Genomic DNA, 52772 nt, shown 5'->3' on the forward strand with positions numbered 1-52772 from the left:
AGGCCACCACGGCCTGACCTCAGGCCCGAAACACAAGCCCACCACGCCCCGACGACGCCATCAGACACTCACACACCCAACAATGTGACAGCGCCGTTCGCGGTGATCGAGCATGCCAGCCGCCGGATCCGGATCCTCGGCGCCACCACGCACCCCACCGCATCCTGGGTGACGCACGTCGCGAAGAATCCCGTCAGGGACCTCGAAGACGCCGACTGCCGGGTCAGGTTCCTGATCCGGGACCGGGACGGGAAGTTTCCCACCCTGTTCGACACCGTCCTCAACAATGCAGGGATCGAGGCAGTACTCAGCGGAGTACGGATGCCGCGCATGAACTCGATCATGGAACGGTGGGTGCAGACCTGTCGGCGCGAGCTGCAGGACCGCACCCTGATCCGGAACCAGCGACACCTGCTCCACGCGCTACGCGAGTTCGAAGACTTCTACAACTCCCACCGGCCCCATCAAGGCATCGCCAACGCCCGCCCGCTACGCCCCTTGCCGAGGCCGATCAGCGATCCGGAACAGATCATCCACCTCGACATACGACGACCCCAACGACTCGGCGGCATCCTCCACGAGTATCGACATACCGCCTGAACTGGGCGGACGAGCTTTTCGGCAGGCGCAGGTGATCAGGCTGGTTTGTCGAGCACCAGGGCGACGTAGCCCGTGCAGCGTCCTACGGAGCAGTGGGCGTCGACACTGGCGAGGGTGTGCCGCCAGTCCTGTTCGCTGAACTCGCGCAAGTCGGGCCAGCGCAGGCACAGCAGTTCCCGGCCGGCCTGGTTCGTCGCCATGCGTGTCAGGAGAGCGCCGAGACGGGAGAAGCCTTCGATCACCGGACGGGTCCAGTCGACGGTGCGCCGTATGACGAACCCCGTCTCCTCCGCGTGCCTCAGGTAACACCTCAGGGGCTCGAACTCGTCGAACTGCCACGCCTCGCGTACGAGGCCCAGTGGATCGAGCTGCCGGATCACCGACGGATCGTCCGTGTTCCAGACGAAGTCGACCAGGACGAACCTTCCGTCGGGGCGCAGTACCCGGAAGGCTTCGGCTAACAGAGCGCGGCGGTCGGCAGGAGAAAGGTGGAAGGCCGCCTCCAGGCAGAGCACCCGGTCGAACGAGCCGTTCGTGGCACGGATGCCCTCTGCCTGCGGCAGGGCGGTGACATCGGCCACGGCGAAGGTGGCGCGGACGGCGTCGCCGTACCGGGCGCGAGCCTGCGCGATCTGGTCGGCGGTGATGTCGACCCCCACGGCGTCACAGCCCGCGGCAGCCAGCCGGGCGGTGGTGTGGCCGCGTCCGCAGCAGGCGTCCAGCACCCGGTGTCCCGGACTGGCTTGCAGGAGTGCCAGGCTCCTGGTCTCGAGCCGTCGTTGAAACCAAGCCAGCCCACCGACGATCCCGGGGAGGGTCGGAAGGGTGTGGTAACCGAGGTTGACCAGCGCGCCCCAGCCCAGGTGCCGGCACAACCGGAACAGTGGATTGGCATCACCGTAGGACGCTGCAAGACGGTCCTGGCCCATTGAGTTCCTTCCTGTGTGTTCCAGGCGGCTCGCATTCCAGGTGGCTCGCAGTACCCAGGAACGCAGGGGCAAGCAGGCGTGCCGGGCCGTACCCACGCACGGTACAGAACATGTGCTTACCGGCGAAAGCGGCGGTGTGCCAGCGGTTCTGCCTGAATATCAGCACAACGAGTGATGCCGTTCCCGTGGCCTCGTCCCACCGCTTTCCACGTGAGAACGTGGGCCAGCATCAGAGGCGAGAGCGGGGGGTACGGTGCGGGTGGCGTTGACCGGTGCCACGGGTTTCCTTGGCCTTCGACTTCTGCACGAGCTGTTGCGCCGTCACCCGTCGGTCACAGTGCTCGCGCGCGGGGAGCCCGACCGCGTACGGGAGCGGATCACCCGAGGCCTCGGCCGGTTCGCCCCCGGCCTCACCGGCCTCGCCGACCGCGTCCAGGTGGTGTCCGCCCGGATCACCGAACCTGGCCTCGCCCTGCCGAAGAGTGACTACCAGGAACTGGCGGACTCGCTGGACGCGATCTGGCACTGCGCCGGGAACACCACACTCGACGGTGACCTGGCCACGCTGCGCGAGGTGAACGTGGAAGGCACCCGGTACGTCCTCGACCTGGCCGGGGCCGGACGCCGTACCCCCGTGGTGTTCCACGTCTCCACGGCGTTCGTGGCCGGGGCGCGTCGGACCGGGGTGGTGTACGAGGACGAACTGACCGATGCCTACGGCTTCGAAGGCACCTACGAACGGTCCAAGTTCGAGGCGGAACAGGTGGTGCACGCGTGGGCGAGGGCCACCGGCCGGCCGGTGGTGATCTTCCGGCCAAGCGTCCTGACCACCGGTCTGCCGCCCCACCCGGATCTCCCGGAACACCCGTTGCTGAACATCACGCGGAACCTGTCCGGCATCGCACGGAGCCAGCTCGGCCCCGGCTGGACACCGGACGTGCTCCTCCCCTGGACCAACCGCTTCCGGATCCTGGGGCGGCCGGACGGACAACTCAACCTGATACCGGTGGAATCCGCCGCCGCCGTGATGGCCCGGCTCGCCGACCTGCCTCCCCCCGACGAGGTGGAGACCTACCACGTCGTACACGGCCAGGAGACACCGGTCGTCGTGTTCGGCAGACTGCTGGAGCAACTCTCCGGGGTCCGTATCGCAGTTGTGCTGGAGCTCCCCGACCCCTCGCCGTACGAGTCGGTCCTTTCACTGGTCAGGGGGGTGTTCTGCTATCTGCGGCACCACCGTCGGTACGACGACTCCCGGGTGAGGGCCAGACTCGGACCGGCAGGCGTCCCGGAACACATCAGCCTGGAGTACCTGCTGTCCGGGCTCCCACCCCGAACGGAGGCTGCCCCGGTTGACCTGGCACCGCATCGCTGAACTGCTGTGGCCCGCTTTGAGACGGCGGGTCGACTCCTGGGGCCGTTCCCCGGCCGTCCCCGTGTCGCGTCCCCGGGCGTGTTCCTCCGTGCCCGGCAGTGCGGCCACCCGGGAGGTGTGGGACTCAGCGAGCCCGCCCGCTGTCTGTCGTGCCGCCGCGGACGGTCGCCACAGGGCAGTCGGCCCAACCGGGAACGGGTACGGGCCGGCCGGAGGACCTACGCCCACACCGACGCCGCGTCCGAGAGGAGCCGACCGGTGAACACCACTCTGTCCGAGGCGCCCAGACGCACCGCCAGCGTGCCCCAGGTCTGCTGGCGGCCCGGCTCGGAGCCGGCCGCGTTCGACCCGGCCGGGATCTCCGCCTACGCGGCCCGGATCCGTGAGCCTTTGTACGTAGTAGGCGGCGGATCCGGGTACGGGTTGGCCGTGGGCGGGACGCTCGGGCCCGGCGGGGGCCACCCGCTCGTCGGGCTGGCCCCACCGGTGTACCCGGAGTGGCTTGGCGACCGAGGCTTCGCCGAGGCACACGGAACACGGTTTCCCTACGTGGCCGGGGAGATGGCCAACGGGATCGCCACCACCCAGATGGTGATGGAGCTGGCCGGAGCCCGGCTCATGGGCTTCTTCGGCGCCGCCGGACTCGCCCCCGACCGGGTGGAACAGGCGGTGACGGAGCTGACCGCGACGTTGGGCGACGCGCCCAACTGGGGCGTCAACCTGATCCACTCACCCGGCGAGCCCCGACTGGAGTCGCAGGTCGCCGACCTCCTGCTGCGTCACCGTGTACGCCGGATCTCGGCCTCCGCGTTCATGGACCTGACGCCCGCCGTCGTCCGCTGCGCGGCGGCCGGACTGCGGCGGGACGCCGACGGCCGGGTGGTCAGGGACACCTGTCTGTTCGCCAAGGTGTCCCGTCGTGAGGTGGCCGAGAAGTTCATGTCGCCTGCACCGGAGGCGCTGTTGGACGCGCTGGTCCGGGACGGGGCTCTCACCGCTGAGCAGGGCCGGCTGGCCCGCCTGGTCCCGGTCGCCGAGGACGTGACCGTCGAGGCCGACAGCGGCGGTCACACCGACAGCCGTCCGCTGTCCGTGATCCTGCCCGAGCTGCTGGCGCTCCGGGACACCCTGGTGGCCAGGTACGGCTTCCTCCGCCCGATCCGGGTCGGTGCCGCGGGTGGTCTGGGCACCCCCGGCGCGGTGGCCGGTGCCTTCGCACTCGGCGCGGCCTACGTGATGACCGGATCGGTCAATCAACTGGCAGCAGAGTCCGGGGTGTCCGCGGACGCGCGGGAGCTGCTGGCCGGAGCCGGCATCACCGACGTGGCCATGGCCCCGGCCGCGGACATGTTCGAGCAAGGCATTCAAGTCCAGGTGTTGGCGAGAGGCACCCTGTTCGCGGCGCGCGCCAAGCGACTGTACGACGTCTACCGACGTCACCGGTCCCTGGCGGAGATCCCCGCCGACACGCGGCACAGACTGGAGAACGAAGTGTTCGGCGCGGACCTGGACGCGATCTGGGCGGACACCGAACGGTTCTGGCTACGGCGCGACCCCGGACAGCTGGCCAGAGCCGAACGCGACCCCAAGCACCGGATGGCCCTGGTATTCCGGTGGTACGTGGGCAACGCCAGCCGATGGGCGATCGAGGGCCGGCCGGAGCGCCGCACCGACTACCAGTTGTGGGCCGGTCCCTCGCTCGGCGCGTTCAACAACTGGGCTCGGGGCAGCCTGCTTGCCGATCCGTCCCGGCGCACCGTCACGCAGATCGCCTTGAATTTGCTGGAGGGCGCCGCCGTGATCACTCGCGCGCACCAGCTGCGTACCTTCGGGCTTTCCATACCGGACTCCGCCCTGACGTTCCGTCCCCGCAAACTCGCCTGACCCCTGCAGGAGTGTCCGCGCAGATGAGAGCAGAACGTGCCCAGGTTCCCGTCGCGGTGGTCGGTCTCGCCGCGTTCACCCCAGGCTCCCGAGACGTGGCAGGGTTCTGGCGGAACGTCCTCGCCGGCCGGGATCTCATGTCCGACGTACCGGTGGAGCGTTGGTCACCGGCCGACCACTACGACCCTGACCCGTTCGCTCCGGACAAGACCTACGTGCGGAGGGGCGCGTTCCTGCCTGACTTCGAGTTCGATCCGTTGGCGTACGGAATCCCGCCGAGCGACCTTGCGGCCACCGACACCGCCCAGCTGCTGGCCATGATGGCCGCGGGTGACCTGCTGGCCGACTGCGGCCTCGGGCAGATGACCGCACAACAGCGGGAACGGGTCGGGGTGGTGCTGGGCACCAGCGGCCTGGCCATGGGGTTCGAGGTGTCAGCGCGGCTCTCCCGGCCGGTGTGGAGAAGGGAACTCCTTGCCTCCGGTCTCGACCCGGCCGCGGCCGACGAGATCTGCGACCGGATCAGTGCCAACTTCCCGGCCTGGACCGAGGCGACCTTCCCCGGTCTGCTCGGCAACGTGGTGTCCGGCAGGATCGCCAACCGGTACGACCTGCACGGCGTCAACCACGTGACCGACGCCGCGTGTGCCTCGTCGTTGGCCGCGCTCTCCACCGGACTGGGTGAGCTCGCCCTCGGCAGCTGCGACCTGGTGATCTGCGGCGGCGTGGACGTGTTGAACGACATCACCATGTACGTGTGCTTCTCGAAGACTCCGGCGCTCTCTCCGACGGAGGACTGCCGACCGTTCGCGGCCGACGCCGACGGCACCATGCTCGGCGAGGCCGTGGTCATGTTCGCGCTGAAGCGGCTGGCCGACGCCGAACGCGACGGGGATCGGATCTACGCGGTGATCCGGGGCCTCGGCGCAGCGTCGGACGGCCGGAGCAAGGCCATCTACGCGCCGCTGGCCGCCGGCCAGGAACGGGCGCTGCGCCGGGCGTACGACGTGGCCGGGTACGGCCCGGAGAGCGTGGAACTCGTCGAGGCGCACGGCACCGGGACCAAGGCCGGTGATGCCGCCGAGTTCGCCGCGCTGAGAGAGGTGTTCCAGGCTGAAGGACGCCCTGACCGGCAGTGGTGCGCCTTGGGCTCGGCCAAGTCCCAGTTCGGGCACACCAAGTCCTCCGCCGGCGCCGTCGGAATGCTGAAGGCCGTACTCGCCCTGCACCACCGGGTGTTGCCTCCGACCATCAAGGTGGGGCGGCCCAACCCCGAACTTGAGCTTACCGATTCCCCTTTCTACCTGAACACCGCCACCCGGCCCTGGATCAGCGGCGACGGTCGGTCGCGCCGCGCCGGCGTGTCGAGCTTCGGTTTCGGAGGCACCAACTTCCACGTCACGCTGGAGGAATACGTTCCCGCCAGGGGCGGCCGACGAGCCTGGCACCTCCCGGCGGCCCCCGGCGAACTCGTCCTGTTCAGCGCCTCCTCCCCCGGCGCACTGGCCGAACTGATCCGCCGGCCCCGGCCCGACCGGCCGTTGGCGGCAATCGCGCGGGAGTGTCAGGCGGCGTTCAGGACCGAACACCGGGCGAGACTGGCCGTGGTGGCCGACGACGCCAGCGATCTGGCGGGGCGGCTGGACGCGCTGGCGGTCCGGGTGGAGGCCGGGGTGCCGTTCTCCGCGCCCCGGGCGCACTTCGCCACCGGTGATCCCGCCCCCGGCCGGGTCGCTTTCCTTTTCCCCGGCCAGGGCGCGCAGTACGTGGGCATGGGCGCCGAACTCGCCGTTCACCACAGGGCGGCCCGGGATGCCTGGGACGCGGTCGCGGCAGTCCTCCCGGTGCACCGGGAGGTGTTCCCGCCCCCCGTGTTCAGCGAGGAGGACCGTGCCTCGCTGGAGGCGGCACTGACCGCCACCGAGGTCGCTCAGCCGGCGCTGGCCGCGCACAGCCTGGCCCTGCTGGCCGTGCTGTCGGATCTGAAGCTGACGCCTGACTGCGTGGCAGGGCACAGCTTCGGTGAACTGGTCGCCCTGTACGCGGCGGGCTCCTTCGACGCCCCCACCCTGGTCCGGCTGGCCCGGCGGCGGGGGGAGCTGATGCGGGACGCGGCCACCACCGCCGGGGGGATGCTCGCGGTAAACGCGCCGCTGGAGCGCATCGAGGAGCTGACGGAGCAGGTGGACGGGGTGTGGGTCGCCCACCACAACGCGCCCCGGCAGGTCGTCCTGGCCGGCACGGACCAGGCATTGACCGCCGTGGAGGCCCGGTGCGCCGCGACCGGCGTGGTCACCCGTCGGCTGAACGCCGCCGCCGCGTTCCACAGTCCCCTGGTCGCCGACGCCATCGAGCCGTTCACCCGTTTCCTTGCCGACCTCACGGTCCACCGGCCGGCACGGACGGTATACGCGGGAGCCGATGCGGCCCCGTACCGGCGCGAACCGGCGACGGTGCGGCGCGGCATCGCCGCCCAACTGGCCGCGCCGGCGCGGTTCGGCGACATGGTGGAGGCGATGTACGAGGACGGGGTGCGCACCTTCGTCGAGGTCGGGCCCGGCACCACCCTGACCGGGCTGACCGGTGAGGTACTCGGTGACCGTGAGCACGCGGCGATCAGCCTCGACCGGCGCGGAAGCCACGGGTTGGCCGCGTTCTACGACGGGCTGGGGCGGGCCGCGGTGCGCGGGGTCGCCATGGACCTGTCCGCGCTGTGGGAGGGGCACAAGCCCGTGCCCGAGCCGGCTCGTGAGGAGAAACCACGGATGACGGTCCTGATCAACGGCGGCAACCACCGCGATGACCATCGTGGCGGACGTGCCACTCCCGCAGCTCCGGGACCGGTGGCGTCGCCCGACGGGGCGCCGGGGCGGCCGGGGTCGGTGGTGCCGCCCGCGGCGGTGTCAGAGGCGACACCACCGGTCCCGGGCCCCGGCACCGCGCGGCCCGCCCTGGGCCCGATGCCGGCGGCGCAATTGTCGGTCCAGCCGGTGGCCTGGTCGGCGCCGGTGTCCTCTGCCGGCCCGTCCCCGAAACCGGTCCCGGGTCTCGCCGAGCCGGCCGGGCCCGGCACGCAGGCACCGCTGATCCCCGGCCAGGTGGCCACGGACAGGCCCGGAGACATCCGGCCGGGCACGCCAGCTCCCGTGACCACCCCGAGCGTCCGGTCCACCGGCTCGGCCCACCCCGCTCCGCCGACGGAATGGTTACGGCTCCTGGCCGAGGCCCAGCGGCAGAGCGCGGAGGCGCATGCCACGTACCAACGGGTGACCGCTGAGAACCACCAGCTCTACCTGCGGACGGCGCATGCCTCGATGGAGGCCCTGCTCGGCGCCGCCGGTGTCCGTCTCCCCGCCGTCGGCGTGGACGGCCCGCAGCCATGGCCCGTCGCAGAGGTCGCGGTGGGTGCCACCGGCGCGCAGGTCGTGCCCTCCGGTCAACCGGTCCACGCCCCCGTGCCGTCAGGTACGGTCCCCGGCTCTGGCCAGCCCTTCCGTTCCGGTTCGGGCGGCGACAGGGATGAGGCGACATCGGCTGTGCCGGCGCCACCCCCGCAGGCCACCGTCGTGCCGTCGCCCGTGGAGGCCCCGGCGCCCGGGCTGGTGCTGCTCGGGCCGCAACCGGACGCGTTGCGGCCGGACGGGCTGCCGCTGGACGCCGAGTCGATCGGCGCGCTGCTGCTGGAGGTGGTCGCCGAGCGCACCGGCTACCCGGCGGACATCATCAACCTCGACATGGAACTCGAGGCCGACCTGGGCATCGACTCCATCAAGAAGGTCGAAGTGCTCTCCCGGGTCCGCCAACGTGTGGGTGAACTGCCCGCAGCCGACCTGTCCGAGCTGGCGTCCTTGCGCACGCTGCGGGAGATCTCGGTCAAGGTCGCCCAGCTGGCGGGACAGATCGATGACGCCGGCGACCAGGCGTCCGCTGGTCCGTCGCCGGTGTCCCCGGTGTCCCCGAAGCCTCCCGGGACCTCCGCCCCTGGATCCCCCGAGGACGTGGACTCCGAGCCCGCCGCCGGTCCGGAAGCCACCGATGCCCCCGCCGCCGAAGTCCCCACCGCCACCAACCGTCCGGAGCCGGTCCGCCTGGCGGTACGCGCCCTGCCGCTGGCGCCGGCCGGGCTGGCCCTGGCCGGTCTGCGCGACCGGGAGCTCCTCGTGCTCGACGACTCCACCCGGGTGGGTCATCTGCTGGTCGAGGAACTCGCAACCCACGGTGTGCCGGCCCGCCTCGTCATCGGTCTTCCGGCCGAGGCACGGTCGGTGATCCTGCTGGACAAGGGCGACGACCCGCCGGCCGCCTTCGCGGCGGTCCGGGGGCTGGCCGACCGGCTCAGCTCGGCCGGCGGCCTCCTGGTCACCGTGCAGGACACCGGGGGCGACTTCGGGCTGAGCGGAAACGGCGGCTGGCCGGTCCATGGTGGTCTGGACGCACTGGCCAGGACCGCCGCCCGGGAGTGGCCCCTGGCCACGGTGAAGGCCATCGACTGCGCACGCACCGGGCGCAGTGACGAGCAGGTCGCTGCCGCGATCGCCGCCGAGCTCACCGCGGGCGGGCCGTCGATCACGGTCGGTCTCCCCGCCGACGGAAGCCGGACGGTTCCGCTGGCGTGCCCCGTCGCACCCGGCCCCGTCGAACCCCGGGCCGATGCCGACTCGGTGATCGTGGTCACCGGCGGCGCACGCGGCGTCACCGCGTCGGCGATCCGCGAACTCGCGGTCGCCCACCGGCCCAGACTGGTGCTCCTCGGCCGTACCGCACTGGCCGAGGAATCCGCGGGGCTGGCCGGGGCCACCGACGAGGCGGGCCTGATCCGGCTGCTCGCCACCGGCCCCCGCCAGGCCCCACCAGCCGAACTCGCCGCCGAGGCGCGGCGCGTGCTGGCCGTACGTGAGGTTCGGCAGACCCTGCGAGCCCTGGAGGATGCGGGCTCGCCGACGCGCTACCTGTCCGTGGACACCCGGGACGAGGTGGTCCTGCGCGACGCCCTGGCCGAGGTACGCCGGGACTGGGGCCCGATCACCGGGGTGGTGCACGGCGCCGGGGTGATCGCCGACCGGTTGATCGGTGCCAAGACCGACGAGCAGTTCGCCCTGGTGTACTCCACCAAGGTGGACGGGCTGCGCGCCCTGCTGGCCGCCACCGCCGACGACCCGCTCTCCCTGCTCGTGGCGTTCACCTCGGCCTCCGGAGTGTTCGGCAGCCCGGGGCAGGCCGACTACGCGATGGCCAACACCGCCGTCGACCACCTGCTCTCCGCGTACGCCGCCGCCCATCCCGGTTGCCTGACACGCTCTGTGGCCTGGGGTCCTTGGGACGGCGGCATGGTCACCCGGACGATCGCGGAACGGTTCCGCGCCGCCGGGGTCGAGCTGATCGAACCGGCTGCCGGAGCGCGCGCGTTCGTCGCCGAACTCGCCGACCCCGGCGGGCCCACCCGGGTGCTGCGCGCCGCCGGGGACCTGGCTCCCGACGTCCTTGCCGGGCAGGGACCGGTCGCCGAACTGACCCTCGCCCGGCCGCAGTACGCGCTGCTGGACGACCACCGGATCGACGGGGCACCGGTGGTTCCGGTCGCCGTCCTGGTGCACTGGTTCATCGGGCTGGCCCGGTCCTGGCGGCCGGACACCGGCCCGTTGGTCCTCCACGACCTGCGGGTACTCCGCAGGATCGAACTGCAGGAACCGGGCGAGAGGCTCGTGCTGCGCGGCCGGACGAGGACGGACGGGTCCGCACGGCGCGGCGGTCTCACCGTCGAACTGGGCGCCGTGGGGGCCAAGTACGCCGGCACGGTGGTCGCCGACGGCCCGCCGCCGGACCCGCACCGCTGGCGGACGCCGGAAGGCCTCGAAGAGGTCCCCGAACCGTACGACGGACCGGCGCTCTTCCACGGCCCGGTGTTCCAGGTCCTGGACCAGGTCCGGCTCGGCGCCGACGGGGGTGTGGCCGCGCTCCGCCCCCGGGACGTCGAGCCCTGGCTGGCCGTGCCCTGGACGGTGGACGTCGCCGCGCTCGACGGCGCCCTCCAACTCGCCGTCGGCTGGACGTTGCGGGCCGGTGTCGGGGCGGCGCTGCCGATGTCGATCCGGGAGTGCCGGATCCACCGGGCGGGGACCGACTGGGGAGCCGCGCGCGTCGTCGTCTCGGCACGACGGACCGACGGGATGTCCGCCGAGTGCGACGCGGCCGTACTGTCCGAGGACGGCGCCGTGCTGGCCGAGCTGCTCGGGGTGGAGCTGATCCGCCGGCCCGACCCGACCGAGGGCTGACGCGGATGCGTTCTTTGGAGGCGACTCCTCGGCAGGCGCCGTTCTTCGAACCGGTCGCGATCGTCGGGCGCGGCTGTGTACTGCCCGGTGCGCTCGACCCGGACATCTTCTGGGCCCAGATCGCCGCAGGCCGTTCCGCCCTGTCACCGGTGCCCGACGGACGCTGGCGGGTGCCGCTGGCACGGGTGTCGGGTGCACCTGGTGACACCGATCGGATCTGGACCGACATCGGAGGCTACGTCCACGGCTTCGACGAGGCGTTCGACCCGACCGGGTTCGAGCTGCCCCCGGCCGAGATCGCCCCACTGGACCGGGTGTTCCGCTGGGTCCTGCACGCCGGCCGGCAGGCGTTGGACGAGGCGGGCCGGCCCGATCTCGGCCGCGCAGGGCTAGTCCTGGGCAACCTGGCGTACCCGACCACGGCCATGGCCCGTTACGCCGAGCACGTGTGGCTGTCCGGTTGGGGGCGGCCGGGGCCGAGCAACGACTTCCGCCCCGATCCCCTGAACCGGTTCGGGGCCGGTCTCCCCGCCCATCTGGCCGTTCGCGCGCTCGGCCTCGGCGCCGGCGGTCATGCCCTGGACGCCGCCTGCGCCTCCTCCCTGTACGCGGTGAAAGCCGGCTGCGACCGGCTGCGGGACGGGGACGCCGACCTCGTGCTGGCCGGGGCGGTGGCCGCCGCCGACAGCCTCTACATCCATCAGGGGTTCTGCGCGCTGACCGCGTTGAGCCGGTCGGGCCGTAGCCGTCCCTTCCACCGGGAGGCGGACGGACTGGTGCCCGCCGAGGGCGCGGTGCTGTTCGCACTGGCCCGGCTCGATGACGCACTCGCCCAGGGCATGCCGGTCCTGGGCGTGATCCGAGGCATCGGGCTGAGCAACGACGGCGTGGGCGGTGGCCTACTGGCCCCGGACCGGGCCGGTCAGGAGCGCGCCGTGCGCGCCGCCTACGCCTCGGCCGGGATCGCACCGGAGACTGTTTCACTGGTCGAGTGCCACGCGCCGGGCACCCCGAGCGGGGACGTGACCGAGGCACTGGTGATGCGTGAGGTGTTCGCTGATGCGGTGGACCTGCCGATCGGTTCGGTCAAGTCCAACCTGGGACACCCGCTCGCGGCGGCCGGCGGTGCCGGCCTGCTGAAGGTTCTCGGTGCGTTGCGTGCCCGGGTGCGGCCGCCGTCCCTGCACGCGGACGCGCCGTTGGACGTGCTCGCCGGAACGCCGCTGCGACTGCTGCGGGAGGCCGAGGAGTGGCGCGGGCGGCGCAGGGCAGCGGTCAGCGCGTTCGGATTCGGCGGCGCCAACGCGCATGTGGTCGTCGATGCCTGGGAGCCCGGTCGGGCCGCATCCACCGCTGCCCTCTCCCCCCGCCCTGTTTCCAGCCGGCCACGGGTGGACCAGCGGGTGGCGATCGTGGCGATCGGTGCACGGGCCGGGTCGGGGGCCGGCTACCGGGACCTGTGTCACGCGGTCCTGGACGGCGCGCCCAGCCTTGACCCCCGGCGCTCCATCGAGGTCGCGCTGGCCGGGCTGCGGTTCCCTCCGGCCGATCTGGCCGAGGCGTTGCCGCAGCAGGTCCTTGCCTTGGAGGCGGCCCGGGAAGCCGCCTCCGCGACCCGGCTGCCGCCCGACCGGACGATGGTCCTGATCGGCATGGGCACGGACCCCGAGGCGGCGCGTCCCGGTGCCCGCTGGCGTGCGCCGGGCTGGGACACCGCCTCCGGCCTGCCCGCTCCGGTGCCGGACTGGCCGGACGCCTTCCGCGCTCCGCTGCTCCCGGAAACCGTGCCGGGCACCATGCCCAACCTGGTGGCCCACCGGATCAACGCCCAACTGGACCTGCGCGGCCCCAGCCATGTGGTCTGCGCGGAGCAGGCGTCCGGCCTGGTCGCCCTGGATCTGGGGGCGCGGGCGCTGCGGGCGGGGGAGGCGGACGCGGTGCTCGCCGGCGCGGTCGACCTGTCCCATGAGCCCGTGCACCTGGCGGCGCTGGGCGCGCTGGGAGATCACCGGCCCGGTGGTGACGTGGCCGTCGTCCTGGTGTTGAAACGCCTGACCGACGCCGAGCAGGACGGCGACCAGGTCATCGCGTTGCTCGACCACGCGACGGCCCGGACGGCCCCCGCCGACCTGCTGGTCGGCGACGCGGACGCCGGAGGCACGGACGGGACCCACCGGATCCGGGATCACGAGGTCCCGTCCGATCATGACGGCGACAAGATCGACAGGGGCCGGGCGGGGAACCAGGAGGACGGGGACGACCGGGACGTGACCGGAGGGGACGGCGAGCCGTCCGGCCGGCCGCCCACGCCCCGCGTCACCGCCCGGTACGACCACAGCGAACTGTTCGGGACGGCCCATGCCGCGCACGGCGCGCTCGCCGTGGCGGTGGCCGCGATCGCGGTCCACCACCAGGCGGTGCCACGGTCGGGTGCGGCCGCGCTGCCCGCCGACGCGCCCCTGACCGCCTGCGCCCGGGTGACGCCCCTGGGCGCCTCCCTGATGTCGGTCCGCCTGCGCCCGGCCGGCCCGCCGCTGCCGTGGTCCTCGATCGCGCCCCGCTGTCACGTGTTCTCCGGCGCCGATCGGGCCGAGGTGCTGGCCGCACTGGCCGACGGACGGGAGTCCGACACCGGTCCCGCTCGCCTCGTGGTGGTGGTCGACCAGGTCTCCGAGACGCTGCGCGAACGGCTGGCGGTCGCACGCCACTGGTTGACGTCCGGCGGGCCCCGCCCGGACCGGATCGCCTACCAGGACGCCCCCACGAGCGGGGAGATGGCTTTCGTCTTCCCCAGCGGCCAGGCGAGCTATCCCGGGTGCGGGGCGGAACTACGACTCGCCCTGCGCGCCCCCCGCACCGAGGAAGCCGCCCGGCCCGTCCCGGTGCCGGAGCCCCGGCACCCCACCGGCACCGACCCGGTCCCGGTCGTGACGCGGATCCGGAACACCACCGAACTCGCCGCCCTGCACGGCGAGATCACCCAGAGCCTGCTGGGGCTGCGGCCGGACGCGGCGATCGGCTTCTCCTCCGGGGAGTCCACCGCACTGATCGTGCTCGGGGCGTGGCCCGACGCGGCCGGCCTGTACCAGGCGGTCTCCGACAGCGACGTTTTCCGGTTCGACCTGTCCGGGGAGTTCCGCGCGGCGCACCGGTTCTGGCGCGGACACGGCCAGGAACGGGGGCGTTGGGCCGAGTACCTGGTGCACGCGACCCCAGCCGACGTGCGCACCGCCCTGGCAGGCGAACCACTGGCACACCTGCTCGCCGTCGACTCGCCCGACACGTGCGTGATCGGCGGACTGGACGCGGCCTGTCGGCGCGTGCTGGACCGGATCGGCCCCGGGCTCCCGATGGCCGACGGGTACCAGATGGTGGCGCACGCCCCCGAGGCGAACCAGGTCGCGGCCGCATTTCGCGCCCTGCACCGCCGGCCGACCAGTCCCACGCCGGGCATCCGCTATTACAGCGCGGCCACCGGCGAGCCGTACCCGGTCGATCCGGACCACGTCGCGGACGCGCTGCTCACCCAGATGACCAGCACGCTCGACTACCCGAAGGTGGTCGAGCGGGCCTGGACGGACGGGGTGCGCGTGCTGATCGAGCATGGCCCGCAGAGCGGGCGCACCCGGTCGATCCGCCGGATCCTGGCGGACCGGGACCACCTGGCGGTGGCGCTCGATGTGCCGGGACGGGGACTGCGGCAGCTGTGCGACGCGGTCGCCGAACTCGTCGCCGCCGGAGTCTGCCCTGATCCCGCGCCGCTGTTCGACCGGCTCACAGCGGCCGCCAGGCTGCCGGCTGATCCGGGGAGGACGATCACCCTGCCGGCGCACCCGCCCGCGATCCGGCTGCCCGGAACAGATCATCCGGAGCAGCGGATGGAACCTGCGCCGCTATCGCCTCCGGCGACGGTACCGACGAAACCGGTCGGCGCGCCGGCCGGTCCCAGTACGGCGGTCTCCTCTGGTGCCCAGGGCTCGGCCTCGCCGCGTGCCAGGGCTGTACCCGTCGCACGAGCCGCGTCGATCGGCCCGGTGACCGCTGCGGACCACCCGGTGCCGCCCCTTGCCGCTGCGAACCGCCGGGCGCCGGCCGTGGCCGCTGCCGACGATCCGGTGCCGGCACTTGCCGCCGCCCACCACGCCCGTCTCGCCGTCGCCCAGCGGGAGTTCCTGGAACGGCAGGGCCAGGCTCACGCGGCGTTCCTCCGCACCCGGCAGCTGGTGATCGGCTCGGTCACCGCCGTGACGGCTGGCGGTGACCGAGCCCTGTCCCCCGCCCCGGATCCCGCGCACCTGCCGCAGGCCATCGAGCCCGCGCCGGTGACGATCCCGTCACCGGGCTCTCCGCCCCTGCCGTGGCGACCGGCAGTACCGGAGCGGCCCACGCGGGGACTGTCGCTGCCCCTGGACCGTGCCCGGCTGGAGTACCTGGCGCACGGGCGGATCTCCGACGTCTTCGGTCCCGCCTTCCACGCGCAGGACTACAAGCGACGGCAGACCCGGTTGCCGCGCCCCCCGATGCTCCTGGTGGACCGGGTCACCCGGCTCGACGCGGAACCCGGTTCGATGTCCACCGGCACGGTTCACACAGAGACCTACGTCGCCCCGGACGCCTGGTACCTGGATCCGGCCGGCCGGATGCCCGCGGGCCTGTTCATCGAGGCCGGCCAGGCCGACCTGCTGCTGATCAGCTGGCTCGGGGTGGACCTGCTCGACCACGGCGACCGGGTCTACCGGTTGCTGGGCTGCGAGGTGACGTACCACGGACCGCGGCCGGCCGTCGGGGAGACGCTGCGGTACGAGATCCACGTCGAGGGCCATGCCGAGCACGACGGCGTGCGGCTGTTCTTCTTCCGCAGCGACTGCTATGTCGGTGAGGAGCTGCGGCTGTCGGTACGCCAGGGCCAGGCCGGTTACTTCACCGACGCGGAACTCGCCGGTTCGCAAGGAGTGCGCTGGAGCCCAAAACCGTCACCGGCAGGGGCGGTCGATCCGCCCGCTGTTCCTCCGGCCGCCACCGCTTTCGGTCCCGACGCCGTACGGGCCTTCGCCGAGGGCCGACCGGCGGACTGTTTCGGCCCCGGCTGGGATGTGTCGCGCGCCCATGTGCGTACCCCGACTCCCGGGGAGGGTCGGCTGTGGCTGCTGGACGAGGTGAGCGAACTCGACCCCGCCGGGGGCCCCTGGGGTCGTGGCTACCTGCGTGCGGAGAGCGAGGTCCGGCCTGACGACTGGTTCTTCGACGGCCACTTCCACAACGATCCCTGCATGCCTGGCACGCTCATGTTCGAGGGCTGCGTGCAGGCGATGGCGTTCTATCTGGCCGCGCTGGGCTTCACACTTGACCGGGACGGCTGGCGGTTCGAGCCGGTGTCCGACGAGTCCTACCGGATGCGCTGCCGGGGGCAGGTCACCCCCCAGAGCCGTCGGGTCCGCTACGAGGTGTTCGTCAGCGGACTGTCGTCCCATCCCCGGCCCACGCTCCGTGCCGACCTGCTCTGCACGGTGGACGGCCTGCCCGCTTTCCACGCCTCCGGGGTGGGGCTGGCACTGGTCCCGGACTGGCCCCTGGAGTACTGGCGGTGGCTGGGGCCGCCCGCCGTTCAGACCAGTGGGGCACCGGTGCCCCTGCCGGTGCTCGGTGGCCTGCGCGGTCTGTGCCCCGACCCGGCGGCGGCCACTCTCGCCGGACGGAGCGCGGACTTCCCGCTGATGCTGGCCGCAGCCTGGGGCCGGCCCAGCGCGTTCGGCACCCGTGGAAGCCAGTTCGACGGCGGCAAGCGCTGCGCTCGACTGCCGGGCCCGCCCTACCTGTTCGTCACCCGCATCGTCGACGCCGGCCTCGAACCGGACCGGCCGCACCCGGGTTCCTGGCTGGTCGCCGAGTACGACGTACCGGAACAGGCCTGGTACTTCGAGGAGAACGGGACCCGGGTGATGCCGTTCGCGGTGCTCAACGAGGTGCTCCTGCAACCGTGCGGGATGGCCGCGAGCCTGCTCGTGCCGCAGCCACCGGACGCCCCCGAACTGTTCTTCCGCAACCTGCAGGGGAACGGCACCGTCCTGCGGGACATCCCGGCCGGGACCCGCACCCTGCGCACCAGGGTCGAGGTGGGGGACCTCTCTCAGTTCGACGGCGTCACCCTCGTCCCGTTCGAGGTCTCCTGCGAGGCGGTCGACGAGACCGGCGCCCTGCTGCCGGTCATGGAACTGTCCACACAGTTCGGGTACTTCCCGGTGGCCTCGTTCGCCCGGCAGCCCGGATTGCCCCCCACCGCCACCGAACGCGCCCGGCTGGCCGAACCCTGCGACCGGGTGGTGGAGCTGCGGCATCGTCAAGAACGCTACGGCTCCGGTTCCCTGCGGCTGCCCGGACCGATGCTGCTGATGCTGGACCGGGTCACCGGGTACTGGCCCGATGCCGGACGGGCGGGACTTGGCCGGCTGCGCGCCGAGCGCAAGGTCGACGCCGGGGACTGGTACTTCCGCGCCCATTTCTTCACCGACCCGGTGCAACCCGGATCCCTCGGCCTCGAAGGTGTGGTCCAGCTGCTCCAGTGGTACCTCCTCGAACGCGACGCCGGCACCGGGCTGACCGCCCCACGTTTCGAGTCCGTGGCCGTCGGTCACGAGGTGCGCTGGCTCTACCGGGGCCAGGTGGTGCCGAGCGACGGGCTGGTCACGTTCGAGGCCGAGATCACCGAGTACGGGACCGACGCGCGCGGCCGATACGTATGTGCCGAGGCTTGGCTGTGGGTCGACGGACGTCGCATCTACCACCTGCCCCGCATCGGGGTCCGGGTGGTCGACGGCCATCCGGCCGTGCGGGAGCTGGAGCTGGATCCGGCAGTGGACACCTGGCTGGACGACCACCGGCCCAACTTCGTGGTTCCCGCGGTGCCCCTGATGACCACGGTGGATCAACTCGCCACCGCCGCGGCCAGGCTGACCGGTCAGCCGGTCGTCGGCCTGCGCGAGGTTCAGCTGCACCGCTGGCTTCCCCTGCCCGGCCCCGTGCGGATCCGTACCGACGCCGAACCGGCGGCCGGGGAAGGGACCGCGGTTCGTCTCTCCGTCTGGCGGGAGGCCGGTGAACTGTCCGGGTACGAGGTGGTCGGCGAGGCCACCGTACTGACCGGAACCGTGCCGGGGCCTCCCCCGGCCCTGTTTCCCCCGCTCCCCGACGGCCGGCCGCAGCCGGACCCGTACGAGGCCGCGGAGCTGTTCCACGGCCCGGCGCTGCAGTACCTGACCTCACTGACCGTGGGCTCCACCGGCTCCAGCGCGGTGCTCGACGCCGGACGGGGCACCACGCCGTTCGGCCAGCTGGGGCAGGGGCTACTGGATGGTTTCCTGCACGCCATCCCGTCCCAGTCGCTCTGGCGGTGGATTCCTGGCCTGTCCCAGGACCTGGTCGGCTTCCCCCACCGGTTGCCCTGGCTGGACCTGTACGAGCCGCTGCCGACCAGCGGTGAGCTGCGGGTCGAGGCCCGGTTCGCCGGCTTCGACCAGGGGCACCACCTGCTGCCGGTGATCGACGTCCAGGCCCAGATCGGCACCCGGGTCGTGGCGCGCCTGAGGCTGGTGGAGATCCTGGTGCGCCTGCCGGGGATCGAACGGGTGCCGCTGCGGGACCGCAGGGCCTTCGCGACGGGCCTCCGGTATGTCCTCACCGCCAGTCTGTCCAGCACCCGGGACGGGATCACCACACTCTCCGTCGACACGGTCCGCCGGTTCGACACCCTGCCGGGCACCGCCTCACGGATCTACCGGCTTCCGGCCGGTCTTCCGCTACTCGAACGCAGCACGCGCATCGCCGTCAAGGAGCACGTGTCCGGCCTGGCCAGGGCCCATCCCGGACAAATCGAGGTGGCAGCCGACCTGCGCTCGGCCTGGGTGGCCGGTGCCCCCGGCACGGTCTGGCCGGTGCGGGTCGAACACGAAGCGGACGTGGTGGTGGTGCGTTGCCCTCTCCCCGACCAAGATGCCTGGCCCGGGGTCCGGTACGGTGCCGGCTCCCGCCAAGTGGACCGGCCGTAGGTACCTCTGAGGGGCGCTGTCACATCATTGGGTGCGTGGGTCTCTGGCGGTGCGTCGGGGCGTGGGGAGGGGCCGGGTTCCGGGCCGGTGCTCAGCCCTTGGCGGGCTGGCCGGCGGCGCCGGTGACCTGCTCCCGGATGGCGAAGCGGAGGGTCATCTCGGCTCGGTAAGCGGTGGCGGTCATCAGGTGGCGGCGGGGCCGGAAGTGGGGTGAGATGCCGCTGAATGCGGCCAGGAACCGCTGGGCCCCGCCGACCGAGCGGAAACCTTTCATGGCGCGTTCGCGCTGCCGGGTGGGCTGGTGGCTGTTCTCAGCCCGGTTGTTCAGGCCTTTGTGCGAGCGATGCCCGACCGAGGGCATGACCTCGCGGTGGGCCGCGCCGTAGGAACGCAGCTTGTCGGTGATTACCACCCGCGGCACCGCACTGGTCCTCTTCAGCAGCCTGCGGAAGAACCGCCTGGCCGCGGCCTTGTCCCGGCGGTTCTGCATGAGGATGTCCAGTACATTGCCGTCCTGGTCCACGGCCCGCCACAGGTACTTCCGCTCTCCGTTGATCCTGACGAAGACCTCGTCCAGATGCCATTTGCCCCCAGGCCGAGGCCGCCGACAGCGCAGCGCGCCTGCGTAGGCCTGCCCAAACTTGGCGCACCAGCGGCGGACCGTCTCGTGGGAGACGAACACGCCGCGCTCGAGCAGGAGCTCCTCGACCTCCCGGAACGACAGCGGGAAGCGGTGGTAGAACCACACACAGTGGGAGATGATCTCCACCGGGTACCGGTGCCCCTTGTACGACGGTGGCGCGCTGTCCACGGACGATCCCTCCCCGGCATGACCAACCAGAAGATCATCCCACTTGGTCAGTCAACGTGACAGTGCCCTCGTACGAGATCCGGACTTCGCTGCGGTCGACACGGACGTTGATGCTCATGCGGGCCAGCTCGACAAGGGCGTCCCACTCGGCGGCCAGCGAGTGCTCCTCCACCCTGCGGGCCCTCAACACGAAAGCTTCCAGCAAGCGCTGGTGCTTCTCGTCAAGAGTCTCCGTCTGCCCGCGGCTCACGCTTCCCCCCCCTCGCATCGATCGTTTCCAGCATGACGTGCCTTCTCCGTCGTATCCATCCAATTCGCCGGGCTGGTCCTTGCCAGAAGGAGAAGCGCTGCTGGTCGGGAGGCGTGCCCAGCTCAGCGGCGCAGGCGCGAGAGCCAGCCGGTGGCCTTCTGCTCCGGCACGGCCGGCTCCTGCTCCTCGCGCGTCGCGTCCGGCCAGGCTTCCTCCCAATCGGTCCCGTGTCGCTGGTCGCAGTCCCCGCACAGGGTCGGACGGGCCTCCGGAGGGAGGGCGTCCCAGCCGGTGCACTCCACCGCTTGCCACCGCTCGTACATGAACGCTGCCTTGCAGTCGGTGCAGCGAGGTCGGCGGGCGTAGCGCATGAGGGCATGCTGTATGGATCTCCAGGGCCTCAGCTCTTGCCGGCCCCGCTCAAGAACAACTCTTCGAACCGCTGATACTCGCGGCGCAGGCTGCCCTTCCCTGTATAGGCGGCGTGCGTTGCAAGGAAGAGACGCGGTCCCGCCCAAGCACCGTTCGACCACAACTGGATCAACCATGCCGGAGCTGTGCCGATGTCCTGGGACAGTTCAACCCACACCGCCGTGTCGGCAGCATGCTCGCCGTGAGCCATCGACGAGCCGCTCGTCCAGGCGTACCCCTCGATGCCGATACGGCGCTCAAGGTTCTCGCTGAGCCAGTCAATCGAAAGGGGTGTGATCTCGAAGGTGCGACGGCCCCTCTTCACAGGCCAGCCCCGGTCCTTGGCGTAAGCCAAGATGTCGCTGATGTCCTTCGCAGGATCGCGGTTGGTCCCGTGCGCGTCATCCACATCGGCGTCGTTCTCAACGAGCTGGTCGGCATCGGTATCGCCGCCTAGCATTTCCCTGAGACGGATACCTGCCGAGAGTCGTGCGAGGCGACGCGTCAGGGCACGTTGCAGGCGCTCGTCAGTGCTGATGGTCGGGTCGATTACCGCTGTGGCCCACAGACACGCCTCGAAGACGCCACGCGCGACCGATACCGCGCCCATCAGCGATTTCTCTGCACGAAGCAGGACGGCGAAACCCCGAAGCTGATCGGCGGCGCTGAGGATGTTGACCGCTGATTCATACCGGAGAACCGTTGCGGCTGGTTCGGCGCGGTCACCGAGCATGACGTCCGGGACCTTCATGTCCTCTCGCGCCGGGCTCTTACGCTCCGATTTCCAAGGCTTGAGGCCCAGTTGCGTGAAACCGTCGGCTATTTCGTCGACCGCTGCCGCAAGCGCGTCGCGACGCGCATGTGCCTCCTGCCTGCCTTGGCGCAACTGGACGAGGATATCCATCGCCCACGCCTCGCTGTCCTTGCTCGTATCGCCTTCGCTTGTCACACGCCACACCCTGCCAGATGGCTCCGACCAGGAAGTAGCGCTTTCCGTCCCGTGCTCCTTCGCGGCGACCGCTACAGGGTGGTGGACTCCTGGTTCAGCTACGACTACCACGGCGACTTCGACAACGGCCTGCACATCTTCCTCGAACCGGTCACTGAGGAAGGCGACCGGCTCCGGCACCTCGTCCCCGACTACTTCCGGCAAGAGCCCGACGCCTGAGCACCGCAACCCGGGCAGGCTGATCTTGTTCGTTTTTCTTGGTGGCGTGACCGCCTGGCCGGGGTGGTCGCGCCTGAGGCCGGGGCAGCCGTCGTCCAGGAGCACTTCCACGTCGGGGAAGTGCCGGAAGCACACGGCGATGCCTTCGTTGCGTGCAGCGGTCGCGTCGTGCATCCGTCCGGGTCGCATGGCATCAGCCCAGAGCGTGCGTCCCTGGTGGTCGGCGATGACCGTGGCCTTCATCGTGTTCTGCTTCTTCTTGCCGGACACGAACGCCTGCCGCCCCGCCGCGGCCGGCAGGCGGCCTGCGGACCTGAACCTCGGTGGCGTCCAGGCGTAGTTCGATCCCCTCTGCCTGGGCATAGGCGAACACATCGGCCAGGGTCCGAAGCCGCAGGCCGGGCCGGTCGGGAACCGCGCACCCCCGCTCGGCCAGAAGCCCGCGTACTTCTGCGATCGCGCGGGGGATGGTGGAACGGTCGACGCCCAACAGCAGCCCCAGCACTGCGTGCGGCAGGTCGTGCCGCAGATGGATCAGCGTGGCGAGCAGCCGGTCGACGAGCACCAGCTGGTGGCGGGCGCCGGCGCCCGCGGCCCGCTTGCGGGCTCCGCCCCGCGCAGCATGGCGGCGACCTTCGCGGTCAGCCTCCCACGGCACCGCCAATTCCTCGATCAAGCAGGCCAGGTGACTCCGCGAGATGCCCGTGAACAGCCGATGCGTCAGCACCACCCGATTGACCATGATCGCCACAGCCGGATCATGCTACCCGCCTGGCGCGACGCCTCACCCGCTATCACGCACCAGCTCGTTAGCGGGGCTCGGCAGCAGAAGGGCAGCACCGCAGCGCTCGGTGGAAGCCGTCACCGGCGTGGTTTGGTCCCGAAGGCGACCAGTGCGGCGAGTCCTGCAATGAGTGCCAGGAGTCCGAACATGTGTGGGTAGCCGCCCAGTGGTGTGGCCAGTGCGGCGCCAGCGAAGGGGGCGAGGGCGGAGGCTGCTGTGGTGGGCGCGGCAAGCAGGCCGGACAGGCTGCCGTAGTGGGTGGTTCCCCAGCGGTCGGTGATGGCGGTGGCCTGGAGAAGGGTCAGATTCCCGCGGACCATCCCGGCCGCGACGGACAAGGCGACCAGCAGGGCGTACGGGCCGGGTACGAGCGCGAGTGCCGCTGTGGTCAGAGCGCCGAGCGCGATCAGTGCGGTCGTGCGGGCCGTTGCCCCGGTGCGGCGCGCAATGATCGCGTACAGGGTGCGGCCGACGGTCTGGCCGGCGCCGCCAAGGCCCAGTGCCCAGGCGGCCTCGGTGGTGGTGAAGCCACGTTCGAGCAGGAGCGGGACCAGAGCGACGACGACGGCGGAGACAGCGAACGCGGAAAGGGTCAGGGCGGCAGCCAGCATCCAGAACGGGCGGCTGCGGGCGACCACGTCCGCGCCGCCGGTGGCGTGGGCGGGGGCCGGTGGTGCCTTCGGCCATGGTGCCTTGAGTGCGAGAGCGTGGGCGGGAATGGTGATGACAGCGAGGACGGCGTAGGTCGCGCGCCAGGACAGGTGCTTGGCGAGCGCCGCGGTCACCGGGGCGAAGATCGTGGAGGCCAGGCCGCCGGCCAGGGTGACGATGGTGAGGGCGCGGATGTGGTCGGGGGCCCACCAGCGGGTGAGCGCGGCGAAGGCGGGCTGGTAGAAGGTCGCGGCCATCGAGAGTCCGGCGAGCAGCCAGCCGGCCACGAAGACCGGCAGGTTGGGGGCTGCGGCCACAGTGAGGATGCTCAGCACGCCGAGAACCGATCCGATGGTCATCACGGTGCGCGGGCCGCGGTGGTCGATGATGCGGCCGACGCGTATCCCGGCGAGCGCGGAGACGAGTAGCGCGGCGGAGAACGCTGCCGTGGTCGCCCCGGTGGGCCAGCCTGTGTCGGCGGTGATCTGCGGGTTCAGTACGGGGAATGCGTAGTAGACGATGCCCCAGCTGGTGATCTGGGTGGCGCACAGCGCCAGGAGGGCGGCGCGGGGCCGCGACCGGTCCCCGGTTCCGGTCGCGGCCCCGCGCTCAGGGGTGTTGAGGTCGGTCACGAGCCGCAGCAGCCGCCCGCCGGTGCCTCCTCGGTCACCGTGGCGGCGGGCGTGCCGACGCCGATCTGCACGAGCGCGGGCGCCGGAGCGCAGCAGCCGCCTCCGTCGGCCTGCCCGGCGTTCGGGTCGTCGAAGAGGCTGGCGCCGCCGCACACTCCGGTCTCCGGGAGGGTGAGTTCGACGCGGTCGGCGGACTCGAGGTCGCCGGCGATGGCGGCGGCGACGGAGCGGACCTGCTCGTATCCGGTCATGGCGAGGAAGGTGGGGGCGCGGCCGTAGGACTTCATGCCGACCAGGTAGACGCCGGGTTCGGGGTGGGACAGCTCGCGGTGGCCGTGCGGGTAGACGGTGCCGCAGGAGTGCTGGTTGGGGTCGATCAGCGGAGCCAGCTCGGTGGGTGCCTGGAGCCGTTCGTCCAGGCCGAGGCGGATCTCAGAGAGGAAGGACAGGTCCGGGCGGAAGCCGGTCAGCACGATGACCTCGTCGACCGGGTCGAGGCGACGGCCGTCCTCACCGGCCAGCACCAGGCGGCCCTCGCCGTCGCGCTCGATCGCCTCGGTGCGGAAGCCGGTGACCGCGTCCGCGTGGCCCTCGTCGACGGCGGCCTTCGCCGCCAGGCCCAGAGCGCCGCGCGCCGGGAGCTGGTCGGCTTCTCCGCCGCCGAAGGTGGAGCCGGAGATGCCCCGGCGCAGGATCCACACGCCCTTCGTCCCCGCGCCGTCGTCGGACTTCGCGAGGTCGGCGAGGTAGGCGAGGGCGGTGAAGGCGGAGGCGCCGGAGCCGATGACGGCGGTGCGCTTGCCTGCGTACCGGGCTCGGATTGCTGGGTCCTTGAGGTCGGGGACGCGGTAGGTGATGCGGTCGGCGGCCGCGTTCTCTCCGAGGGCGGGCAGTCCGCTGGCTCCGGCCGGGCTGGGGGTGGTCCAGGTGCCGGAGGCGTCGATGACGGCCCGGGCGAAGAGGCGCTCTTCGCCGTCGGTGGTGGTGAAGTGGACGACGAAGGGCTGGGATTCGCGGTCGGCGTCGACGATGCGGTCGCGGCCGGTGCGGGAGACCCCGGTGACGGTGGCGCCCACGCGGACGTGGTCACCGAGGACGTCGGCGAGGGGCTGGAGGTAGAGCTCGGCCCAGTCCCCGCCGGACAGGTAGGTGGTCGCGTCGGGCTTGGTCCAGCCGGTGGGGGCGAGCAGCTTCTCGGCGGCCGGGTCGGTGAGCTCGTCCCAGGTGGAGAACAGGCGCACATGGCTCCACTCGCGCACCGCGGCGCCAGCAGTGGGCCCGGCCTCCAGGACCAGGGGCTCGATGCCCTGGTCGATGAGATGGGCGGCGGCGGCCAGACCGGCGGGTCCGGCCCCGATCACGACGACGGGCAGCTCGGTGGTGGCGGGCGCGTTCACGGCGACTCCTTGCGTGGTTCGGCATCCGTCGATGGCTTGCGCGGCCCAGCATGACACCTGTATTGATAAGCGTCAACATAGACATTCGTCGAAATCAGGGGGATTCGCTGATGGAGCACATCGACGTCGCCGTGATCGGCGGCGGCCAGTCGGGCCTCGCCACCGCCCACGCGCTGCTGCGCCGCGGGTTGCGGCCGGTGGTGGTGGAGGCGTCCGATCGGGCGGCCGGGTCGTGGCCGCACTACTACGACAGCCTCACGCTGTTCTCTCCCGCCCGGTACAGCTCCCTGCCCGGGCTGTCGTTCCCCGGCGCCGACCGCGACCGCTACCCGCACCACGACGAGGTCGTCGCCTACCTCACCGCCTACGCCAACCGCCTGGACGCCGAGATCCGCACGGGCTGCTACGTCAGCGCGGTCCGCCGCACCGGCGGCGCCTTCGAGGTGGAGCTGGAGCGCGGCGGCCGACTGTCCGCGCGGGCCGTCGTCACGGCCTCGGGGACGTTCGGGCGCCCGCACCGACCGGCATTGCCGGGCCTGGAGGAATTCACCGGCCAGGTACTGCACGCCGCCGGCTACCGCAGCCCAGCCCCGTTCACCGGCGGCCGGATGGTCGTGGTCGGGGCCGGCAACTCTGCGGTGCAGATCGCCACCGAACTCGCCCAGACCGCACGTGTCACGCTCGCCACCCGCGGACCGGTGAAGTTCGCGGCCCAGCGCATCCTCGGCCGCGACCTGCACTTCTGGACGGCCCGCACCGGCCTGGACACTGCACCCCTCGGCCGGTTCCTTGCCCGTCCGCCAGCGCAGCCGGTCCTCGACGACGGCCGTTACCGGGCCGCCCTGGCCGCCGGACGCCCCGACCGGCGGCCGCTGTTCACCGGCGCCGACGGGGCCAAGCTCACCTGGCAGGACGGGCAGCGAGAGGAGGTCGACGCGATCGTGCTTGCCACCGGATACCGCCCCGACCTGCCCTACCTCACCGCCCTCGACGGCGCTCTCGACGCCGAAGGGAACCCCCGGCACCGTGAGGGCCTCGCCACCGCCGTGCCGGGCCTGGCGTTCGTCGGGCAGGAATGGCAGCGCAGCCTGTCGTCGAACTCGCTGCACGGCGTCGGCCGGGACGCGGAGCGCATCGCCCAGCGGCTGGCCGCCCATCTCGCGCGCCGGTGACGGACCTCCCCGCACTGGTTCAACGTGTGTCAACATAGACGTATGTCGAATGCGAAGGTGCTGCCGCTGCTCGAGCCCGCCGACGGTCAGGGTGTGGCACCGTGCTGTCCGCCGCTGACCGAGCGCCCGATGACCGCCGCAGAGGCCGAGACGGCCGCGCGGATGTTCAAGGCGCTCGGTGACCCGGTCCGGCTGCGGCTGTTTTCCGCCGTGGCCTCTCACGAGGGCGGGGAGGCGTGCGTGTGTGACATCTCCGACGTCGGCGTCTCCCAGCCCACGGTGTCCCACCACCTGAAGAAGCTGAAGGAGGCGGGGCTGCTGACCTCCGAGCGGCGCGGCACCTGGGTGTATTACCGGGTCGAGCCGTCGGTGCTCGCCGCGATGGGCAAGCTGCTGACCCTGCCAGCCGCGGCCTGACGGTCGAACGGAACAGACAGAGGGGTAAGCGGTGAACGGGGCGCTGGGCGCGGTGGTGGTACCGCTGGCGGTTGAGCATGCCGGGCAGGTGCTGGCGATCTACCAGGCGGGCATCGACGAGGGCAACGCCATCTTCGAGACCAGCCCACCATCGTGGGAGACGTTCGAGGCCGCGAAGCTGGCCGAGCACCGCTTCGCCGCCCTCGACGCGGACGGGTCGGTGCTGGGCTGGGTCGCGGCGAGTAGGGTCTCGGACCGGTGCGCGTACGCGGGGGTGGTCGAGCATTCCGGAGTTGCAGCCACAGGCCCTGAGGCGCCGTGGGCGGAGCATGCCGGAGGCGGAGCGGTCAGGGGTGCACCGGCTCGTGTTCGGGCAGCCGTGCCCGCAGTGTGGCGGCGAAGTCTTCGGCGCGGGCGAGCTGGACGCGCAGCTTCTCCACCTGCTCCGCCGCGCTCTGCTCGTACTCGCGCACGCGCTGAAGGAGCGACTCGCGCTCATCCGGACCGAGTTCGCCGCCGGCGTCGAGGCGGTCGGTGGCGTCCAGCAGGTCGCGCATCTGGTCGAGGGTGAAGCCGAGCGGCTTCATGCGGCGGATGACCATGAGGCGGGCGACGTCGTTCTCTGTGTAGAGGCGGAAGCCGCCCTGGGAGCGGGCAGAGGGGACGACCAGACCGGTCTCCTCGTAGTGCCGGATGGTGCGCAGGGACAGCTCGGTGCGCGCGGCGACCTCGCCGATCTGCATGTGCTTGCCGTCCACGTCCCTGCTCCTGGCCTTTCCCTCACGGCGGTGCCTCCTGCGCGGGCCGCCGATGTCTACTCTAACGTTAGGGTAGAGTTGATGAAGGTGAGGGCGGCCCGGCTGCCCCCCGCTGTTGCCGTTCCGGGGCCGATGCCGCCCCCGGCGAAGATCCGATTCTTGCAAGAGAGAAGCGTGCGCGAGCCCATGACGCCCGGCGCCGCCGCCTGCCCGCCGTGACGCTTCGCCCCTGGACGTGAGCCGGTGGCGCCCTCGCGCCCGCTCCCTTCCGTTCTGGTTCTTCCGGCTCCGCGCTGACGGGGCCGTCCCGCGGGGTGCCGGCCCGGCTCCTCCGCGTCCTCCCGCACATCCCCGGCCTGCCATGAGGGTGTGCCCGAGCACGACAGGTTCCTGAACTCTTGTCCTCCGCTACCGCTGTCCCCCCGGCCGCGCGCCTGCGCGGCCTGAAGCCCGACTGGCTGAACAACCCGAAGGTCTGGCGCACCGAGGTCCTCGCGGGCCTGGTCGTCGCCCTTGCGCTGATCCCCGAGGCGATCTCATTCTCGATCATCGCCGGCGTCGACCCGGCCATCGGCCTGTTCGCCTCCTTCACCATGGCCGTGGTCATCTCGATCGTCGGCGGCCGCCGCGCGATGATCTCCGCCGCCACCGGCGCCATCGCCCTCGTCATCGCCCCGCTCAACCGCGAGCACGGCCTGGGCTACCTGATCGCCGCCGTCATCCTCGCCGGCGTCTTCCAGATCACCCTGAGCGCGCTCGGGGTGGCGAAGCTGATGCGGTTCATCCCGCGCTCAGTGATGGTCGGCTTCGTCAACGCGCTCGCCATCCTGATCTTCATGGCCCAGGTCCCCGAGATGCGCAACGTGCCGTGGGCCGTGTACCCGCTGATCATCGGCGGGCTGGCGCTCATGGTGTTCTTCCCGAAGATCACCACCGTGATTCCCGCCCCACTCGTCTCCATCGCCATCCTGACCGTGATCACGATCGCGGCCGGCATCGCCGTGCCGACCGTGGGCGACAAGGGAGAACTGCCGTCCTCCCTGCCCGTCCCCGGCCTGCCGGACGTGCCGTTCACGATGGACACGCTGACGACGATCGCCCCGTACGCGTTCGCGATGGCGCTGGTCGGCCTGATGGAGTCGCTGATGACCGCCAAGCTGGTCGACGACATCACCGACACCCACTCCAACAAGACCCGCGAGTCCATCGGCCAGGGCATCGCCAACATCGTCACCGGCTTCTTCGGCGGCATGGGCGGCTGCGCCATGATCGGCCAGACGATGATCAACGTGAAGGTCTCCGGCGCCCGCACCCGCCTCTCCACCTTCCTCGCCGGTGTGTTCCTGATGGTGCTGTGCATCGCCTTCGGCCCCGTCGTCTCCGACATCCCTATGGCCGCGCTCGTCGCCGTCATGATCATGGTGTCGTTCACGACCTTCGACTGGCACTCCATCGCTCCCAAGACCCTCAAGCGGATGCCGGCCGGCGAAATCGGCGTCATGGTCATCACCGTCGCGGCCGTCGTCGCCACCCACAACCTCGCCATCGGCGTCGTCGTCGGCTCGATCACCGCCATGGTCATCTTCGCCAAGCGCGTCGCCCACCTCGCCGAAGTCACCGCCGTGGTCGACCCCGATGGCACCACGGTCGTCTACCGGGTCACCGGCGAGCTGTTCTTCGCCTCCTCCAACGATCTCGTCGGCCAGTTCGACTACGCGAACGACCCGGACAAGGTCGTCATCGACCTGTCGTCCGCCCACGTCTGGGACGCGTCCTCCGTCGCCGCCCTCGACGCCATCGAGACCAAGTACGCCCAGCGCGGCAAGACCGTCGAGATTGTGGGCCTGAACAACTCCAGCGCCGACCTCCACGGCAAGCTCACCGGCGAACTCTCCGGTAGCCACTGACACAGTCCCGAACAGCGAGAGGACCCCGGCACCTGGGCGGGGTCTTCTCGCCGTTCGCGCTACATATCCGTACGCCGTAGCTATACGTCACGGACAGCGCGGATGCGGAAGACGGGGAGAAGGGTAGGGCGGGCCGTGTCAGGTGGTCGCCTTGCGCTGTGGCAGGCCCTGGCACAGATCGTCTGCGGCGGGCGGGGTCCCCGACCGGGCGGCGTACCAGGTCGCGGCGGAGCCTGTGGCCACCGCGGCACCGAGGAGGGTCCCGGCGAGAGTGTCGGTGAGCCAGTGCACGCCGAGGAAGACCCGGGTGAAGCAGGCGGCGGCGACGGCGACAGCGGCGGTGACCGCGCCGAGGCGCACCAGGCCGGCGGGCAGGTGGTTGATACGGGCGAGCCATAGCAGCAGCAAGCAGGTGGCGGCCGTGGTCATGGCGTGGCCCGAGGGCATGGCGGCGGAGTCGACGGGGCGTTCCCATGCGGGACGGTCACGGCCGATGGCCCAGCGCAGCACTGTTCGCAGCGCCCATTCCACGGCGGAGGTGCAGGCCACCCACCAGGCGAGGAGCCGCCGGCGCCGGTGCCACAGCCACACCACGGCTGCGGCGAGCAGCAGGCGCATGGTCCACGGGTCGACGACCCAGTCGGTGACGATCCGGCAGGCGTGGGTGAGGCCAGGGTGCTGGAGCGCCGCCGCGTGCAGACGCTGGGCCACGGCCTGGTCCAGACGCAGAACGGGTTGCACGCCGGTGACAACCAGTGCGACGGTCAGCGCCGCGCCGGCGGTGAGCATCAGGGCCGCTTTGCCGGCCAGTGCGGCGAGCCAGGCAGTCGCCGCTCCTCTGGCGGGTCCTGGCCGCCTGCTGGGCCTGTCGGTGTCCGTCATCGCGGTTGCCTCCAAGGGTGGGGTCCTGGTCTTGTGCCCCGCGCCTGGCTCGCCGATCACAGCAGGCACGCGCAGAGAGCCGGAGTGAACGGCGGCCTCGTCGTAGACTCGGCATCCGATATCGGTTTCGTCACTGCCCTGTGGGCGGCGAGGTGGGGTAGAGGTGCGGGAGTTCCAGCGGGGTGCGGTGCGGCTGCACATCCTTCATCACGCGGCCGAGGAGGAAATCCACGGCGCGTGGATGACCGAGGAGCTGGCGTCGCACGGCTACCAGATCAGCCCCGGCACGCTGTATCCGACGCTGCACCGGCTGGAGGCGGACGGACTGCTGACCTCGGAGCAGCGCGTCGTCGACGGCCGCACCCGGCGCGTCTACAAGGCGACCGAGGCCGGGAAGAAGGCTCTCGCCGAAGACCGCAAGGCGCTCAAGGAGCTGGCCCGCGAAGTCCTCGGCGACGACGCCACGTAGATCCGGCGCGTCAGCGGCTCGCGGCCTTGGCTTCCGCAGCCGGGCTGGCGGCTCGGCGGGTGAGGCGGGCGTCGAGTGAGTAGGCGCCGGCGCCGACGAGGAGCAGGAAGAGGCTGCCACACAGCTGGGCGAGGTCGGTGCGGGATTCGTGGGCGAGGTCCCACCAGCCGGACTTGCCGGTGAACAGTGGGGCGTCGCCCCACAGGATCGGCAGCTTGGTGATCAGCAGCGCGCCGAGCATGTTCACGATCATCGGGATCACGGCGAGCCGGGTGGCGAGGCCCCCCAGGATCAGCAGGCCGCAGGCGATCTCGAAGGCGCCGTCGAGTGGAGCGAAAAAGTCGAGGGCCAGAATGCCGGCCTTGTCGAAGCGGCCGGTGCCCTGCGCGTCGGGGCGCAGGAACTTCAAGATGCCCTCGGACAGAAAGACGGCCCCGACGTACAGGCGGATGAGGACCGTCGCGGCGGGTGCCCTGGTGGAGGTGAGCTTCGTCTGCCAGATGCTGAGCTGCGTCATGGGAGTGCCCCTCTGCCATCGAAGACGTATCGGCTGTCGATATCGTCCTGCGAGGTAGAGGGACACCGGCGATTTCGCGCCTCTTCGGGGCGGGCGTGTCGCACGCCTGACCTGGGGATGCCAACCGCGGTGGTGCTGGCGGCGAGGACGATGATGATCGGTCGGGACCAGGTCGTGGGAGATGGCAGGGCCTCGCGATGAAGCTCCGGGGCGGGGCCCGGGGTGGAGCGGGGCGACGCGATCGGGCGGCGCCCCGATTCGGTCCGGAGCACCGCCGATCACATGATCAGGCGGACCGCAGGGGTGGTCAGCCGCGCGCCGCTGCCAGGCGACGGAAACCGTACCAGGCGGCACCGGCTGCCAGGACCGCAGCGCCGGAAATGACCGGCGACAGGGGCAGGGCGAAGGCCAGCACCATGCAACCGGTCAGGCCGACGAGGGGAATCAGCCGGGCGGGGCGGCCCTCCTCGGGCGTGAGGGTCCAGGCGGAGGCGTTGGCGACGGCGTAGTACGCGAGGACACCGAAGGAGGAGAAGCCGATCGCCCCGCGCACGTCGCCGAAAGCGGCGGCCACCGCCACGACCGCGCCGACGGCGACTTCGGCGCGGTGGGGCACCTTGAACTTCGGGTGCACCGCGGCCAGGGCGTGCGGAAGATGCCGGTCGCGGGCCATAGCGAGCGTGGTGCGGGACACGCCGAGGATCAGCGCGAGCAGCGAGCCGAGCGCAGCCACCGCCGCACCCACGCGGACGACCGGGACGAGCCAGCCGGCACCGGCGGCCCGGGCCGCGTCCGACAGCGGCGCCGCCGCCTTCGCCAGCTCGTCCGGGCCAAGGACCGTCAGGACGGCGAGGGCGACGAAGGCATAGACGACCAGGGTAATGCCCAGCGCGATGGGGACGGCCCGCGGGATGGTGCGCTGCGGGTCGCGGACCTCCTCGCCCAGGGTGGCGATGCGGGCGTATCCGGCGAAGGCGAAGAAGAGCAGGCCCGCAGCCTGCAGCACTCCGCCGAAGGTGGCATCGTCCCCGACATCGAGCCGGGCCACCTCCGAGGCGGAGGAGGTGAGGGCGGCGACCACCACGGCGGCGAGCACGGCCAGGACCACGCTCACGATCGCGCGGGTCAGGAGCGCGGACTTCTGTACGCCCGTGTAGTTCACAGCGGTCAAGGCCACCACGGCCGCGACCGCGACCGCGTGGGCCTGGCCGGGCCACACGTATGCGCCGACCGTCAGCGCCATCGCCGCGCAGGAGGCGGTCTTGCCGACCACGAAGCCCCAGCCCGCCAGGTAGCCCCAGAAGTCGCCGAGGCGTTCACGACCGTAGACATAGGTGCCGCCCGAGGCCGGGTAGCGGGCGGCGAGCCGGGCAGAGGAGGTGGCGTTGCAGTACGCCACCACGGCAGCCAGCGCCAGGCCGATCAGCAGCCCCGACCCGGCGGCCTGCGCGGCGGGGGCGAGCGCGGCGAAAACCCCGGCACCGATCATCGACCCGAGACCGATCAGCACGGCGTCGGACACCCCGAGCCGGCGGTGCAGTTCGTCCGGCATTCCGGCGGCGGTCGGTTGCGTGCTCATCGCTCACTCCTCGGCGACACAGACATCTATTACGGAGATCGATATCGGCAGACGATACGTGAGGCCGACCGCCCTCCGTCCCCTGGCCCCGGGTCAGCGGTCGGGTCCCTTTCTCTGAGGGCCGACGGGAGGTCAGCGCAGCAGGGCCGTGAGGGCGCGGGCCGCGTCGCGGGCGGGGCGGCCGACGCCGATGAGCGTGGCGGAGGCCGGACCGGTCCAGTCGCCGTAGCCGAGCAGGTGCAGCCGTGGCTCGCCCAGAGCCCGGGTGCCGTCGGTGGGGATGCGGCCGCGCGGCCCGCGCAGGTTCAGCGGGGCAAGGGGGGACAGTGCCGGCCGGAATCCGGTGCACCAGATGACCGTGTCCACGCCGGCCTCGCCACCGTCGGCCCACCAGGCCCCGTCGCCGGTGAGCTGGGAGAACATCGGCTTCGCGGTCAGGAGACCGGCGTCGCGGGCGGTGCGGACGGGTGGCACGGCGACGATGTCGCCGAGTGAGGCGATGCCACCGGTGTCGCTGCGGCCGGCGTCGAGGGCGCGGCGGCGGGCGGTGGCGACGTCGAACAGGGCGCGGCCGTCGATGTCGTCCGGCAGGAAGCGCGCCGGGCGCTGGGTCACCCACGTCACCTCGATGCGGCCGTCGAGGGCGAGGTCGGCGGCGATCTGGGCGCCGGAGTTCCCGCCGCCGACCACGAGGACGCGCTGGCCGGCGAAGTCGGCCGGGGAGCGGTAGCTGACCGTGTGTAGCTGCCCTCCGGTGAAGACGCTGCGGCCGGGGACGGCGGGGAGGAAGGGCCGCGACCAGGTGCCGGTGGCGCTGATGACCGCGCGGGCCCGCCAGGTGCCGGTGTCCGCCTCAACCAGGAGGTAGTCACCGTCGGGGCGTACGGCGTCCACGCGGGTGCCGTGCTGTACGGGCAGGTCGTAGCGCTTCTCGTAGTCGGCGAGGTAGTCCACCACGTGCCCGGCGTCCGGATAGGTCTCGCCGGGCTGGGCGGGCATGAGCCGTCCGGGCAGTGAGGAGTGCTCCGCCGGGGAGAACAGGTGCAGGGAGTCCCACATGTGTTGCCAGGCCCCGCCCGGCGCCGGATCAGCGTCCAGGACGGTGAAGTCCAGGCCCTGGCGGCGCAGGTGATAGCCGGCGGCGAGCCCAGCTTGGCCGCCGCCGACCACCACCACATCCACAGCGCTCGTCACGGGGCCGTCGTCACCGCGCCCGCAGCGAACTTCCTGCGCCAGGCGAGCGCGACGTAGACCAGGCCGATCAGCACCGGGACCTCGATGAGCGGTCCGACGACACCGGACAGGGCCTGGCCGGAAGTGACGCCGAAGGTGGCGATGGCGACCGCGATGGCCAGCTCGAAGTTGTTGCCCGCCGCCGTGAACGCCAGCGTCGTGGTCCGGTCGTAGGCCAGCCCCAGGCCCTTGCCGAGCAGGAAGGTGCCGAAGAACATGACCGCGAAGTACACCAGCAGCGGCAGCGCGATCCGGGCGACATCCAGCGGCTGCGAGGTGATCGTCTTCCCCTGCAGGGCGAAGAGGATGACGATCGTGAACAGCAGCCCGTACAGCGCCCACGGGCCGATCTTCGGCAGGAACTTCGCCTCATAGTCGGTCCGGCCCATCTTCTGCTCACCGACGCGGCGGGTCAGGAAGCCGGCCAGCAGCGGGATGCCGAGGAAGATGACGACGTTCAGGGCGATGTGCCAGACGGACACGTCCAGGCCCTGGCCATCACCGAGGTTCATCCAGCGCGGCAGCAGGTCGAGGTAGAACCAGCCCAGCAGGCCGAATGCGAGGACCTGGAACACCGAGTTCAGCGCGACGAGCACGGCGGCGGCCTCGCGGTCGCCGCAGGCGAGGTCGTTCCAGATGATGACCATGGCGATGCAGCGGGCGAGCCCGACGATGATGAGGCCGGTGCGGTACTCGGGCAGGTCCGGCAGGAAGATCCACGCCAGCGCGAACATCACCGCCGGGCCGACGATCCAGTTGATGACCAGCGAGGAGATAAGCAGCTTGCGGTCGCTGGTCACGCGGTCGAGCTTGTCGTAGCGGACCTTGGCCAGGACCGGGTACATCATGACCAGCAGGCCAAGCGCGATCGGCAGGGAGATCCCGCCGATCTCGATCTTCGCCAGCGCGTCGTTCATCCCCGGGACGAGCCGGCCCAGGCCCAGGCCGACGGCCATGGCGAGCAGGATCCACACCGCCAGGTAGCGGTCGAGGGTGGAGAGCTTCTTGACGATCGAGTCGTCCCCACCGCCGGCCGGAGCGGAGGCGGTGGTGGGCTCGGTGGAGGTCACGGGCAGGCCCTCTTGTTCTCGGCAGCGGTACGGGCGGAGGCGGCGAGTTCGGCGAACTGCTCGGACAGCCCGGCCAGGACCTCGGGCTTGAGCTTGAAGTAGGTGAACCGGCCGCACGGCTCGGTCTCCACCAGCCCGGCCTCGCGCAGCACCTTCATATGGTTGGACAGGTTGGTCTGCTTGGCTCCGGTCTCCTCAACCAGGTGCGTCATGCAGAGCGTCTCGCGCGCCAGCAGGGTCACGATCTTCAGGCGGAGCGGATCGCCCAACACCCGGATCACATCAGGATCGACTGAAGTCAGCATCCCCTGATACTGTCACATCATCACGCGCTGACACCAGCGCGGGCTGACTTATTGGGCGCGTCGAAGGAGTCCCCATGTCCGCCTCCTCCCTACCCCTCCTGCCCGACCAGCGCCTGGCCGCCGGAGTCGCCCGCCTCGCCACCCGGCACGCCGGCCGCTTCTCCGCCGAGACCGTCCAGGCGCTGCTCACCGACTCCTACAGCCTCCTGGCCTCCACCGCGCAGGTGCGCACGCACCTGGTCGTGCTGGCCGAACGCTTCACCGCGCAGCGCCTTGACGCTCTCGCCCACGTCCAGGGCGGCCCCGGCAGCGAGCTGCCGCGCGTGCTGTTCGTCTGCAGCCACAACGCGGGCCGCTCCCAGCTCGCCGCCGCCCTCCTCGCACACCGCGCCGCCGGCCGTGTCACCGTGTCCTCCGCCGGCACGCACCCCGCGGCCGAGGTGGAGCCGTTCATCGCGCAGGTCCTCACCGAGGCCGGCGTCGACGCCGCCGGGGCGTTCCCCAAGCCGCTGACCGATGAGGTCGTCAGGGCCGCCGACATCGTCATCACCATGGGCTGCGGCGACGCCTGCCCGATCGTGCCCGGCCGCCGCTACCTGGACTGGCCCGTCGCCGACCCCGACGGCGCCCCGCTCGCCGCCGTCCGCGACATCCGCGACGCGATCGACGCCCACATCACCGAACTGCTGTCCTCCCTGCCCGCCTGAACCACCCGCTGGTCCCTTCGTGAAGGAAGAACCCATGTCCACCGCCCCGCTCGCCTCCGTGCTCTTCGTCTGCGTCCACAACGCCGGCCGTTCCCAGATGGCCGCCGGATTCCTCAACCACCTCGCGGGCGACCGGATCGAGGTCCGCTCCGCCGGATCCATCCCCGGCGACCAGGTCAACCCGGCCGCCGTCGAGGCGATGAAGGAAGTCGGCGTGGACATCGCCGACGCCAAGCCGAAGATCCTCACCACCGAGGCCGTCCAGGCATCCGACTACGTCATCACCATGGGCTGCGGCGACGCCTGCCCGATCTTCCCCGGCAAGAAGTACCTCGACTGGGCCCTGGAGGACCCGGCCGGCAAGGGCGTCGAGTCGGTGCGCCCCATCCGCGACGAGATCAAGACCCGCATCGAGGCCCTGATCGCCGAGATCGACGCCAAGCAGGATGCGTGAGCGGCGTGAGCGGTACGACCGCCGATGGGGTGCGCGAGGTCATCGTCATCGGCTCCGGCCCCGCCGGATACACCGCCGCCCTCTACACCGCCCGCGCTTCGCTGAAGCCGCTGGTCTTCGAGGGTGCGGTCACCGCCGGCGGCGCGCTGGTGCAGACGACCGAGGTGGAGAACTTCCCCGGCTTCCCCGGCGGCATCATGGGCCCGGATCTGATGAACAACATGCGGGCCCAGGCCGAGCGGTTCGGCGCCGAGCTCGTCCCCGACGACATCATCTCGGTCGACCTCACCGGTGCCGTCAAGACCGTGACCGACAGCGCGGGCACCGTCCACCGGGCGAGGGCCGTGATCGTGGCGACCGGCTCGCAGCATCGCAAGCTGGGCCTGCCGGGCGAGGACGCGCTCTCCGGCCGGGGGGTGTCGTACTGCGCGACCTGCGACGGCTTCTTCTTCCGAGAGCACGACATCGTGGTCGTCGGCGGCGGCGACACGGCGATGGAGGAGGCCACCTTCCTCTCCCGGTTCGCCAAGACGGTGACGGTCGTCCACCGACGGGACACCCTGCGCGCCTCCAAGGCCATGCAGGAGCGCGCCTTCGCCGACCCGAAGATCTCGTTCGCCTTCAACATCGAGGTCGCAGACATACACGAAGAGGGCGGCAAGCTCGCGGGCCTGACCCTGCATGACACCGTCACCGGCAAGACCTCCGAACTCCCCGCAACCGGACTGTTCGTCGCCATCGGCCACGACCCGCGCACCGAACTGGTCACCGGCCAGCTCGACCTGGACGACGAGGGCTACCTGAAGGTGCAGTCCCCCTCCACACGCACGAACATCCCCGGCGTGTTCGGCGCCGGTGACGTCGTCGACCACACCTACCGCCAGGCCATCACCGCCGCCGCCAGCGGCTGCCAGGCCGCCCTGGACGCCGAACGCCACCTCGCGGCACTGGGCGACGAACACGCCCTCGCCGCAGTCCCCGCGTAAAAGCAAAAGGACAGCACCGGGACATCTGGTGGAAGGGGAAGGCATCCACTGTGACGTGGACGCTGCCAGACCCGATGCTGAGCACCCCCGTGCCCGAGCCCGATCTACGGCCGGGCTGCGCCGCGGAGCCCAAGTAGGACGGGTTCCGAGCGCTTCTCTCCGTCGACGCGGGCCGGGTGGTGCTGCGCTCTCGGCACGGCACCGAGATGGCGGCCTCATTTCCGGAAGTCGTGGCCGGGGCCGCGCAGCTGCCGGACGCGACCGCACTGGACGGCGAGCTGGTCGTATGGGACGCCGCGGGCCGCCTCGCATTCGAGCGGCTGCAGAACCGGCTTGCCCAGCGCGGTGCCGGGGCCGCCCGGGCAGCGGAGGAGTGGCCGGCCCACTTCGTCGCGTTCGATCTGCTCAGGCTGTCCGGGACGGACACGACCGGGTGGACCTACCGGCGGCGCAGGGCCGCGCTGGAGTCCGTGTTCGCCGCCCGCCGGCTCATCGCGCCATGGGCGCTGTGCCCGTCGACCACCGAGGCGGACACCGTGCGCGAGTGGCTGACGTGGGCGTCGGTCGGAATGGAGGGCGTGGTCTTCAAGAGGCTCACCGATCCCTACCAGCCGTCGGTGAGGGGCTGGGAGAAATACAAGGTCCGCGAGACGAGCGAGGCGATCGTCGGCGCGGTCACCGGCTCTCCGGCCGCTCCCCGCACGCTGCTGCTCGGCAGGTACGACACCGACGGCCGCCTTCAGTACGTCGGCCGCACCACCACCCTCGCCCAAGCGGCAGGTGCTGCGGTCGCCGACCTTCTCGCTGCAGGGCGGCCCGGTCATCCGTGGACGGGCTGGTCGTTCTCCGCAGAGTGGGGCAGCCAGGAAAAACTGGTCGTCACGCTGGTGGAACCCGAGCTGGTGGTGGAAGTCGGCGTCGACGTCGCCCGCGACGCCTCCGGCCGGTGGCGACATCCCGCCCGCTGGCATCGTGCCCGCCCCGACCTCTCCCCCGCCGACGTCCCCCGCCTGATGTCATCGCCGCGCTGACGGTGGCGCGGGCGCGGCGGCCCCGCCGACACGCAACCGTGAGCGCGCCCCGATCCCCGGCAGCGTCCGCGCCGCCCATCCCTCCCTCCCCCATCCTCAACTCCAGCCAAGGCATGGGCGAAGGGGGTCGCAACGGGGATGTCAGCGGCCCGACCACGCTGTCCGCCCGTGGTGACCTGGGCGAACTCCAGAACGCTGCCAAGGCTCGCGCAACACCTACCGCAACACCCAGTGCAACCTCATGGCGCAACACCTGCTGCAATCTGACGCGGTCCTGTGCTCCTGGGCAGCCGAGGGTCCCCGGGCGTTTCTCATGCGGCCCGCGCTTCTCCCCGGGCGCGAGCCAGCTGCCGCTTATTCGTCATGCGGGACACGCTCCGGGCGCGCTGACCAGCCGTGGTCGGGGATGAGCGCAGCACGGCCGGACCCATGGTCGGGGTTGTGGTCGGCCCGATGTGGTCGGGTAGCCGCTAGTGGGCCACTGAGCGTTAAAGTTGGCCAGCCTCATAGGGTCAGTGGCTGCGGGGTGCGTACATGATCACGGCCATTCCGGCGAGGCAGATCAGGGCGCCGATGACGTCGTAGCGGTCGGGGCGGTAGCCGTCGGCGACCATGCCCCAGGCGATCGACCCAGCGACGAAGATCCCGCCGTACGCAGCAAGAATGCGCCCGAAGTTGCCGTCCGACTGGAAGGTGGCCACCACGCCATAGATGCCGAGGGCGATGACGCCGGCACCGATCCAGATCCAGCCCTTGTGCTCGCGGATGCCCTGCCAGACCAGCCAGGCGCCGCCGATTTCGAAGAGGGCGGCGACGACGAACAGGGCAACGGAACGAGCGACAGTCATGATCGGTGAGCCTAGCGGCGGCCCGTGCTGCTGATCTTCAGCGGGTCGGCGGACGCCTTGCAGCCGCATCCGCTCTCGCCTGCGGCCTTCGGTGTGCAGGAGCAGGAGCGGCGGCGCTGTCCGAGCCACCAGATTCCGGCGGCAGCGGCGGCCAGAAAAACGGCGAGGGCGGGCAGCCAGCCCACCACCGCCCCGGCGCCGGCACCGACGACGCCCGCCGTGATCAGGACGGGCAGCGCGCAGCACGCCACGCAGGCCAGGGCGGCTAGGCCCCCGAGCGTCTTCGGGGCGCGAGCGGGGCCGGGGTCAGCAGCAGGGTCCGGCATGGCGGTTCTCCTCGGCGAGGTCGGTGAAGGGGATGGGGCAGCAGGCGCTGGACGCGCAGACGGTCAGGTTGTCGCAGCCCGCGTCGACGGCGGCGGCCAGGGCGGTGCGGATGGTGGTCAGGTCCGCGATCTTTGCGTCGACCTCGGCGAGCTTGGCCGCAGCTCGGTCCTGGAGCCCCGCCACGGGACGGCCGTGGCGGTGGCGGCCGGCCTCCAGGAGTTCCGCGACCTCGTCGAGGGTGAACCCGAGCCGCTGGGCAGCCTTGATCACTCTCAGCGCAGTGACCGCGTCCTCGCCATAGAGGCGGTGGCCGCCGTTGCTACGTTCCGGCTCGGCGAGCAGGCCGCGCCGCTCGTAGTAGCGCAGGGTCTGGATGTTCACCCCGGCCGCTTCGGCGACCTGCCCGCTGCGCAGGCCCGTACTCACCGCTGCTCCCCGGCGGCGGCCGTCCGGGCTGCCAGGGCGTCCAGGACCGCCTCGTGCGCCTGGTCCACCGCAATGTCCAGACGGACCAGGTCCTGGCCGGGGGTGGTGGTGAAGGTGAAGAACGAGCAGCAGCCGCTCTCGCGCTCCACCAGGTCCCGCACCCGGTCTTCCACACCCTCTCCGCCGGCCAAGCCAAGGCACAGACGGAGCGGCTGGGGCTGGGACAGGGAGGTCAGCCGCTCGGAGAACAGCGCATCCCACTCCGCGACCCGCAGGGGCCGCTCCTTCGTGGGCAACGTGCAGGACTGCGGCACCCACGCCAGGTCGTTCATCGCACTCACTCCCGTCATCACGCCCCCTGGGCGGGGACACCACCGACGGTAAACCTGTACCTGAGTACCGGATGCAACTCGTGAGCACGCGACCGGGCATTCGTGCCGGGCGAGCTTGGCCGCGGCAACGAGCAGGATCACGGCAAGCGCGGGGATGAGCACCAGGTCCGAGAACACACCGAGAAGCAGCCCGCCCAGCACGGCACTGGCGATCGAGCCTGCGGCCATGACCAGGGTGAAGCGGCGGTTGGCACCGAGCACCGCGAAGCTGCCGTCACGGCTGTAGCAGGCGAAGGCCACCAGCATGGTCGGCAGTGGCACCAGCAGGGAGAGACCCCCGCGGTCTTGATGTCCACCGCGAACAGCAGCACGATCGTCGGGATCAGCAGCTCTCCCTCGGCCACGCCCATGATCGCAGCGACCACGCCGATACCGAAGCTGGCTGACAACGACCGCTTCCACAACGGGGACCCGACAGCCAGATGGGCTGGGCGGGTGAATGACGGGCCTGTGGCGCACCCGCCCTGCCGGGCAGCCGGTTGTGGGGTCAGCGGACCGATCGGCCCGTGCACGGGGCCACGTCTGCGAGGCCACATCATGGGACGTCACAAGCAGCACAAGCCACGCCGCCCACGGGGCGAGAGCGGCCAGCCGACCACGGAATGGTTCGGCACCGCGTTCCACTCCACCGAGGGGATGCAGCACCTGGATGTCCGCCGGTCCGGCAACGGCATCCTGATCACCTCCTCCCCTGCCGAGATCGACGGCGTTCCGGCCTCCTGGCCGCTGCGCCTGCGCAACGACGTCGACGGCGGGCTGAACAAGGTGGGCGCGGCCCTCGCAGCCGGGCGCGGCCACGTCTTCGGCGGGACCGAGGGGCCCGGACACAGGACCGCTCTGGCGTTCATACCCGACCACCCCGAGGAAGGCGTCGGCACGCTGGCCCGGGTCCGCACCTCCGTGGACCCGGACGGCGACGTCGTCTTCGAGCGGAGCGCGGAACGGCCAATGGGGCTGTGGGCCGAAGCCGGGGAGAACCTCCTGCGGATCGTTCCGCTGCTCGGTCCGGACGCGCCGCCGGCGGACGAACTTGAGGACTGCCTGCTGTGCCCCGGCTGCTACCGGCCCGTCTACGAGAGCTCTTCCTCCCACACCCTGATCGGTGCCGGTCCGATGCCAATGGTCGGGCTGTGCAGGCTGTGCGCCGAAGGCACCACGCTTCGCTCGCTGCGCCAGGCCAACGTTCCCGTCGACCCGCAGCAGCGTGCCGTCCTGGAGACAGTGGCCGCCGCCATGGCGTAGCCGGGCCACGGGCAAGCCACCGTTGCGGGGCGGCTTGCCCGACCCTGTCAGCGGCCTGCCGGTTCGGGGTATCGCTCACGGCGCCGGTCCGGGTCATCGACGCCGATCTCGTACCAGGGCTCGCCGCGCTGGAGCCGGGGCAGGGTATTCACCCAGACCGCGACGGCGATGCCCTTCACGTCGTCGGCGAGCGCCTGGAAGCGGTTGTCGAGCAGGTGCTCCTCCTTGCCTGCCAGGACGACGTGCAGCCGCGGGAAGGTCTGGGAGCGGGTGTAGCGGTGGCGCTGCCAGAACGGGAACGTGCCGCCGATCGTGCCGCGGGCTCTTTCCCAGACGCGGTGCCCGGCGTAGCGCTCGTAGTCCCAGACCTCACATGCGAGGCGGGCCTGGGACATGGTGCCGTTGTCGAGCTCGAGGAGGCGCACCTCGCTGGTCTTGGTCGGCAGCGCGAGGACGGCGTCAGTGTTGAAGCTGAGGCCGGTCTCCTTGATGGCGTGGTGGACCTCTACCTGCCAGTCGGTCAGGTGCTTGCGGCCTCCGTAGGCGAGGATCATGTCCGTCACCGCGACGCCGTGCGGACCGAACCCGGCTCGAACGGCCTTCGCTCCGGTGCCGGCCTGCGGGCGGGCAGGCAGCTCGTTGCCGTCGGCCAGAGCCTTCTGCCCTGCCGGGGTCAGGTTCCAGATCGGGTGCCGTCCGTCTTTGCCGTTCGTCTCCGCCAGCCCGAGCTCCGCCAGCTTGTTCATCGCCCTGCGCACGTACGACCGGCCGTCGGCATCCTCCGCCGTGATCACCTGAGCCATCTGCCGCACCGTGGCTATCCGCACGCACCCCAACATCCGCAGCGCATAGGCACGCACCTTCGCCGCGGGTGTGGACTTCTTCCCCTTCGTCGAAGTCTCAGGGGAAGGGAGAGAGGTGTCAGCGTGCCGGGAGACCCCTTGTCGGGCGGTGTGAGCTGCGGTGATGGGCACGACGTTGGAATCGTTCGCGGCACCGTTCACGGTACTGGATTCCTGGCCGCCCGGCGGGCGTTCAGCACCCCTTGTCCAGGTCGGGCGCGGCTCCGGTTCGGGCTGCCGGGCGCTGGTGGTGTACGTCATGACAAGGCTCCTCACGCAGGTGACGCGGGGGTCCGGATGGAAGTCCCCCGTCACCTGGTAGAGGTGTGGCGAAAGTCGACGGTGTGACACTCCACTGAGTGCCGTTACCGAGCCGTGATCATCCGGCGGACGCCGCTGTCGTCTGACGCTGAACCTGGACCGATTGCCAGTGAAGTTGGACAACCACTCATTCCTGCCATTGATCTTGGACCGAGAGGGCTGGGGGCAGGATGGGGGTACCGGCTCGTGCGTACGGCGACGCCGCGTTATCGGCAAGCGGCAGAACTCACCCAGGGCTGACCCAGTTCCACCGGTCCAACTTCGGTGACAAACGGTCTGCGATGTCCCGTCTCTACCGATCTGACCCTAGCCTCAGCCGACCTGGCCCCATCTTTCCGCAGCGGACCAGATCGATTGAGATGCACAGATCAATACCACGGGGAACGTCAAGTGTGACGGTTGCGGGTGAATATGACCAGGGGCCACCCCCAACTGCGCGACTGGCTGATAGAAAGACGGACATGCATGTGACTGAGCACGCATCCTCGCGTGAACTGAGGTTATGGGCATCTGGCTCGGCCAGCGACGACGACCTGCGTGCGCTGCATGCGTGGCTTGCCCACGAGGATGAACTGCGCGGGCGGGTGGAACTGCGTGCTCACTCCCCGGCCGAAGGCGACATGGGCGGCGCTGTGGAGCTCCTTGCCGTGGCACTTGGCTCCGGTGGGGCGTGTGCGGTCCTCGCACAGTCCGTGTGCACCTGGCTGAGCCAACGCCAGCCCGACATCACCGTCACCGTCAAGGCAGCCGACGGCCGGGAGGTCACCATCGATGTTCGCCGGGCCGAGGACCCGATGGCCGTGGTACGCGAAGTGGAACGCCTCATTGGCTCCACACGGGCCGATGATCGGTGAGCGACGCATGGTTTCCGGACGGCGCCCGGAGCAGGATCCTCCTCATCGGCACAGCCGGTTATCGCCACCGTAAGAACTTGCGCCCGATCCCCGCTGTCCACAACAACCTTCTTGATCTGCGGAAGACCTTCACGGACCCGGACCACGGGATTCTGGCCGGACAGCCAGAGCATTGCACTGTCCTGGGAGCTGACGGCACGGCCGTCGACCAGGAGACCATCGGCAAGGCACTGTCCACAGCGAGCGACCAGGCCGAGGACCTGCTGCTGGTCTACTACGCCGGCCATGGCCTCCTCGACGACGACGGCCTTCTCTACCTGACGCTCAAGCACACAGACCCGAAGCAGCTCGAGTTCACCGCCGTAGACCTGAATCTCCTCAAGCGTCGGCTCGCCAGAGCAAAGGCACGAGCCCGGGTACTGATCCTCGATTGCTGCTTCTCCGGGCGGGCGATCGAAGCCATGGGACCCTTGCCCAGCCTGGTCTCCGGCCAACTTCCCGCCAGCGGCACCTACACCCTCACGTCAACGAGCGCGACCAGACCCTCGCACGCGCCGCCGAAGGATCGCAACACGGCTTTCACCGGGGCCCTGCTGGGGGCGCTTGGTGAGCCGGAGCCGATGCGTCTGGACGAGATCTACCAGCACGTGAAGCACCAGCTGGACGATCGCGGCCTCACGGCTCCGCAATGCCGGGCCGTCGGCGACACCGGACGAATAGCCCTGGCACGAGGCGCCATCCCCGTGCCGCCACCCCAGATACGCCCGCCTCGGCATCGGCGGCCAGCAACGCTGCTGTGGGTGTCGGGAGCTGTAGGCACCGCCGTGACAGCGGCAGCCATCGGGATACCGATCGCTCAACAAGCGGCGGGCGAAGCGCACGAGAAGAAGTCGACCCCGACCGCCAAACCGACACAAAGCACTACCGCACCAACCTCCACGGTGCCCAGTACGAGCACGCCCACTTTCCGCCAAAGTTCTCCCGGCGGTCCATCGGCCTCCGACTCCCAGCAGCTCGAAGTCGCCGTACGCAAGACGAAGCACACCGCCGACGGCACCGTCACGATCGGCGTGACCAGCGCGGTCGGCCAAATCAACGACGCCAGCGGCACCACCATCTTCGGCAACGGGGGTGAGACGGGTGGCGGTGGCTCCGTGACCGCCGACGGGGCTCCCGGGAGCAGCACCGTCGGATTCGCCGACTTCTACATCGAAACCCCCGTGCGGACCTGCAAGGCTCGGGGAGTGGCCATCGGCGAGTCCACGGTTGTGGCCGAGTCCTCGGCCGCGTCTGGCAAGTGGGCCAGGATCACGGTCGTTGCGGTGGAGGATGCCATCTCCGACCCCGGCAACACGGCCGTGACCTTCCAGGTGACCCGAGGGAAAGGCGCTGTTCCCAAAGACACCGCCACTTGCGCGTGAATGTCAACGGCTTTCTTCGGCAGCGAGAGTTGACGTCTGGCATAGGGCGGCGCAGCACCATGATCGCCCCCACTACCCGCAGCTCCACCGGCTCCTGCTGCGGTATCGCAGGCTCGGCCGACTCCTGCCCGGACAACTCCGCGGCGGCGCGCCCTCTGATGGACAAGGGGCAACGCAGGCGCCGGCCGGGCGAGTCCGCTCACCGTCGGTGCGCGGAATCTATCCACAGGCATCCGCTCTGAAGATCGCTTATGAGGCCGCCGCGATCGGCGCGGCGCCCCGTACGTGAGGAGCCATCATGCCCGCCACCAACATGCCGCTCGCCCCGATGACCCCGGACGCGGCCATCAGCGCTTTCAGCTACCTCCGGGCCGTCCAGGCCGACGACGTCGAAGCCGCCCGCGAGTTCGCCAGCGGCGAGCCGCAGATGCCCTAGCTGCTCGTCGACGTCGTCGAACGGATCGTCGTCCCCGTCACCGCGCTGCCCGGCCCGGAGGCGGGCGAGCCGTGCGCGGACACCTTCGCCCTGGAGGCCCTCGGACGCGTCTTCGTCACCTCGCTGCGGACCTGGGCACAGGCCGGGCCGGACACGGCGGAAGGCATCGCCCGCTCCGTCATCGACTTCGCCGCGCAGTTCCTCAGCGAGGACCACGAGGACGTCGCCGACACCCTGCGCCAGCTGGAGGCCGTCGGCGTGGGCCAGGCCCTCGATGCGCACCCCACACCGGCCGGTGCGCACCCGGCACGCCTCACTGTCGTGTAGTGCGCGCGCCGCGCGGTAGCGGTGCGCACCACTGAGCCTCCGCCAACTTGAAGTCGCAGGTCAAAGGGCTGGTGTGAACGGTTCTCGGAGTGCTCGTGCTGGTCGCAGGCGTGAGTCCGCGCGGTAGATCGTCCGTCTGGTTTCGGCGGAGGCGGCTGCGGGGCAATCAGCGCGTTTCAGTACGGTTCCTCCATGGAGGATCAGCGTTTTCAGGATGGGGTCAGTGTCCAACTGGGCAGCGGGCAGGCTGTCGTGCCTGACGCCACCATGGTCGAGCGGACCGCGCCGAAGGTGACCGTGTTTGCGTGTGCTGCCTGCGGCGCTGTGCTGACGGAGCCGCTGGAGCGTCTGCCAGCGGTGCCCGAGGCTCCCGATTACGCGTGGTGGGAGGCGGAGGAAATGGGGCCACCGCCGGCCACTGTGCCGTCGGGCTTCTACGCGATCGAGACGGAGCCGTACGGCCCGCCTCTCGTCGTTGCCGAGGTGCCCGACCCGGTGATGCCACGGCACGGGACTCGCTACGCCATCGACGGGCAGCCGCTGGTCTCGAAGGGGCCACGAGGCAATATCGTCATGAACCCGGATGACTGCCGCGGGCTGACGACAAGGCACGCCTCCGCTGCATGCTGCGGGGCGACTCCCGATGGGGGACTAAACCAGGTCTGCGCCTGCGGGACGCTGGTCGCGACCCTCTGCTCTGACTGCTGCCTGCCATATGAGCTGCACCTCTCACCCGACCACGTGCGGGCCGTGTCATCCCCGCGACCCGGCTCCAACCTGACTGAGTGAGCCTACGCGCGGCGACTTGGGTCAGAACCACACCTCGCCAACGAGGCATCCGTCAGCGGCTGGGTTGCCGATTCTCGCTCCCGTGGGCGGATGGCCCTCTACGATCCGGTCCATGCTGGATCCCGAGCTACTGGAACGGATCACCGCGCGGCGCGCGGAACTGGACGAACTCGAAGAACTGCTGGCCAAGCAGCTGGCGGAGGTGCGAACCGAGCGGGACGAACTCGCCGTCGCCGAGCGAGTCCTGGAACGGGTGAGCGAACAGCTCGCCGGCGAACGTGCCTCGGCTGCGCCGATGCCCGGGAAAGTGGGTGGGCAGGCGGTAATGCTGATCCCGCACCGCACGTCGGGCGTGGAGGAGGCGACGCTCCCGCCGGACTATCAGCGCATCCTCGCCGCGGTGCGACAGGCCGCCGGGCCGGTCATGGCCCGCGAGGTCGGCGAGGTAGTGGGGGTGGACATCAGCGTGAAGGCCAAGCTGGAACCGCTACGCAGCAAGCTGGTCAGACTCGTCGATCGCGGCTGGCTGCGGAAACTGCCCGACGGCCGGTTCACCACCCGTCTGTGACCAGCAAACCGCCACTCGGAGCGGCTTGGAACGGGCGTAACCGGGGTGCCCTCGACGGGCGTTGGAATTGTGTGATGAATTCCAGAAGGCGCGCCGAGGACACCTGCCCGCTTGTCTACCAGTGCCGTCTGCCGCTGTCCACGCGCACCGTCAACCACCTCGCCGACCTGCTGCGACGCCATCTGAAGGCGATCCGGTCACGGTGGCGGATCCTGCCGCCGGGGAAGATCGCGGTAATCGTCCTGGCCGTACTGCGCCACGACCAGCGCCTGGCCGACATGGCTGGCGGCAGCGGCGTGTCCGAGACCACCGTCCGCCGCTGGCGCGACGAGCTGATCGGACTACTCGCCGCCCATGCGCCGCGCCTTGACCGAGCCCTGAAGAAGGTCGCCAAGAAGGGCGGGGAGGTGGTCCTGATCGACGGCACCCTCATTCGCACCCAGCGCCGTACCGGAAGAGCCGATCGCCGGAATTACTCCGGCAAGCACCGTAGCTATGGCCTGCACTTCCTCGCCCTGACCGACGAGAAGGGCTGCCTGATCTGGATATCCGCCGCCCGGCCCGGCCGCACCCACGACAACACCGCCGCCCGCCACGACCACATCCTGGCCCACCTGCGCGCCGCCGGCCTCGGGGCGCTGGCCGACCTCGGCTTCCGCGGACTGGACAACGACATCCTCGACCCCGTGATCGTCACCGGCTACATCGCCACTCGTACCCACAAGCTCACTCGCGGCGAGAAGGAGGCCAACCGAGTCCTCGCCGTCGGACGTGCACCGGTCGAGTACGGCTTCGCCCACCTCAAGAACTGGCGGATCCTCACCAAGCTCCGCACCGACCCCGCCCGCGTCACCCGCCTCCTGCGCGCTCTGCTCGTCCTGACGAACCTCGAGATCAACCGCTGACGGACGATCTACTGATCAGACAGTCGCCCGTGACCAGCGTGGGCACCCCAAGAACCGTTCACACCAGCCCTTTGACCTGCGACTTCAAGTTGGCGAAGGCTCAATCGATGGCACTCATGTCACCAACCCGGCCAAGAGGATGCGTGCCCGCCCGGCCGTTTGAGTACAACCTGAGCTGGCCGAGCTCACCCGGTACAGCGCCCCCAGCTCACCGTCGGCTGACCCGTGGCGAAGACGTACTGTCTTCCGGCAGGTCAGCGCCTCCAACTCGCATCGCTCACCGCTCTGTCGGCCCAGTCCGAAATGGAGTCGTCCAAGTCGCGCTGGTGGTGCTTGCCGAGCTTCGCGTACAGCGCGTCGAACACGTCGCTGTCCATGCCTTCCTGGTGCTCGGCCAGCCAGTTGCCCAGCGCGTACTGCTCACCGTCGTCCAGGTCCCCGCTCATCAGCGCCATCTCTGGAGTCCACAGCCCTGAGCACCGCGCCACCTGTACGACGTCCATGGCCAGCTGGAGTGGCGACGGCTTCCACCCGGACGCCTCCTGGACGAAGCCGCCGACGTCCTCCCGGTCCTCGCGCCACGCCCGGTCCAGCACGGGCAGCCGCAGCCAGTTCAAGCGCTCCCCGGAAACGGCATGCATCGGGAACGAGTAGTGGGTCAGGAAGTCGTCCTGTTCTTCGTCCACCTGGGACTGGCGCGGCAGATGACGCGGGTCGCGGGTGTAGGGCGCCCCCTCGAACACCCCGCTGCCGGGCGTCGGCGAGACCACCCGCCAGGAGATGTGCACCTCGCCCGGCCGGAACGCCTCCGGCCACCGCTCGTGATAGTGGTTGGCGTCCTTTGCCCAGTAGCGCCATAGGACGTCCGCCAGCTGCCCCTCCGCCGAGGGGTCTTCACAGATCGGCTCGGCGCCCCCAACGAGCCAGGACAGCGCCAGCTCCTCGGTGTGGACGTACCCGTTCTTGGACCGGAAGATCCACCGCGTGCCCGGAGGGTACGGCTGCACGCCCGCAGTAGTCGTGTTGCTCATATCCAAGAGTCTTCCAACCGCGGCCCGTCCGCGTAGGAGTTCAGCCAAGCTCACCCGGCGGGCACCAGTTCCTCGGGCGCGCCCTGCATGGAGGCCCACATGCGATGCGCGGCTCGACGTCCGCGAGGTCGTCGCCCCCTCTCTTTCCTGGCCGGGACGTCCGGCGCCGGTCCTGGGCCGTGCCGTCGGGCCGACGTTTGCACCGCGTGCCCCCGACGGGAGTATGGGTACGCAGCCGCCCGTCGGCCGTGTCCGGAACGGATCCGCCCAGGCATCCCCCGGCAGCGTCCCGACCTGCACTTCCTCACCGGCGTCAGCCGAGCTGGACGGTGCGGGCGCAGAGGCGGCGGAACAGCGCGGTAGGGGGTGCGTTGTCAGACAGTGCCGGCCAGGGTCTGCTGGACCAGCAGCGCAAGGTGCTGGGGATGAGGGCATGTCTGTGTCATGGACAGTTCCCTCCCGGTGAGAGGGTGGCCGCTGGGTGTGGTGTCGGCCAGGGGCATGACGTACCAGGTGCCGTCCGAGCGGTGGAAGTCCCACACGATGCCGTCGTGGTCGGTCAGTTCGATGTGGCAGCCACAGCCGTCTTCGTAGTCCTGGGCTGCACAGACATCTTCGGCGGGCGGCCGACATGCGGGGATGAGTTTGGCGTCGTCCAGCAGGGCTGCCAGCTGGCTGTACGTCTCGTGGGTGCTGCCGGGCAACGGCCCGGTGTAAGCAGTCGTGGCCAGGATGTCCACGGCCTCGTCGCAGTCGCGCGCGTCGATGGCGCCGAAGGCTTCCTGTCCTGCCCCGCCGAGGACGCGCTGGGCGGTGCAAAGGCGCTTGGCTTCCCCTGTCCCGTCGTAGTCGGGGACGGTGGCCTCCCCACGCTCGGCCATGACGTCCAGGTGGTCGCTCAGCTTCTCCAGCGCCGCGCCCGCCGCAGCGATCTGGGCGAAGAGAGCGGAGGCCGTCACGGCGGCCTGCTGCGGCGTGTACAGGGCCCATTCGTCGTCTAGGGCGGCAGCAAGCCCTTCAGCCGCTTCGGCTCCCACGATTGCCAGAGCGATGGTCTGCCCCGGATCATCGGGCCCGGGCTCGGTGATCAGGCGTAGTCCGTCGCACACGTCGTTGATCAAGCCCCGGTCGTCCGGCTCCTGGTAGCGCCGCCACAACGGTTCCTGTTCCTGTTGCGGTGCTGGCTGTGTCACGTCGCGACCCGCCCTTCTGTCTTCGGCCCTTGCTGGCACCCTCTTCAACGAGTCGGGGCGAGGTGGGTAACCCCGAGCAGTTCCCGACCGCCGAGCGCAAGGCCCGCCTGGGCACCGACATGGCGCGCGCCTGGTGGGGCCTAGCCCCGGCCCGAACAAACCGCCCACGCCCTGCTGCTCTGGAGACGACAGGACGGCCCGCCCTGCCCCGACCTCATCCGGCTCCTGACCGACAGGCCCTGCGGACTGGGCTGGGAGGGTCGAGAACAAGGTGTGCACCTGCCTGTGCGATGACAGCCACGCCTCGCTCGGATGCACCGTCGACTTCCGCGACCCGGCCACCGGACGGCCGGTGTGGTACTCCAACCTGAAATGGGGCCGAACCCTCGACAACCGCACGCGGGACCCGGTTGAGCGGCGCCGCGTAGCGGGAGGACGGCAGCCCAGGGCTAGGACGCGGGGTCTCCTCATACGCCGCACCCCGAGCATATATATCGCGTACCAGTTGCGCACAGGAGGCGTGCCTATCGTCCGCCATAGGGCGTGCGCGGGCCGGGCGGCGTGCGCCTGACCGGCGCGCGCTCAGCGTGCCTGGCCCGGGCGTGGTAGCGCTCCTGCAGCTGGCGCAGCATGGTGCGGCAGTGCTCGGCCAGGGGCCGGTGCTGGTCCTCGTCGATGACCAGAGCGACGGTGTGGATGCCGTCGGCTCCCGGTATCGCGGCGCGGGGCTGGGAGGCGCGCAGGTTGGGCCAGTAGCGGCCGTGCGCGAACCCGGAGGCCGCCGCCCGCCAGGCGGCGCCACCTCGACCGCGGCGAGGCCTGCGACGGGGGCGGCGGCGAGGAGGATCTGGTGGGTCCTGGGCGCGGTGAGCGGGGCCAGAGCGAGGTGGTCGGCGATGGCGCGGATCTCTGCCCGGCGCTGCGCTCCGCTCAGGCCGCCGCCGGTGGGGAGGTGGCCGGTGTCCTGTTCGTGCTGGTGACGGTTGCGCATGTCCTCGTCCCACAGCGACAGTGCGCGGCGCCGTCGTTCGGCCCGTCCGGTGCCGTCCAGGAGCCACAGGCCGGTGGCGAAGTTCTCCAGGGCCCCGCGCAGCAGGGTCCAGGGGCTGGTGGGGTCGATCTCGCCGGCCGCTGTCAGACGGCGTAGCGCGTCGGCGTGGGCCAGGCCTGCGGTGTAGGAGGCGCGGATCAGGTGAGCGGCCGCGTAGGCGCCAAGTGGTGCGTCGTCGGTGGCCAGGCTGCTGGCCGGGGCGGGAGCGGGCAGCTGCCGGTAGGCGCCGTCTGTGCGGGCTTGCTCGACCTCGCCGGAGAGGGGCAGGAGGTAGGCGCCGTTGAAGTCGCGCGTGCTCATGACCGGCCACGGTAGAAGCCTGAGGGCAGGAGGGGTAGCGGATTTGTGTGCTGCCCCCGTCGGGAAGTATCGGCATCTGGGTCTGGGCTGGCTCCCGGTGTCTCCCGGTGGGCTGGGTCGTCCACGCCGGTCCGTCGGCACGGCCACCAGCCCGCCCCCGCTGCGGGCCTGTCCCTCTCCGCACGGGGCCGCTCTGCCCTGGGCCTGCGTTGCTCCGGGGCAGAGCGGGTGCGGGAGGGGCTATGGGGTGGTGTCCTTGGCGGTGACGCGATCGTCGAGGTGGATGACGGCCGCCGGCCCGTCCGCGCCATTGGAGGGGATGACGTTGTCCAGGGCCTGGGAGATCGCGGCGCCGACCCGGCGTCCGATCGAGCGGTCCAGTTCGGTCCAAGGGCTGCGCAGAGTGTTCGGCTGAATGTTGCGGCACCAGCTGAGCACGGCGGCAAGGGTGGTACCGGACAGCGGCACCGTGACCATCGCGTCGTCCTCGGCGGTGACCTCGTCCTGCGCCGGGGGCCGGAACGCGCTGCCCTGCCCTCGTTCGTGCCCGGCGATGACCGTCTCGCTGTCCTTGGGGACGTTTTCCAGCAGGTAGGCCCAGGTGTTGCGGTGGCAGCGGATGCGTGCCACCCCCAGGCCTGCGGCCTTGGCCATGTCACCGCGGAAACTGTCGTAGCTCGCGGGCCAGTCGCTGTAAGGCACTTCCTTGCCTACTGAGGTTGAACTCGTGGAGTCGTAGGGGCTGACGGCTGGTCGCCCGTGCGGTATCACCGGGACATGCGGTATCCACAAGGGGGCGGGCTGAC

Annotated in this window: 42 protein-coding genes and 3 pseudogenes; 22 read left to right on the top strand and 23 right to left on the bottom strand. The window is 70.9% G+C overall.

What is annotated here, in order from left to right; genetic code table 11:
- Window positions 1-84 precede the first annotated feature (84 nt).
- Window positions 85-600, top strand: a complete 516-nt coding sequence (locus ACF07S_RS32050) for an integrase core domain-containing protein (RefSeq protein ID WP_391975775.1) — start codon at window positions 85-87, stop codon at window positions 598-600.
- 35 nt (window positions 601-635) lie between these two features.
- Here ACF07S_RS32050 and ACF07S_RS32055 read toward each other — a convergent pair whose 3' ends face one another.
- Window positions 636-1529, bottom strand: a complete 894-nt coding sequence (locus ACF07S_RS32055) for a methyltransferase domain-containing protein (protein WP_391975776.1) — start codon at window positions 1527-1529, stop codon at window positions 636-638.
- Between the two features lie 265 nt (window positions 1530-1794).
- Between ACF07S_RS32055 and ACF07S_RS32060 the strand changes: the two genes are divergently transcribed.
- The 4 genes from ACF07S_RS32060 to ACF07S_RS32075 all read left to right on the top strand — a co-directional run bounded on the left by ACF07S_RS32060 (window position 1795) and on the right by ACF07S_RS32075 (window position 19102).
- The gene (locus ACF07S_RS32060; protein ID WP_391975777.1) at window positions 1795-2904 is read left to right on the top strand and encodes an SDR family oxidoreductase; all 1110 of its coding nucleotides are present in this window, start codon (window positions 1795-1797) and stop codon (window positions 2902-2904) included.
- A gap of 258 nt (window positions 2905-3162) precedes the next feature.
- Window positions 3163-4788, top strand: a complete 1626-nt coding sequence (locus tag ACF07S_RS32065) for a PfaD family polyunsaturated fatty acid/polyketide biosynthesis protein (protein WP_391975778.1) — start codon at window positions 3163-3165, stop codon at window positions 4786-4788.
- Window positions 4789-4811: 23 nt separating this feature from the next.
- Window positions 4812-11060, top strand: coding sequence for an SDR family NAD(P)-dependent oxidoreductase (locus tag ACF07S_RS32070; protein ID WP_391975779.1), 6249 nt, complete (start codon window positions 4812-4814; stop codon window positions 11058-11060).
- A gap of 5 nt (window positions 11061-11065) precedes the next feature.
- On the top strand, window positions 11066-19102 hold the full coding sequence (locus ACF07S_RS32075) for a beta-ketoacyl synthase N-terminal-like domain-containing protein (protein ID WP_391975780.1): 8037 nt from the start codon (window positions 11066-11068) through the stop codon (window positions 19100-19102).
- A gap of 91 nt (window positions 19103-19193) precedes the next feature.
- Here ACF07S_RS32075 and ACF07S_RS32080 read toward each other — a convergent pair whose 3' ends face one another.
- The 6 genes and pseudogenes from ACF07S_RS32080 to ACF07S_RS32105 form a co-directional block, all read right to left on the bottom strand.
- A complete protein-coding gene (locus ACF07S_RS32080; RefSeq protein WP_391975781.1) occupies window positions 19194-19913 on the bottom strand; it encodes an IS6 family transposase in 720 nt (239 codons plus the stop codon).
- Window positions 19914-19947: 34 nt separating this feature from the next.
- On the bottom strand, window positions 19948-20163 hold the full coding sequence (locus tag ACF07S_RS32085) for a hypothetical protein (RefSeq protein WP_391975782.1): 216 nt from the start codon (window positions 20161-20163) through the stop codon (window positions 19948-19950).
- A gap of 122 nt (window positions 20164-20285) precedes the next feature.
- The gene (locus ACF07S_RS32090; protein ID WP_391975783.1) at window positions 20286-20534 is read right to left on the bottom strand and encodes a hypothetical protein; all 249 of its coding nucleotides are present in this window, start codon (window positions 20532-20534) and stop codon (window positions 20286-20288) included.
- Between the two features lie 1220 nt (window positions 20535-21754).
- Window positions 21755-22484 (bottom strand): annotated as a pseudogene (locus ACF07S_RS32095) (transposase family protein); the annotation flags it as partial.
- 119 nt (window positions 22485-22603) lie between these two features.
- Window positions 22604-23809 carry an MFS transporter gene (locus tag ACF07S_RS32100; RefSeq protein WP_391975784.1) on the bottom strand — a complete coding sequence of 402 codons (1206 nt, stop codon included), beginning with the start codon at window positions 23807-23809 and terminating at the stop codon, window positions 22604-22606.
- Complete coding sequence (locus ACF07S_RS32105) at window positions 23806-25206, bottom strand: NAD(P)-binding domain-containing protein (protein WP_391975785.1); 1401 nt, start codon at window positions 25204-25206, stop codon at window positions 23806-23808. The genes ACF07S_RS32100 and ACF07S_RS32105 overlap by 4 nt, the downstream gene beginning before the upstream one ends.
- Before the next feature lie 110 nt (window positions 25207-25316).
- On the opposite strand from ACF07S_RS32105, the gene ACF07S_RS32110 reads away from it, so the two are divergent.
- From ACF07S_RS32110 to ACF07S_RS32120, 3 genes and pseudogenes are all read left to right on the top strand, one after another.
- Window positions 25317-26378: a flavin-containing monooxygenase gene (locus tag ACF07S_RS32110; RefSeq protein ID WP_391975786.1), complete on the top strand. Its 1062-nt coding sequence runs from the start codon at window positions 25317-25319 to the stop codon at window positions 26376-26378.
- Between the two features lie 42 nt (window positions 26379-26420).
- A complete protein-coding gene (locus ACF07S_RS32115; protein ID WP_030379272.1) occupies window positions 26421-26795 on the top strand; it encodes a metalloregulator ArsR/SmtB family transcription factor in 375 nt (124 codons plus the stop codon).
- Window positions 26796-26826: 31 nt separating this feature from the next.
- Window positions 26827-27084, top strand: a pseudogene (locus ACF07S_RS32120) (GNAT family N-acetyltransferase); the annotation flags it as partial.
- 58 nt (window positions 27085-27142) lie between these two features.
- Here ACF07S_RS32120 and ACF07S_RS32125 read toward each other — a convergent pair.
- Window positions 27143-27553: a MerR family transcriptional regulator gene (locus ACF07S_RS32125; RefSeq protein ID WP_391975787.1), complete on the bottom strand. Its 411-nt coding sequence runs from the start codon at window positions 27551-27553 to the stop codon at window positions 27143-27145.
- A gap of 398 nt (window positions 27554-27951) precedes the next feature.
- Between ACF07S_RS32125 and ACF07S_RS32130 the strand changes: the two genes are divergently transcribed.
- Complete coding sequence (locus ACF07S_RS32130; RefSeq protein WP_391975788.1) at window positions 27952-29460, top strand: SulP family inorganic anion transporter; 1509 nt, start codon at window positions 27952-27954, stop codon at window positions 29458-29460.
- A gap of 138 nt (window positions 29461-29598) precedes the next feature.
- Here the strand turns inward: ACF07S_RS32130 and ACF07S_RS32135 are convergent, their stop codons facing one another.
- Window positions 29599-30342, bottom strand: coding sequence for a phosphatase PAP2 family protein (locus tag ACF07S_RS32135; protein ID WP_391975789.1), 744 nt, complete (start codon window positions 30340-30342; stop codon window positions 29599-29601).
- 163 nt (window positions 30343-30505) lie between these two features.
- Here ACF07S_RS32135 and ACF07S_RS32140 point away from each other — a divergent pair, with 163 nt between their 5' ends.
- Window positions 30506-30811, top strand: a complete 306-nt coding sequence (locus ACF07S_RS32140; RefSeq protein ID WP_391975790.1) for a PadR family transcriptional regulator — start codon at window positions 30506-30508, stop codon at window positions 30809-30811.
- 10 nt (window positions 30812-30821) lie between these two features.
- Here ACF07S_RS32140 and ACF07S_RS32145 read toward each other — a convergent pair whose 3' ends face one another.
- The 5 genes from ACF07S_RS32145 to ACF07S_RS32165 all read right to left on the bottom strand — a co-directional run bounded on the left by ACF07S_RS32145 (window position 30822) and on the right by ACF07S_RS32165 (window position 35515).
- Complete coding sequence (locus ACF07S_RS32145; RefSeq protein WP_391975791.1) at window positions 30822-31328, bottom strand: DoxX family protein; 507 nt, start codon at window positions 31326-31328, stop codon at window positions 30822-30824.
- 307 nt (window positions 31329-31635) lie between these two features.
- Window positions 31636-32907, bottom strand: a complete 1272-nt coding sequence (locus ACF07S_RS32150) for an APC family permease (protein ID WP_391975792.1) — start codon at window positions 32905-32907, stop codon at window positions 31636-31638.
- A gap of 132 nt (window positions 32908-33039) precedes the next feature.
- The gene (locus ACF07S_RS32155) at window positions 33040-34101 is read right to left on the bottom strand and encodes an ArsO family NAD(P)H-dependent flavin-containing monooxygenase (RefSeq protein ID WP_391975793.1); all 1062 of its coding nucleotides are present in this window, start codon (window positions 34099-34101) and stop codon (window positions 33040-33042) included.
- Entirely contained in the window at window positions 34098-35210 is a 1113-nt protein-coding gene (gene arsB / locus ACF07S_RS32160) for an ACR3 family arsenite efflux transporter (RefSeq protein ID WP_391975794.1), read from the bottom strand. Before arsB ends, ACF07S_RS32155 begins: the two co-directional genes overlap by 4 nt.
- Window positions 35207-35515 carry a helix-turn-helix transcriptional regulator gene (locus ACF07S_RS32165; protein ID WP_071281924.1) on the bottom strand — a complete coding sequence of 103 codons (309 nt, stop codon included), beginning with the start codon at window positions 35513-35515 and terminating at the stop codon, window positions 35207-35209. Before ACF07S_RS32165 ends, arsB begins: the two co-directional genes overlap by 4 nt.
- A gap of 74 nt (window positions 35516-35589) precedes the next feature.
- On the opposite strand from ACF07S_RS32165, the gene ACF07S_RS32170 reads away from it, so the two are divergent.
- From ACF07S_RS32170 to ACF07S_RS32190, 5 genes and pseudogenes are all read left to right on the top strand, one after another.
- Window positions 35590-36222, top strand: coding sequence for a low molecular weight phosphatase family protein (locus ACF07S_RS32170; protein ID WP_391975795.1), 633 nt, complete (start codon window positions 35590-35592; stop codon window positions 36220-36222).
- A gap of 34 nt (window positions 36223-36256) precedes the next feature.
- On the top strand, window positions 36257-36676 hold the full coding sequence (locus tag ACF07S_RS32175) for an arsenate reductase ArsC (protein WP_391975796.1): 420 nt from the start codon (window positions 36257-36259) through the stop codon (window positions 36674-36676).
- Window positions 36677-36705: 29 nt separating this feature from the next.
- Entirely contained in the window at window positions 36706-37662 is a 957-nt protein-coding gene (gene trxB, locus ACF07S_RS32180) for a thioredoxin-disulfide reductase (protein ID WP_391975813.1), read from the top strand.
- A 149-nt stretch (window positions 37663-37811) separates the two neighbouring features.
- A pseudogene (locus tag ACF07S_RS32185) lies at window positions 37812-38291 on the top strand (ATP-dependent DNA ligase); the annotation flags it as partial.
- Entirely contained in the window at window positions 38280-38693 is a 414-nt protein-coding gene (locus ACF07S_RS32190) for a hypothetical protein (RefSeq protein ID WP_391975814.1), read from the top strand. The pseudogene ACF07S_RS32185 and the gene ACF07S_RS32190, both read left to right, overlap by 12 nt.
- A 512-nt stretch (window positions 38694-39205) precedes the next feature.
- Here ACF07S_RS32190 and ACF07S_RS32195 read toward each other — a convergent pair.
- From ACF07S_RS32195 to ACF07S_RS32210, 4 genes are read right to left on the bottom strand one after another with little or no spacing between them, the layout of a single operon-like run.
- The gene (locus ACF07S_RS32195; protein WP_391975797.1) at window positions 39206-39541 is read right to left on the bottom strand and encodes a YnfA family protein; all 336 of its coding nucleotides are present in this window, start codon (window positions 39539-39541) and stop codon (window positions 39206-39208) included.
- Window positions 39542-39552: 11 nt separating this feature from the next.
- Window positions 39553-39867: a hypothetical protein gene (locus ACF07S_RS32200; RefSeq protein ID WP_391975798.1), complete on the bottom strand. Its 315-nt coding sequence runs from the start codon at window positions 39865-39867 to the stop codon at window positions 39553-39555.
- Entirely contained in the window at window positions 39848-40294 is a 447-nt protein-coding gene (locus tag ACF07S_RS32205) for a MerR family transcriptional regulator (protein ID WP_391975799.1), read from the bottom strand. Before ACF07S_RS32205 ends, ACF07S_RS32200 begins: the two co-directional genes overlap by 20 nt.
- A complete protein-coding gene (locus ACF07S_RS32210) occupies window positions 40291-40932 on the bottom strand; it encodes a hypothetical protein (RefSeq protein ID WP_391975800.1) in 642 nt (213 codons plus the stop codon). Before ACF07S_RS32210 ends, ACF07S_RS32205 begins: the two co-directional genes overlap by 4 nt.
- A 291-nt stretch (window positions 40933-41223) precedes the next feature.
- On the opposite strand from ACF07S_RS32210, the gene ACF07S_RS32215 reads away from it, so the two are divergent.
- Window positions 41224-41928 carry a hypothetical protein gene (locus ACF07S_RS32215; protein ID WP_391975801.1) on the top strand — a complete coding sequence of 235 codons (705 nt, stop codon included), beginning with the start codon at window positions 41224-41226 and terminating at the stop codon, window positions 41926-41928.
- A 47-nt stretch (window positions 41929-41975) separates the two neighbouring features.
- Here the strand turns inward: ACF07S_RS32215 and ACF07S_RS32220 are convergent, their stop codons facing one another.
- Window positions 41976-43031 (bottom strand): replication-relaxation family protein, encoded by a 1056-nt coding sequence (locus tag ACF07S_RS32220; protein WP_391975802.1) that lies wholly within the window; start codon window positions 43029-43031, stop codon window positions 41976-41978.
- 521 nt (window positions 43032-43552) lie between these two features.
- On the opposite strand from ACF07S_RS32220, the gene ACF07S_RS32225 reads away from it, so the two are divergent.
- From ACF07S_RS32225 to ACF07S_RS32235, 3 genes are all read left to right on the top strand, one after another.
- Window positions 43553-43945: a hypothetical protein gene (locus tag ACF07S_RS32225; RefSeq protein WP_391975803.1), complete on the top strand. Its 393-nt coding sequence runs from the start codon at window positions 43553-43555 to the stop codon at window positions 43943-43945.
- Window positions 43942-45366 carry a caspase family protein gene (locus ACF07S_RS32230; protein ID WP_391975804.1) on the top strand — a complete coding sequence of 475 codons (1425 nt, stop codon included), beginning with the start codon at window positions 43942-43944 and terminating at the stop codon, window positions 45364-45366. The genes ACF07S_RS32225 and ACF07S_RS32230 overlap by 4 nt, the downstream gene beginning before the upstream one ends.
- Window positions 45367-45664: 298 nt before the next feature.
- A complete protein-coding gene (locus ACF07S_RS32235; RefSeq protein ID WP_391975805.1) occupies window positions 45665-45802 on the top strand; it encodes a hypothetical protein in 138 nt (45 codons plus the stop codon).
- On the opposite strand, the gene ACF07S_RS32240 is transcribed toward ACF07S_RS32235, so the two are convergent.
- Window positions 45799-45969 (bottom strand): hypothetical protein, encoded by a 171-nt coding sequence (locus ACF07S_RS32240; RefSeq protein WP_391975806.1) that lies wholly within the window; start codon window positions 45967-45969, stop codon window positions 45799-45801. The genes ACF07S_RS32235 and ACF07S_RS32240 overlap by 4 nt on opposite strands.
- A 352-nt stretch (window positions 45970-46321) precedes the next feature.
- Between ACF07S_RS32240 and ACF07S_RS32245 the strand changes: the two genes are divergently transcribed.
- The 3 genes from ACF07S_RS32245 (at window position 46322) to ACF07S_RS32255 (ending at window position 48391) form a co-directional block, all read left to right on the top strand.
- Window positions 46322-46918: a hypothetical protein gene (locus tag ACF07S_RS32245; RefSeq protein ID WP_391975807.1), complete on the top strand. Its 597-nt coding sequence runs from the start codon at window positions 46322-46324 to the stop codon at window positions 46916-46918.
- Window positions 46919-47030: 112 nt separating this feature from the next.
- Window positions 47031-47486: a hypothetical protein gene (locus ACF07S_RS32250; RefSeq protein ID WP_391975808.1), complete on the top strand. Its 456-nt coding sequence runs from the start codon at window positions 47031-47033 to the stop codon at window positions 47484-47486.
- Between the two features lie 74 nt (window positions 47487-47560).
- On the top strand, window positions 47561-48391 hold the full coding sequence (locus ACF07S_RS32255; protein WP_391975809.1) for a transposase family protein: 831 nt from the start codon (window positions 47561-47563) through the stop codon (window positions 48389-48391).
- A gap of 254 nt (window positions 48392-48645) precedes the next feature.
- On the opposite strand, the gene ACF07S_RS32260 is transcribed toward ACF07S_RS32255, so the two are convergent.
- The 3 genes from ACF07S_RS32260 to ACF07S_RS32270 form a co-directional block, all read right to left on the bottom strand.
- A complete protein-coding gene (locus ACF07S_RS32260; RefSeq protein WP_391975810.1) occupies window positions 48646-49422 on the bottom strand; it encodes a hypothetical protein in 777 nt (258 codons plus the stop codon).
- Between the two features lie 374 nt (window positions 49423-49796).
- Window positions 49797-50615: a hypothetical protein gene (locus ACF07S_RS32265; protein ID WP_391975811.1), complete on the bottom strand. Its 819-nt coding sequence runs from the start codon at window positions 50613-50615 to the stop codon at window positions 49797-49799.
- 1591 nt (window positions 50616-52206) lie between these two features.
- Entirely contained in the window at window positions 52207-52668 is a 462-nt protein-coding gene (locus tag ACF07S_RS32270; protein ID WP_391975812.1) for a hypothetical protein, read from the bottom strand.
- Between the last annotated feature and the right edge of the window lie 104 nt (window positions 52669-52772).

This window comes from Streptomyces sp. NPDC016640 (genome assembly GCF_043076215.1).
Taxonomy (GTDB): Bacteria; Actinomycetota; Actinomycetes; order Streptomycetales; family Streptomycetaceae; genus Streptomyces.

Bases quoted from the DNA above. Each gene is read 5' to 3' on its own strand.
- ACF07S_RS32200 (WP_391975798.1), bottom strand. From the start codon at position 39,867: ATGCCGGACCCTGCTGCTGACCCCGGCCCCGCTCGCGCCCCGAAGACG.
- ACF07S_RS32195 (WP_391975797.1), bottom strand. From the start codon at position 39,541: ATGACTGTCGCTCGTTCCGTTGCCCTGTTCGTCGTCGCCGCCCTCTTC.
- ACF07S_RS32175 (WP_391975796.1), top strand. From the start codon at position 36,257: ATGTCCACCGCCCCGCTCGCCTCCGTGCTCTTCGTCTGCGTCCACAAC.
- ACF07S_RS32225 (WP_391975803.1), top strand. From the start codon at position 43,553: ATGCATGTGACTGAGCACGCATCCTCGCGTGAACTGAGGTTATGGGCA.
- ACF07S_RS32245 (WP_391975807.1), top strand. From the start codon at position 46,322: ATGGAGGATCAGCGTTTTCAGGATGGGGTCAGTGTCCAACTGGGCAGC.
- ACF07S_RS32220 (WP_391975802.1), bottom strand. From the start codon at position 43,031: ATGACGTACACCACCAGCGCCCGGCAGCCCGAACCGGAGCCGCGCCCG.
- ACF07S_RS32090 (WP_391975783.1), bottom strand. From the start codon at position 20,534: ATGCGCTACGCCCGCCGACCTCGCTGCACCGACTGCAAGGCAGCGTTC.
- ACF07S_RS32145 (WP_391975791.1), bottom strand. From the start codon at position 31,328: ATGACGCAGCTCAGCATCTGGCAGACGAAGCTCACCTCCACCAGGGCA.
- ACF07S_RS32165 (WP_071281924.1), bottom strand. From the start codon at position 35,515: ATGCTGACTTCAGTCGATCCTGATGTGATCCGGGTGTTGGGCGATCCG.
- ACF07S_RS32070 (WP_391975779.1), top strand. From the start codon at position 4,812: ATGAGAGCAGAACGTGCCCAGGTTCCCGTCGCGGTGGTCGGTCTCGCC.
- ACF07S_RS32250 (WP_391975808.1), top strand. From the start codon at position 47,031: ATGCTGGATCCCGAGCTACTGGAACGGATCACCGCGCGGCGCGCGGAA.
- ACF07S_RS32210 (WP_391975800.1), bottom strand. From the start codon at position 40,932: ATGCTGGTGGCCTTCGCCTGCTACAGCCGTGACGGCAGCTTCGCGGTG.
- ACF07S_RS32135 (WP_391975789.1), bottom strand. From the start codon at position 30,342: ATGACGGACACCGACAGGCCCAGCAGGCGGCCAGGACCCGCCAGAGGA.
- ACF07S_RS32150 (WP_391975792.1), bottom strand. From the start codon at position 32,907: ATGAGCACGCAACCGACCGCCGCCGGAATGCCGGACGAACTGCACCGC.
- ACF07S_RS32255 (WP_391975809.1), top strand. From the start codon at position 47,561: ATGAATTCCAGAAGGCGCGCCGAGGACACCTGCCCGCTTGTCTACCAG.
- ACF07S_RS32170 (WP_391975795.1), top strand. From the start codon at position 35,590: ATGTCCGCCTCCTCCCTACCCCTCCTGCCCGACCAGCGCCTGGCCGCC.
- ACF07S_RS32215 (WP_391975801.1), top strand. From the start codon at position 41,224: ATGGGACGTCACAAGCAGCACAAGCCACGCCGCCCACGGGGCGAGAGC.
- ACF07S_RS32075 (WP_391975780.1), top strand. From the start codon at position 11,066: ATGCGTTCTTTGGAGGCGACTCCTCGGCAGGCGCCGTTCTTCGAACCG.
- ACF07S_RS32235 (WP_391975805.1), top strand. From the start codon at position 45,665: ATGCCCGCCACCAACATGCCGCTCGCCCCGATGACCCCGGACGCGGCC.
- ACF07S_RS32115 (WP_030379272.1), top strand. From the start codon at position 26,421: ATGTCGAATGCGAAGGTGCTGCCGCTGCTCGAGCCCGCCGACGGTCAG.
- ACF07S_RS32240 (WP_391975806.1), bottom strand. From the start codon at position 45,969: ATGCCTTCCGCCGTGTCCGGCCCGGCCTGTGCCCAGGTCCGCAGCGAG.
- ACF07S_RS32110 (WP_391975786.1), top strand. From the start codon at position 25,317: ATGGAGCACATCGACGTCGCCGTGATCGGCGGCGGCCAGTCGGGCCTC.
- ACF07S_RS32260 (WP_391975810.1), bottom strand. From the start codon at position 49,422: ATGAGCAACACGACTACTGCGGGCGTGCAGCCGTACCCTCCGGGCACG.
- ACF07S_RS32055 (WP_391975776.1), bottom strand. From the start codon at position 1,529: ATGGGCCAGGACCGTCTTGCAGCGTCCTACGGTGATGCCAATCCACTG.